This is a genomic window from Aestuariivirga sp., assembly GCF_041738905.1.
Classification (GTDB): Bacteria; Pseudomonadota; Alphaproteobacteria; order Rhizobiales; family Aestuariivirgaceae; genus Aestuariivirga.
The window spans coordinates 1-54,257 of record NZ_JBGSOZ010000167.1; the positions used below are offsets into that span (position 1 = coordinate 1).

The window sequence follows — 54,257 nt, forward strand, 5'->3', positions numbered from 1 at the left end:
GCGGCGGAAGCAGCAGCAAAAGGGCTGCCGCGATGAGCGCGGCATCGGTCAGTCTCGAAAGCCCGCTCCGCCCATCAAAGCGCCGCGCCGTGGCGCGAAGTGCGGGAAAGGCCGGTGCCAGTCGGCCCCATCTCTGTGCCAGAAGCGACAGGCTCGCGCACAGCGCCAGTTGCACGAAAGCCAGCAGGGCAGCCCGCTGCGGATCGAAGTCGGCGCGGAGCGACTGGAAGATGGCAACCTCGAGGGTTGTGGCGCGCGGGCCCCCGCCCAGGGTCAGTACAATGGCGAAGCTCGAGGCGCAGAGCAGGAAGATGAGAAGCGCCACGCCGGGAAGGTTGCCCCTGATCTGCGGCCACTCGACCAGCCGCCAGATCTGCCTCTCGTTCAGGCCAAGCTGGGCCGAGAGTTTCCAGCTCTCGGGCGGAATGCGCTCGAAGTCCGACAGGATGAGCCTCGCGGCGAGAGGCAGGTTGAAGAACACATGCGCGAGCAGGATGCCTTGCAGCCCATAGATATCGAACACACCGCCAAGCCAGCCCTGCGTGCCATAGACCTCGATGATGCCGATGATGACCACGATGGCCGGAAGCGCCAGCGGCAGGTTGAGCAGGCGCACCACGATCATGCGCCCGGGAAAGGCAGGCCTCCGCGCCAGCGCGCGTGCCACGGGAAGGCCCAGAGCAATCGAGATGAGGGTGGATAGTCCCGCCTGCAGCAGCGTGAAGTTCAGTACACGGAGGATATAGGCATCGAACCCGGAAAACCCGCGTCCCGCGCCCATCCAGAGAACGGGCAGAAATCCCGCGGCAAGGGCGAGCAGGAGGAAGGCGAGCGCCAGCAGGGCTGGCGCTCGCGGCTGGGTATTATATGTCCTCACTTCGCCATGGCGTTCAGCCATTCATCGATCCAGGCGCGGCGGTTCTGGTCGACTTCGAGAGGCGAGTAGATGAGCGTCTTCTCCGGCTTCACCAGTGCGTCGAAAGCCTCGGGCAGCGGTGCCGAGGTCTGGCCTGCGGGGAACATCCAGTTGTTGGTGGGGATCTGGTCCTGGAACCCGGGGCTCATCATGAAGGCGATGAACTTCTGCGCCAGAGCCCTCTCGGGGCTCTTGTCGATGAGGCCCGCCACCTCGATCTGGAGGTAATGGCCTTCCGAGAACGGCGCCGCCTTGTAGCGGTCGGTGTTCTCGGCAATCACGTGATAGGCGGGAGACGTCGTGTAGGAGAGCACCATCGGCGCCTCGCCCTTGGTGAACAGCGCATAGGCTTCCGACCAGCCGGGCGTGACCGTCAGCACACGGCCCGAGAGCTTCTTCCACGCCTCAGCCGACTTGTCGCCATAGACCTGCTTCATCCACAGCAGGAAGCCGAGCCCCGGTGTGGAGGTGCGCGGGTCTTCGAGCACGATCTTCTGCGACGGATCGCCATTGACGAGTTCATCAAGCGATTTCGGCGGTTCCGTCACCATCTGGCTGTCATAGATAACGGCGAAATGCGCATAGTCGAAAGGCATGAAATATTCGTCGGCCCACGGGATCGGCGTCTTCGCAAGCGCTACGTCCAGGCCATGCTGGCCGAACAGGCCCGTCGCCGCCGCTTCCGCCGTGAGGTTGGTGTCGAGGCCCAGCACCACGTCGGCCTTGGTGTTGGCGCCTTCAAGCTTCAGGCGGTTGAGCAAGGCGACGCCATCGCCCGGTGCCACCCACTCGATGGTGCAATCGCAGTCCTTCTCGAAGGCTTCCTTCACCTTGGGGCCGGGGCCCCATTCGGCGACGAAACTGTCATAGGTGTAGACGGTAAGCGTCTCCTTGGCCGCAGCGGGAGCTGCGAGGACAACAAGCGCGAACAGAGCTGAGAGTGTTCTTTTCATATGTACCTCCATTCGCCGTTGGATGGAGGTTTGGAGGTTCCGATCAGGAACATCCGCCCACAATCCCTCCGCCGGCATGATCCGGATCAGGTTCAGCGGGTCTGAGGCATCAGCCTCGTCTCAGCCGCTCGAGCGCGGCTCCCCGTTGAGAGCAGACCCAAAGGTAGTGCGGCACACGTGCGCTGGCAAGCGGCATTTGCTAGGACAGGTTCCATGTCACGATTTGCAATATTGCTCGGCGGCGATCTGATCGTCACCTCCCGCCTGCGAAACCAGTTGAAGGGCGCCCGCTTCATTGCGGCCGATGGCGGCATGATGCACGCCGCTGCACTCCGCGTGGTGCCCGAACTCTGGGTCGGCGATTTCGATTCGTCGGGCTCCGAACTCACGGTGCAATATCGCGACGTGCCACGCGAGACCTTCCCGGCCGAGAAGGATTCGACCGATGGTGCCATTGCCGTGGACGAGGCGATCCGGCGCGGTGCCACCGAAATCATTTTGATTGGCGGCTTGGGCGGCCAGACCGACCATACGGCGGGCCTGCTGGGCCAGGGCATCCACATCGCGCGCCAGGGACTTTTCTGTCATCTCACCAGCGGCGCGGAAGAGGCGTGGCCCGTTCTTCCCGGTACAGCACTTCTGGATCTTCCGGATTCCGCCCGTTTGAGCCTCATTCCCTTCGCCGATTTCGAAGGCCTCGACCTCGACGGCGTGAAATGGCCGCTGGTGAACCGCGATGTTCCGGTGGGCTCCACCCTCACACTCTCCAACGTGGCGACCGGCCCAGTCCGCATCGCCTTGCGCGTGGGCTATGGCGTTGCCATCGCTTATCCGCCATTGAGCAGCGATGACTGACCATACACTCCACATCGACGACATGGGCCGGCGCGGCGAAGGCATCGCGCATCAGGACGGCCGCGCCATTTTCATTCCCGGCACTCTTCCCGGCGAAACGGTGCGCGCGGCAGGCGACGGCGAGCGCCTCGCGCTGGGCGAAATCCTTGAGGCTTCCCCCGACCGGGAATCGCCTTTTTGCAAACACTATGGCCGCTGCGGCGGCTGCCAGTTGCAGCACTGGAAAGAGGAATCTTACCGCAACTGGAAAATGAGCCTCGTCGAGCAGGCGCTCTCCGCGCGCGGGTTGGAGGCAAAGGTTTCCGGTATCATCGATGCGCATGGCACGGGCCGCCGCCGCGTGGCGCTGCATGTGCGCCGCCGCGATGGCGGCGTCACAGCGGGTTACATGGAGGCTCGCAGCCACAGGCTTCTCGACATCGATACCTGCCCCATCCTCGAGCCCGCGCTGGACCGCGCCTTCGACATCGGCCGCCTGATCGGCGTGAGGCTGGGCGACTGCGACGTAGCCCTGACCTCAACCCTCACCGGCCTTGACGTGAGTGTGAAGGCCGAGCGCAAGTTCTTCGCGCAGGAACACGCCAATCTCGCAAGCCTCGTGAGCGAATTGCGAATTGCGCGGCTTTCGGTCAACGGTGAGGTCATCGCCACCGCCGTTACGCCGCGCATTGCCACTGGCTGTGCTGAAGTGGCGCTGCCACCGGGCGGCTTCCTGCAGGCGACAGCGGAGGGCGAGGCCGTTCTCGCGCGGCTCGTTCAAGACGGCGTGGGCAAGTCCAAGAGCGTCGCCGATCTTTTCTGCGGCACCGGTCCCTTCGCCTTCCGGCTTGCCGAGCGTGGCAAGGTCGAGGCCTATGACAGCGACCGCGCGGCGATTGCAGCGCTCCAGTCGGCGGTGAAATCGACGCCCGGCCTCAAGCCTCTCGTGGCCGCCGCGCGCGATCTCTTCCGCGAACCGCTGGTGCCGAACGAGATGAAAGGCTTCGACGCCGTCGTCTTCGATCCGCCCCGCGCCGGTGCCGAGGCTCAGGCAAAGCAGCTTGCGCGATCTGCGGTGAACACCGTTGTAGCGGTGTCATGCGACGCGAGTTCTTTCGCGCGCGATGCGGAAATTCTTGTAGGCGGAGGCTATGCGCTGAAACAGGTGACTGCCGTCGACCAGTTCAAATGGTCGTCGCATGTCGAGACCGTGGCGGTGTTCCGCCGCGAGCGCTGAGACTGTTACCAAGCTGCAACAGGAAGAAGCAAGTTTCATAAGCACACTTCCGCGCGGCGTGATTCGGTGTTACACACTGCGCTCACGCAATTTCGAGAAGGAGTCAGCCATGGGAAATCAATTTACGCGCTGCTGAACTCCGGGCCGCACTGAGGCTCGGGCCTCAGGCGGATAGCGTATCTTTCGCGCATCGAGCGCTTCACATACATCATTGAACCGTCAGCTTTGTCCAAGGCACCGTGCTGCGTTTGCGCAGGCACCTGGGCACGGTTGACTTGTCTTTCCACGCGCATGGGCTTTGCTGCCCCTGTCTCGCGACGGAGACCGTCATGTTCTCTCTCAAGTTCGACCTGCTGTTCCCCAGCCTCGACATGGCAAAGGCAACGGCAAAGAAGCTCAATGCAACGTTCAGGTGGCCCGACGTGCCGATCGAGCCGCGCGAATTGAAGCGCATGCAGGATGAGCTTCGGCTTGCCCGTGAACGCGTGCGCGCTCAGGTGACAGCGGGGCGGTTGTTCCTGTGATCATGTCCATGTTAGCGTTCCGCCATGAGTACTATGGAAACGGATGTGATCGTCGTCGGCTCCGGCATGGCGGGCGCTGCGGCGGCTTTGAAACTGGCGAAAGCCGGAAAATCTGTGACGATCATCGAGGCGCGCGACCGCTGCGGCGGCCGCGGCTTCATGAAACCCTATGCGGGCGATGACGGCAGAACCGTTCTGGAGTATGGTGGCGCCTGGATCACGCCCTGGCATGATCGCATCCGCGCCTTGGTCGAGGAACTTGGCCTTTCGCTCCGGCCGCGCCACCCCGTGACCACCCGCCAATGGCTTCGCGGCGGCGAAATCCATACCGATTCCTCCGCCGCGCGCGAAGACGTGACGGCGCATGAGCGCGCCATCGCACGAGTTGCGGTCGATGCGATCCTCTTGAAGAAGGGCATGGCCGCGAATGAAAAGGGCGAGGCCCTGCGCGGCATTTCCTTTGCCGATTATCTCGACCGGCTCGACTGTCCGAAATCCACGCGCGACATCTTCTCGGCATGGTGGACGGTTTCGGGCAACGGCGATCATCAGACAGTTGCGGCGTCGGAGTTTCTCGGCAGCTGTTCCTATGACAACGGCCTTGCCGAAGGGATGATCCGCTTCTGGACCGATACGGTGGTGCCTGGCATGGGAGCGCTGGCTGATCGCATGATCGAAGCATCGGGTGCGAAGCGCATCCTGTCCTCTCCGGTGACGCGGATCACGACGACGGCGGACACTGTCGCGATCACATGCGGAGACACAACCTATCGCGCGAAAGCCTGCGTTCTGGCTCTCGGTGTCAACCAGATGAAGTCTCTGGAGTTCACGCCGCAGCTCTCTCAGGCGAAGCGCGACGCCATCGCGCTGGGGCACGGCGGCCGATCCTTCAAGCTGTGGATCAAGGCGGAAGGCGTTCCGGTGGGCACGCTGGTGACGGGTGAGGGATCAGGCATCGAGTTCGCCTTCGCCGAACGCAAGGCGGAAGACGGCTCAACCCTCATCGTTGCCTTCGGACTGATGAACGCAGCGAACCGCCCCGGTGATGCCCAGTGGGTGCGCGAGCAGGCCTCGCGCCTTTTTCCCAATGCGCGAGTTCTCTCGCATGACTGGCACGACTGGCTGGATGATCCCTTCGCACGCGGCACCTGGGTGGCGGCACTCGCCGGTCACGAAGACGGACTCGAGACCGAGAATTGGCAGCCGGAAGACCGCATCGCCTTCGCATCCTCGGATTACGCGCGCGAGCAGGCCGGCTGGTTCGAAGGCGCCGTCATCGCTGGAGAAGACGCGGCGGACGCAGTTCTGAACCTCAAGTAAATAATTTTCCGAAGACATCCATCGAGGTGTTGGCGCCACATATGACGACGCCCACGCGCTCGTCCTTTTCCGGCGTGTAGGCACCGGAGAGAAGTGCCGCGAAGGCGGCGGCACCGCCCGGCTCGGTGACGAGCTGCATGTCACGCCACAGCTTCCGCTGCGCATCGCGGATATCGTCGTCGGACACCAGCGCCACCTGCGCGACATGATCTTTGGCGATGTCGTACATGATCTTTCCAACGGTGGAAGCGCCCAGCGAATCCGCCGCGAGTCCGGAAGGCTTCACGGGAACGCGCTCGCCCGCGGCCAGTGCTGCATGCAGCGTGTTGCAGGTTGCGGGCTCGACGCCGATGATCTTGACGGATGACTGATACCAAGCGGCAATGCCGCCGATGAGACCGCCGCCGCCCACTGCGACGAGCAGGGTGTCCAGGCCAGGTGCCTGGTCTTCGAGTTCGCGGGCCAGCGTGCCCTGGCCCTCGAGCGTGGGCACGGCATCGTAGGCATGAACACCCACGGCACCCGTCTCGGCGACATGCGCCTCGCAGAAACCCAGCGCCTCGTTGTAGTTGGCGCCCTTCTGCACGACCTCGGCACCATAGGACGCGATGCGGGCCACCTTGGCGGGGGACGAGATTTCAGGAACGAAGATGCGCGCCTTGTGCCCAAGTTCACGCGAGGCATACGCGACGGCAGCGCCGTGATTGCCGCCCGACGCCGTGGCGACGCCGCCAGCGCCCACCGTGGCATTCACCAGCGTGTTGAAGGCGCCGCGTGCCTTGAAGCTCCCCGAATGCTGGAGCAGTTCCAGCTTCAGCGTGACGGGGAGAGCGACGCCATCCACCATCACATCCACCACCGGCGTGCGCCGCACGTTGGGCGCAATGCGATGCGCGGCGCGGGTGATCGCTTCCCGGGTGATGCTCATTCGGCCGGCGCCACATGGACGAGCAGGTCGGAGCTGCTGCCGAACACCTGATCGTAATGGCGCTTCTGCGCATGCGCCGCGGTGAGCGCGTTGCGCATCAGGATCGAGACCGTCACCGGCCCCACGCCGCCCGGCACCGGCGTGATCCAGCCTGCAGTTTCGGCACATGCATCATAGTCGACGTCGCCGACCGTGATGTGCTTTCCGCCTTCCTCGATCTGGTTGATACCGATGTCGATGACGGCCGCACCCGGCTTGATCATGTTGGGCGTGATGAAGCGCGGCTTGCCTACGGCCACGAAGATCGCATCCGCCGCCCGGCTGTGAACCGCGAGGTTGCGTGTCATATGATGGCAGACTGTGACGGTGGCGCCCTCCGCCATCAGCAGGAAGGCGATGGGCTTGCCGACGATTTCGGAGTGGCCGATGACCACGACTTCCAGGCCTTCGAGCTTGAGGCCGGTGCGCTTCAGAAGCTCGACCGATGCCGCCGCCGTGCAGGGCGCCAGCGAAGTATCGCGGTAGACGATGTTGCCGATGGAGGCCGGATGCATGCCTTCGACATCCTTCAAGGGATGGATCGCCGTCTGCAACTCGCGGATGTCGAGATGCTTCGGCACCGGGCGCTGGATGATGACGCCTGTCACGCGCGGGTCAGTATTGAGCGCCTGCAGGATGCCCAGCAGCTCGATCCGCGAAACGGACGACGGCAGGTTGCGCTCCTCGAAGGTGATCCCGGCCTTCTCGGCCCCGCGCGCCTGGTTCCGCACATAGAGGCTGACGGCCGGAACGTCGCCGATGGTGATCGAGACGAGCTTCACCGGCCAGCCCTGTGAGGCCAGTTCCTCCACTCCATTATAAACGGCGCGGGTGATTTCCTCGGCGACGGGCTTGCCCAGAAGGGCATTGTGGCGGATGGCGGTCTGGATCGTCATGGGCAGCAATCTCTCTTGAATCGGCGCCTCTTTCTCATGCGTTGATCTCCATGCGCAAGCCCCTTGCGTCGCGGGGCGGATCGGCAGGAAGTCGCAGTGACCGACCCTCGGCAATGCGCCGTGCCGACCACGCACAGGCGCAGGCATCGAGAAGGTCGTCTGCCCCAACGTCGGCTCTCCGGTATGACGCAGGAGGAAGACTCTGCAGGGGAAACCCGGCCTTGAGCAGCAGGTCACGTCGAAGGTCGAGGCCGTCCGGATAAACGCTCCCCTTTTTCTTCTTGGGAAGGTTGAGCGGCGCTTCTCCGTTCATCACCCAGAAGGCGAGTTCGGGATGAACCTCGAACACAAGCGATTGAACTTGGGGAGTCATCAACGCATCGATCTCGCGCATCTTCGCGAAGATGTGGAAGATCTGCTTCGAGACCTTCCTCGGCGGATCGGAATTGAGAAGATTCGCAACGCACGACTCGCGATAGTCCAGACACATCACGGCGGCACGCGAGGGGACGGAAAAGACACTCGACTGCCGCTCGCCCAGCCGCGCCCGCGCCTCGCGCTCCGCCAACCGGCCCGAACCGGACGGAAACCCGATGGGCATGTCGACGGCAACGATGTCAGCGTCGAATGCCAGCACTTCGGAGAAGCTGCGGCAGAGATGGTGGGTCAGGCTCTCCGCCCAACGAACCGCGATCCAGCCGCCCGGGCAGCCATCGACGCCGACAACGGGGATCATCTGCCGTGCAACGCGCCCGCAATGTCCAGCACCGGTGTTCCCGCGCTCATGGCGATGGCGCGCGCGAGGATCTTGTTGGCGCCGGCAAAGGCCTCGGGCGCCCGCTCCGCCAGCCGCCTAGCCAGATAGAGCCCGCTGAGAAAATCCCCCGTGCCGTTTGCAACGGCCGCCAGCTTCAGCGACGTCGCGATGTGATAGGTTTCCACCGTCACCAGCAGGGTCGCTATCTGGTCGGTGTAGTGCGGAATCGATGTGGCGAGCACTTCCGGCGTTCCGATGGCGCGTGCTGCCGCAATGGCGCTGTCCTCATCGCTGACGGAATGCCCGGACAGCCAGGCCAGTTCGAAGCGGTTCGGCGTGATGCAGGTGGCAAGCGGCACCAGCCTGTCGCGGATGGCCTCCGCGACCGGTTGCGGCACATAGAGACCGCCCTCGTCTCCCATCACAGGATCGACCAGGACATAGAGTGAAGGCCTGGCCGAAGTCATCCGTTCAAGGACGATTGCTGCGGCCTCGACCTGTTCGGGACTGGCGAAATAGCCGGTGAACACTGCATCGCAACCAGCGAGGATGCCGAACCCGTCCAGCGCATCGAGTATGCGCGAAATGTCCTCGGGCTGCGTGCGGAAGCCCGCCGGTGTCCCATGGCCCGGATGGTTCGACAGCATGATGGTTGGAACCGCGATGACCTCGTGTCCCCGCGCCTGAAGTGCGGGCACCGCGGCTGTATTTCCGACCGGTCCCCACGCCACCTGGCTGGAGATGCTCAGGATACGCATCAGATCACGTTCTTTTCGAACAGCGGTTCTTTCAGCGCGATCCGTTCATAGCCGAACCGATTGAGATCGATGGTGCGATATGCGCCATGCATGATGAGCTCCGAGACAGCATTGCCTGCCGCCGGGCCCTGCTGGAAGCCATGGCCCGAGAAGCCGTTGGCGAAGATCAGGTTGCCCACCTCAGGATGTGCTCCGATGATGCCGTTCTGGTCGAGTGCGTTGTAGTCATAATGCCCCGTCCACGAGCTGATCACCTTGATCGCCTCGAACAGCGGCACGCGCTCGGCCAGCACCGGCCACAGCTGTTCCTCGAAAATGCTGTAGTCGACCTCCCAGTCGAAGACCGTGGGTTCGTCATGCTCTTCTGGAGAAACGCCGCAGATGAAATTGCGCCCCTCGGGCCTGAACCACACGCCGTTGGGCTGCACGGTGAGCGGACCCTTGTGCAAGGCCTCGGTCGCCGCCGGGCAGTCGAAGACATAGACATAGCGCTTCCGAGGGCCAACCGGCAGTTCAATTCCTGCGAGTGCTGCCAGAGCACCCGCGCCAGTGCCCGCCGCGTTGACGATCGTGCCACAGGAGATTTTCTCGCCGTCGGCCAGTGTCACGCCCGTGATGCGGTTGCCGTCACGCGAAACGCCCGTCACCTCGCCCTGAATGAGCTGAACGCCTTGGGCGATGGCCGCCTTCCGCATCAGCCCCATCATCGAATAGGGGTCCATCCAGCCTTCGCCGGCAAGCCCGAAACAGCCTCCGGCCAGCCCGTCGGCCACGAGCCATGGGAACCGCTGCGACAGGTCGTCACCATACAGCAGCACGTTGTCGGCGCCGTTTGCCATTTGCACGGCGTGATTTTCCTCGAGGATCGGCATGCCGCTGTCGGACGCCAGGATCAGGTAGCCTTGCTCCTTGAAGCCCACATCGGCTTCCGGCCCGAACTCCTGTTTCAGGTTCCGCACCAGCTTCAGTCCGAACAGCGAGAGCGCGATGTTCTCGGGCGTCGAGAACTGCTGGCGAAGCCCCCCTGCGGACCGCCCCGTGCAGCCGAACTGCCACGTGGTGTCCTTCTCCACGATGGCAATCGTGCCCGTGAATCCGTTCTTCTTCAGGTAATAGGCGGCGGCGCTGCCGACCACGCCGCCGCCCACGATCACGACATCATATGTTTTCATGTGGCGCACATTGCCGAATGCACCTGCCCTCCACAAGGGCCGGAGCCATGCGGCTTATCCAAAAGTGGGCTTCCCACAGCGCAATGCGGCGTCTAGCGTTGCGGCGCAACATTCAATGGACGTCACATGACCTTGCGAGCCCGCCGCAGCGTTCTCTACATGCCCGGCAACAATGAAAGAGCCCTCGAGAAGGCGAAGTCGTTGGCGGCCGATGCGCTGATTCTCGATCTTGAGGATTCGGTCGCGCCCGATTCCAAGGCGGACGCCCGCGCCAAGGTGGCCGCCGCCGTGAAGGCCGGGGGCTACGGTCGCCGTGAACTCGTCATCCGCATCAACGGCCTCGACACGCCATGGGGTGTGGAGGATTTGAAGATGGCGGCGGAGGCGAACCCCCATGCCATTCTGGTGCCGAAAGTCGCGAGACCCGGCGACATCGTGAATGTCTCGAAGATCCACGCCGGCATGGGCGGCGCCGAGCACACCCGCATGTGGGCGATGATGGAAACGCCGATGGCAATCTTCAACGTGCGCGAGATTGCTTCTGTGCATCAGGCGGCAAGGCTGTCCTGCCTCGTGCTCGGCACCAACGACCTGCTGAAGGAATCGCGCGCGCTGGCCACCGGCGGCCGCTTCGCCATCCTGCCGTGGCTGTCGATGACTCTTCTCGCCGCCCGCGCCTATGGGCTGGACGTGATCGACGGCGTCTACAACGACTTCCGCGACGAGCAGGGCTTCCGCGCCGAATGCGAACAGGGCCGCACGCTGGGCATGGACGGGAAGACCCTGATCCACCCCGGACAGATCGCCGTGTGCAACGAACTCTTCTCGCCCGCTCCGGAAGAAGTGGCGTGGTCGCTGAAGATCATCGAAGCCTTCAAGCTGCCCGAGAACCAGAAGAAGGGCGTCATCACCATCGACGGCAAGATGGTCGAACGGCTTCATCTCACGATGGCCGAACGCGTGGCAGCGATTGCGGAGGCGATCTCGGTTTGACTAGCCTTCTGCAACTCGATCCCGTAGATAGCGCTCTTGCGTTGCTCGATTGCATCACAGGCAGGAATGGCGATCCTGGCTCAATCGAAGCGCTTGCCAGAAATATCGATGCCTTCTTGTATTCAATGCACTCCCTCCAACCGGCCTTAGCTCCAATCGGCCGACTTGTTGACGACGAGCCACCTGAAACTCCTGATCATCACTGGCAGGCAAACATCGGGCCGCGCTATCCAACGCTTGGATTGTACTGGACAATGCTGAGTTCAAGGATCGTGTCAGGTGAAGAGCCGCAGATCTCTGCTGGTGATGCGATTGACGATTTAACAGACATTGCGCGCGAACTTGCAGCAGTGGACTGGCATCTGAATATCCACGGCCGCAGCGAGGCCCTAGCTGCGCTACGGTGGTGCTACAAGGTTCACTTGTACATGCACCTTGTCCCCTTGCGTGCGCACCTCGAAGAATTGATCTTTGGGAATTGAAACATGATGACCAAGACCAACCCCGGTAGCTTCTTCGAGGACTTCAATCTTCATCAGCGCATTGACCATGCCACGCCGCGCACTGTGACGAGCGGCGACCAGGCGCTCTATACCGCGCTTTACGGTTCGCGCTTTGCTGTCCAATCTTCTGATTTCTTCGCGAGCAGCATCGGCTACCGCCACGCACCAATCGATGACCTCCTCACCTTCCACATCGTTTTCGGCAAGACCGTGCCCGATATCTCGCTTAATGCGATTGCGAACCTCGGTTACGCTGATTGCCAGTTCCTTGGTCCCGTATACCCGGGCGACACGCTGATGGCAGAGAGCCAGGTCATCGGCCTCAAGGAAAATTCCAATGGAAAGACTGGTACCGTCTATGTCCGAACCATTGGCATTAACCAGCGAGACGATGAAGTCCTCTCCTACGTTCGCTGGGTGATGGTGCGGAAGCGCGACGAGAGGGCTGCCGCACCGGAGGCCTTCGTTCCGCAATTGCCAAAGCGCGTCGAACCTTCAGCACTGGGGCGCGATTGTCCCGTCATCGATCCGGCGCTCTGGGACAATGACTGGTCCGGCTCGCCGCACCGCTTTGGTGACTACGCCGCGGGCGAGAAGATCGACCATGTGGACGGCATGACGGTGGAAGAGGCGGAGCACCAGCTCGCCACGCGGCTCTACCAGAACACCGCCAAGGTGCATTTCAACCAGTTCTCGGAAGCACAGGGCCGCTTCGGCCGCAGGCTTATCTATGGCGGCCACGTCATCTCGCTGGCCCGCGCCCTCTCCTTCAACGGGCTGGGCAACGCCTTTCACATCGCGGCCATCAACGGCGGCCGCCACGTGGCGCCGCTGTTTGCAGGCGGCACCGTGTTTGCGTGGTCCGAAATTCTGGAATCCGCCGATGTGCCGGGCCGCAGCGACGTGGGCGCGCTCCGCATTCTCACCCGCGCCACGCGCGATCTTCCGTGTCCGGAGTTTCCGGTTGTGGATGGCACGCCCGACACGCCGGGCGTGATCCTCGAACTCGACTACTGGGCGCTGATGCCGCGCTGAGCCGTTACAGCATCAGCCGCTTTTCGACCCAGGGGAAATTCCGCGCCATGTCGGGCGTCGGGTGCGAGGGCCGCGCCGGTGACGCGATCTTCTGGGCCTGCCCGGTGCGCGATGCCGCCTCGATCGCCAGCAGGGCACGCACATCGTTGGCGCCGTCGCCGCCATCAGGCTCCGGCCTCATGCCCTTCAGGATGCAGTCCGAGAAATAATGCGCCTGCCCGCTGAAGTGATCGTATTGCGGGAAGTTCTTCTCCGTGACCTTGCCGCCCGACGTGATGCGGAGCGAGATCGGCCTGTCCAGCCGGTAGGCGGAATCGACCTCGATCTGGCCCTTGGTGCCGACGACCCGGTAGCTGTCGCGGTCATCCGCCCCAAAGCTGACGATGAACTGCGCCAGCCGGTCGCCCGGAAAGCGGAGTGTGGCCGAGATCATCTCCTCGACCTCCGCAAAACGTGGATCGCCATCGCCCCAGCCCGACATGGCAACCGCCTCGGTGGGCTCGGTGCCGAACACGTGGCGCGCGGCATTCATGCAGTAGACGCCGATGTCCTGAAGAGCACCACCCCAGTGCTCGGCCTTCAGGCGGTGGTTGCCGGGCGCCACGGGGAAGGAGAACACCGAACTGAACAGGCGCGGATCACCGATCTCGCTGCGGCGGATGGTTTCGAGAACCTCGATGGTGCCGGGCTCGTTGTGAAGCCGGTAAGCCGTCATCAGGAACACGCCGGCCTTGTCGGCGGCGGCGATCATCGCCTCGCATTCGGCAACCGTGATGGCGAGCGGCTTCTCGACCAATGCATGAACGCCCGCCTTCGCGGCCCGGATCGCGTAGTCGGCATGCATGGAGTTGGGCAGCGCGATATAGACCGCATCCACGATGCCCTGCCGCAGCATGTCGTCATACTGCTCGTAGCTGAAGATGTGCTCGATGCCGTAGAACTTCGCCATATTCTCGGCATTGGCCCGGTTGCCGGAGACGATGGCCGTCATCTCGGAGTTTCCGGTCTGCTCGATCCCCGGCATGAAGGCGATCTGTGATATCCAGCCGCCTCCCACCACAGCGTAGCGGATCTTTGTCATATGATGCCCTCCCAAGCGAATACGGGCAGACCTTAGCTGCGCCCCCGGCTCCGGTCGAGATGGAGTTTCAGGAGACCGGCGTCCACAGCACCTGGTCTATGCGCGTGGCGCCCGCCGCCAGCATGACGAGACGGTCGAAGCCCAGGGCCACCCCGCTGGCCGGTGGCATCAGGGCAAGGGCCTCCAGCAGGTCCCCATCCACCGGATAGCGTTCGCCGTAAATCCTTTCCTTCACATCCATCTCCGCCTCGAAGCGGCGGCGCTGCTCTTCAGGATCGGTCAGTTCGCCGAAGCCATTGGCCAGTTCGACACCACAGGCATAGAGCTCGAAACGCTCCGCCACGCGGGGATCACGCGAGCTGGTGCGGGCAAGGGCCGCCTCGACGGAGGGATATTCATAAAGCACCGTAATGCGGCCATTGCCGAGATTGGCCTCCACCTCTTCTGCAAGTATGCGGCTGAAGATGTCGGACCATGTGTCATCGGCCGCGATCCGGACCGGCGAAAGCCCGGCCAGCTTGTCGCGATCGGCATTGCCCTCAGCGTCGAGCGTCGAGAGAAGATCGACCCCGGCATAGCGGATGAAGGCGTCGTTCACGGTCAGCCATTCGGCCTCGGCCAGCGGAGCGGCTTCGCGCCCCCGCCACTGGAACTGCTGCGTGCACGCTGTTTCCGCCGCCAGCCGCACCAGCGCCAACGTATCCTCGATGATGACCTCGTAGTCCTCCCGCACCCTGTACCATTCGAGCATGGTGAACTCGGGCGAATGCGTGAGCGTCCGCTCGCGGTTGCGGTAGACATGGCCGAGGTTGAAGATGCGCGTTTCGCCCGCCGCCAGCAGTTTCTTGCAGGCAAATTCCGGCGAGGTGTGGAGATAGCGCCGTTCGGCAGAACCATCCGGCTGGATCAGGTCGGTGGCAAAACCGTGGAGATGAGCCTCGTTTCCGGGCGAGACCTGCAGCGCCCCGCAATCCACCTCGATGAAATCCCGTGCGGCAAACCACGCCCTCATGGCGGCGAGGACCCGGTTGCGGGCCAGCAGGAAGGGCCGGCGGTCGGCATGGCGCTCGGGCGAGAACCAGCGGGATTGACTGTGCGGCACTGCGTTCTCCCAAGGGGGTTGGCTTCCTCAATGGGCGCTGCTAATACCGCGCGCAATCCCATCCGGCAAATTTCAGGAACGAGAAAACAACGTGGTCAAGGTTATCGCAAGCGGTGTCCGCAAGGGCAATGTCATCGAGCACGAGGACGGCAAGCTCTACGTGGTGCTCAAGGCCGAGTCCATGCATCCCGGAAAAGGCACGCCGACGACGACGATAGACATGCGCCGCATCTCGGACGGCGTGAAGACGGTGGTGCGCTACAAGACGACCGATCCGCTGGAACGCGCCTTCGTTGAGACCATCACGCATTCCTATCTCTACAAGGACGATGACAACTACATCTTCATGAACCCCACCAACTACGAGCAGATCCAGGTTCCGGAAGACATGCTGGGCGACCAGGCTCCCTTCCTTCAGGAAGGCATGGAGTGCCAGATCGCGCTGTTCAACGATACCCCGATCTCGATCGAACTGCCGCCGCGCGTGACACTCGAGATCGTAGAGACCGAGCCCGCGATCAAGAACCAGACGGCGTCGTCCTCGTTCAAGCCCGCTGTCCTGTCGAATGGCGTCCGCACCATGGTGCCGCCGCACATCGTCTCGGGCACGCGCATCGTCGTGTCGACGGAAGACTCGTCCTACGTCGAGCGCGCCAAAGACTGAGCTGCAGCGATCCCGAGCGAAAGAGGCCGGGCGATTGCCCGGCCTTTGTTTTTTGGTGTTTACGAGAAGGCCTTCGCCATCACGTCGGCCATGCGGCGCGCGAAGTTCGAGGGGTCTGGCACCTGTTCGCCTTCGATGATGAAGGCCTGATCGAGGAGCAGTTGCGCCGCGTCTTCGACCGAAGCCGCCCCCTTCGACTGAACTTGACGGGCAAGTGCCTGGATCATCGCATGCCCGGCATTGATCTCGAGGATCGGTGCCGAGATCGACACCCCTGAATCCTTCTGCCGCGACAGAAGTTTCTCCAGCGTGCGGTCCATGTCGTTGTCGTTGACGATGCAGACGGCGCTTTCGGTCAGCCGCTTCGAATTGCGAACGTCCTTCACCTTGTCGCCCAGTGCCTGCTTCAGCGCAGCGATCAGGGTCACGGTGGCGGGCTCGTCCGCGGTCTCGGGCGTCGCCTCGTCCTTCAGTTTGATCAGGTCGAGGTCGGCGGCTCCCTGCGTCACCGACTTGAACGGCTTTCCGTCAAAACCCAAAGCAGTGCGTACCCAGAACGAGTCGACAGGGTCGGTCAGCAGCAGCACCTCCACGTCGCGCGCCTTGTAGCCTTCGAGCTGCGGGCTGGCCTTGGCCTTCGCCGCATCCTCGGCTGTGAGATAGTAGATCGCGGTCTGGTTCTCCTTGAGGCCTGCGATATAGTCCTTGAGGCTTACCCATTCGCCCTTGGTGGAGCGGAAGCGGGCAATGTCATAGATCTGGTCGCGCCGTTCCATGTCCTCGTAGAGGCCTTCCTTGATGACCGGGCCGAAGACTTCCCAGACCTTCCGGAAATTCGCCTCGTCGCTCTCGGCACTCTTCTTCAGTTCGGAGAGAACCTTGTTGGTGACCGCCTTGCGGATCGCCGCCACCTGCGGATTGTTCTGCAGCATTTCGCGCGACAGGTTCAGCGGCATGTCCTCGCTGTCGATGATGCCGCGCACGAAACGGAGGTAGGGCGGCAGCAGTTCGACGTCATCCGCGATATAGACGCGCTTCACATAGAGCTTCTGGCGGCCGCGGCGCTCGGGGTCATAAAGGTCGAAGGGCTTCTCGCCGGGAACGTAGAGCAGCACGGTATATTCATGCCGGCCCTCGGCGCGGTAATGCAGCGTGATCGCCGGGTCGGAATAGCTGCCCGAGATATGCCCGAAGAACTCCTTGTGCTGGTCCGCCGTGATCTCCGTCTTGGGCCGCGTCCAGATGGCATTGGCCGTATTGATCTGCCGCGGCGCCTCTTCGCCATCCACCAGCATGATCGGATGCGCGATATGGTCGGAGTAGGTCCGCACGACGGTCTCGATCTTCCAGTCCTCGAGGAACTCGAGGCTGTCGTCCTTGAGGTACAGAACAATGGTGGTGCCGCGCGGAGCGTCCGCCACCGGCGCGATGGTGAAGCTGCCCGAGCCGTCGGACGACCACAAGTGAGCCTCCTGCGAGCCCGCGCGCCGCGAGATCACGTCCACCTTCGAGGCGACGATGAAGCCCGAATAGAAACCGATGCCGAACTGGCCGATCAGGTGAATGTCGCCCTGCGCCGCCTTCGCCTTCTCCACGAAGGCCTGCGTACCGGACTTGGCGATGGTGCCGAGGTTCTCGACAAGCTCCGTCTCGCTCATGCCGATGCCGCTGTCGGCGATGGTCAGCGTCTTTGCCGCCTTGTCGGGCGTGATGGTGATCTTGAGATCGGGAGCCCCTTCGAGTAGCTCGGGCTGGGCAATCGCCTCGTAGCGCAACTTGTCGAGCGCGTCGGCGGCATTCGAGATCAACTCGCGCAGGAACACGTCGCGGTCGGAATAGACCGAATGCACCATCAGGTGCAGGAGCTTGGCGACTTCCGCCTGGAACGCGTGGGACCGGGGGGCGCCATGAGCGGCGGCGTCTGGTGTTGCCGTGGTATCGTTGGCCATGTCACTCTCTTCCTGAAGCACTGGAACTGACGGCCAGCCATATCGGGTGTGACAGATTTCCGGTCAAGAGCCGAAAGAAAAAGCGGCCGGGCTCCCCAAGGGATCCGGCCGCAGAACTCTACTCAAACGCCTCAACACACTTACACTTGGGTGATGGGGTAACGGCCCGGCCGGTTGAACAAGCTTCGGGGGGCTGGGGGGCTGAGATTTCCGTCGCTCAACACCAGCCGGGCTTTAGAGGCAACGCAGTTCTTATCGCCTGCGACATGGGCGCAAGCTTGATGCAAATGCGGCGGAAAGGTGAAACTTGTTGCGCCCTGTCCGTCACAAGCTTGTCACGTTGACTGAATGGGTCCATGTTCGGGACCAGTCCTCACCCAATGGCAAAGGGGGCCTCTTGGACAAGACCGAAGATATAGTTCCACTCCGGCCCTGGGGTTCCGGCGCCTCTCCGGGCCGGGACGAATCCGGCAGCCGGGGCCACAAGCCACCCGAGCAGGTGGCCTTCGACCGAAAGGAACTTCAGGCCATTTTGAGTCTCTACGGCTCCAAGGTCGCCGAGGGCGAATGGCGGGACTACGCTATGGAATTCGGACACGAGACGGCGACCTTCTCGGTGTTCCGGCGATCGTCCGAAATACCCCTCTACCGTATCGTGAAGGACCCATCGCTGGCCCGCAAGCAAGGCGCCTACGCGGTCATTGCGCAGGGCGGCCTCATCCTCAAGCGTGGCCACGACCTGGCGATGGTCCTCCGGGTTCTGGTGAAAACGCCAAAGCTGCGGCCGATCTGACCTTCTCGAAGCAGCCCGCCAAACAAAAAAACCCCGGCCTTTCGAGCCGGGGTTTCCGTGTGAGGCAGGTGCGGGTCGTTACTCGCTCCGCATGATCCCGAGGATGTTCAGGATGTGGATGAACAGCGTGATGAAGCTGCCATAGAGCATGAAGGCTCCGAAGATCGACTTGCCGCGCTGTACGCCCGGCGCATCGCCTTCCACATACATTTCCTTGATCTGCTGGGTTTCATAAGCCGTGATGCCGGCAAACAGCAGAACGACCACCACCGAGGTGAGGAGGCTCATCATGCTCGACTGCACGAAGAACACATTCACCAGCATCGCGATCAGGATGCCGATCGAGGCCATCATGAAGAAGGTGCCGAAGCCCGAGAGGTCACGCTTGGTGACGTAGCCCGCGAGGCTGGTGGCGCCGAAGGTGACGGCCGAGATCAGGAAGGCCTGCGTGACCATTCCGGGGGCAACCGCCAGATAGGTGCCGACCATCGGTGCGATGGCGAGGCCCCAGAGGGCGACATAGCCCCAGAACGCGCCATGGGCGACTGCCGGGTTCGACGAGAAGATCAGGCGTGGCGCCAGGAAGCCCATGCCGATGATGGCGATGAAGAATATCCACTTCAACGAGTAGACCGCCTGCATGGCGGCCGGGTTGGACGCCACCAGCATCGTGATGATGGCGGTCGCCGCCACACCCAAAGCCATGTAGTTGTAAACGCCCAGCATGTAGGAACGCAGACCCTGGTCGATTTCGGCCCGGGTCTCGGTCCTTGCTTGGGGTTGATAACGGGATTCAGCCATTTACGTTCCTCCAGCGGTAAGATTTGACAGCGAATATGGGGAAAAGCCCCACTTGCTTCAAGTTACAGGAATTTTAGGTGCCTTAACGGCCATTAACTAACTGTTTGCATACTGGTCCATCTTACGCGCCAGCGCGATGTCCAGATCGGTGACCCCACCAGCGGTATGCGTCGAAAGCGTCACTTCCACCCGCCCATAAACGTTGAACCATTCGGGATGATGGTCGGTCTTCTCGGCGAAAAGCGCCACCCGGCTCATCCAGCCCCAGGCCTGGCTGAACGACTTGAATTGATAGGTCTTGGCGATCGCATCTCGTCCCTTGGCCTCCGCCCAGCCCTGAAGCTCGTGGAGGGCCTTGGCCCGTTCGACGCCGACCAATGCTTTGTCCGTCATATCCCTGCCTGCAAGCGGTATGATTCCTCTATCGCGTAGGGACCGCCCCCGCGCGATGGCCGGGACGAGAAGAGCACGAAACGCGGCACTTCGAATACCCGGCTGCGGTAGAGGTTATGGGAAGCGATGAAGTGGTGCAAGGCCGTAAGGTCGGGGTCCTTCAACCGTGCCAAAGTGACATGCGGTGCAAACTTGCGGGGGTCAGGCGGCAGGCCCAGCACCTGGCAGATGCGTTCGTGGATGGATTGCAGCCTTCTGAGCTCAGCATTTTCCTCGACCCCCGCGAACAGCACATGAGGCTTGTTGCCGCCGAATACCCCGCAGCCGGTCAGCTTCAACGCGAAGGGCCGCGCCTCCACCCCGTCAAGCTCATAGGCGATCTCGCGGGCCAATCCCTCGTCGATGTCGCCGATGAAGCGGAGCGTGATGTGATAGGATTCGCGGTCGATCCACCTCGCACCGGGAATCCCGCCTCGCATCAGATCGAGATCGAAGGCCACGTCACTGGGGATATCAAGACCGGTAAACAGACGTGGCATTGCGGGGACCTCCTCTGCGGCGAAGGATGTGCGAAACGCTTGGAACCTACGCTAATGTGATTCCCGGGAAACCCAAGCGCTATTTTCCGGCAACCCTGGCGATCAATTGTTCAACGCTGGGCAGGATGCGGGACACCACGATGTCGACGCCCGCCGGATTGGGATGAATGCCGTCGGCCTGGTTGAGCTTGACCTCCGCCGCAACACCGTCGAGGAAAAACGGGTAAAGCAACGCGCCATGCTTTTCGGCCTGCCGCGCGTACATGCCGTCGAAGCTCGCCTGATACTCAGGCCCCAGGTTGGGGGGCGCGCGCATGCCGGCGACCAGCGCGGGAATGTCCTTTTCCTTGAGCGTCGCCAGAATTCCATCGAGTGCGGCTTCCGCCTGCGGGGCGGGCAACCCGCGCAGCGCATCGTTGGCGCCAAGCTCGACGATCACCGCATCGACGTCCTCCGAAAGCGACCAGTCGAGGCGCGAGAACCCGTCAAGCGCGGTATCTCCCGACACACCGGCATTGACCACCTTCACATCGTGGCCCTTCGCTTTGAGCGCCGCTTCGAGCTTCACCGGGAAGGCATCGGATGGTTGCAGCCCGTAGCCCGCCGTCAGGCTGTCGCCCAAGGCCAGAATGGTGATGCTTTGGGCATGAAGCGGCTGGAGCATGAGGAGAAGGAAGGCCAGGACGGCGGAAAGTTTCATCATGACGGACAATTAAGCGCCATGGTTGCCGTGTTCAAGCATCCGTAACTCGACAAAGCACGTAAGGCCAACCATGTTCGATGCAATGACCACCACGGCTGTTTCCCTGAAAGACGTTCACCTGACCCTGCCGAGCCGCGCCGGCAATGTCGATATCCTGCGCGGCGTCGACCTGACAGTCATGCCGGGCGAGGCTCTCGGCATCGTCGGTCCCTCGGGCTCGGGCAAGACCACGCTGCTCATGGTGATCGCCGGGCTGGAACGCGCCAGCCGCGGCTTCGTCAGCGTTGCGGGCCAGGATCTGTCGGGAAAGAGCGAGGATGAACTGTCCGCCTTCAGGCGCGACAATGTCGGCATCGTCTTCCAGTCTTTTCACCTCATCCCCACCATGACGGCGCTCGAGAACGTGGCCGTGCCGCTGGAATTCCGTGGCGAACAGAACGCCATGCTCATCGCCACGGAAAAGCTGAAGCGCGTGGGTCTGGGTCATCGCCTGACCCATTATCCGGGACAATTGTCGGGCGGCGAACAGCAACGCGTGGCGATCGCGAGAGCACTGGCGTCCGGCGCGAAGATCATCATCGCCGACGAACCCACCGGCAATCTCGACCATGTGACCGGCGAGCAGATCATCAAGCTGCTCTTCGACCTGAAGCAGCAGGACGGCGCGGCCCTGCTCCTCGTCACTCATGACCGGACGCTCGCGGAGCGCTGCGACCGCGTGGCCGAGGTACTCGACGGAAAGATCGTGGCCGGGGCCCAGCCCGGAGCACTCGCATGAACCTTGCGCTCTGGCTGCGATTCGCGGCCCGCGATCTCCGTTCTGGCCTGCAAGGCTTCTGGATCTTTCTCACCTGCCTCGCACTCGGCACCGGCACCATCGCCATCATCGGTTCGCTCTCGGCAGCCATCGAACGCGGCCTCGACGAGCAGGGCCAGCCGCTTCTGGGCGGCGATGTCGAGTTCTCTCTCATCCACCGCGAGACGACCGATCCGGAACTGGCCTTCATCTCGTCCAAGGGCACCGTGAGCAAGGTGGCAACCGTGCGCGCCATGGCGGTGGCAGGCGACAACACCACACTTGTCGAAGCCAAGGCCGTCGACGCGAATTACCCGCTCTACGGCACGGTAGACCTCGACAATGGCATGACGCTGGCCGATGCGCTTGCGACCCGCGATGGATTGCCCGGAGCGGTGGCTGATCCGCTGCTCATGGGACGGCTGGGCTTGAAGCCCGGCGACCGCGTGAAGCTCGGTTCCATCGATGTCGCGATCCGCGCGCTCATCAAGCTGGAGCCCGACCGCATTTCGGACGGTATCGTGCTGGGCCCCCGCCTGCTCGTGACCGAGGAGACGCTGCGGTCGACCGGCATCGTGCAGCCGGGAAGCCTCATCACCTGGCGCTATCGCGTGAAGCTGCCCGATCCCTCGCCCGAATCCATGCGGGCCGTGATGTTGCAGGCCCGCGAGGAGTGGAAGGACTCCGGCTGGCGCGTGAAGAACCGCAACAACGCGGCCTCGGGCGCCGACAATTTCATCGAGCGCCTCAGCTACTTCATGACGCTGGTCGGTCTTGCGTCCCTCATCGTCGGCGGCGCGGGCATCGCCAATGCGGTTCAGGCCTTCGTGACGCGGAAGATGAATTCGATCGCCACCTTCAAGTGCCTCGGCGCATCCTCGCGCGATGTGCTCGGCATCTACCTGACCGAAATTCTTCTTGTGGGACTGCTCGCCATCGGGCTCGGGCTAGCAGCGGGCGCCGTGGCACCCGCGCTGGTCTCGGCCACGCTCGGCGGCGTACTGCCGCTTCCCATCGCGGCGCGCGTGGAAGTGATCCCGCTGCTCTTCGCCGGAGCGCTTGGCCTTCTCACCACCATCGCCTTCGCCCTGTGGCCGCTGGCACATACGCGCCGCGTTCCGGCCTCGGCCCTGTTCCGCTCACGCATCGCGCCGGTTCATGGCCGTCCCGGAGCATGGGAGCTTGGCGCCATCGCGATGGCCCTGGCGCTCATCGCGGGACTGGTCTTCTTCGCATTCGAGAACACGCGCATCACCGCATGGTTCTTAGGGGGGCTCGTCGTCAGCTTCGTCGTGCTGCTCGGTCTTGCCCGGCTCATCATCATGGGCGCTCGCCGCATGCCAAGGGCCTCTTCTGTCATATGGCGCTATGCCATCGGCAATCTTCACCGTCCGGGAACAGCCGCGGGCTCGGTCATCCTCGCGCTGGGGTTGGGTCTCACGCTCTTTGTCACACTGGCCCTCACCGACCGCACCATCTCGACCGAACTCAGGTCCGGCATCCCGGAGAAGGCCCCGGCCTTCTTCTTCCTCGATGTCCGCAACACCGAGCTTGAGGCCTTCAAGGATGCAGTCACAAAGGAAGCGGGTGTTACCCATGTCGCCAATTCGCCCATGCTGCGCGGCCGCGTGGTCAGCGTGAAGGGCGTTCCCGCCGAGAAGGTGGAAGCTTCGCCAGAGTCCAACTGGGCGTTGCGCGGCGACCGGGGCCTCACCTATGCCGACAGCCTTCCCGAGGGCTCCACGCTGGTCGAAGGCGAGTGGTGGCCGAAGGACTATGCGGGCCTGCCGCTCGTCTCGCTGGTCGATGAGATTGCCTCAGGGATTGGTGTGAAGATCGGCGACGAGATCACCGTCAATGTGCTGGGCCGCGAGATCACCGCCAAGGTCGCCAACACCCGCAAGGTGAACTGGCGGAATCTCGGCATCAACTTCGTGATGGTGTTCTCGCCCAGTGTGTTGAAGAGTGCGCCGCACAGCCATATCGTGACCGTCGAAATGAATGGCGGCGACAAGGCGGCTCTCCTCAACAAGATGGCCCGTGCCTATCCTTCGGTGACAGCCGTGCGTGTCAAGGACGCGATCGACATCGTGAGCGGCTTGCTGGGACAGATGCTCGCGGCCATCCGTGGCGCCAATGTGTTGACGCTTCTCACGGGCGTGCTGGTTCTCGCCGGAGCGCTGGCGGCGGGCCTTTCGGAACGGCTCTACGAGGCGGTCGTGCTGAAAACCTATGGCGCTACAAAACGCCAGCTCGTCGGCGCCTTCACCATCGAATATGCGGCCTTGGGTCTTGCCGCCGCCGTGTTTGGATTGGCCGTCGGTTCGCTCGCCTCATGGTTCCTCGCGCATTACATCCTCGAAATTCCGTGGAGCTTCTCGTTTGTAACCGCAGGCCTGACGGCGCTCATCGCCATGGTGGTGACGGTGGCGGCAGGACTGACCGTCACATGGGCTGCCCTATCGGCAAACCCAGCGCCTTACTTGAGGAATGAGTAGCGCGCGGGGCTGCTTCCCGCTACATCCAAACATCAACTTCAATCATCGAGTTTCATGGTCGTTCTCAATCGCATCTACACCCGCACCGGCGATGCCGGAGAAACGGCACTCGGCTCCGGCGAGCGCGTGTCGAAGGCGCATCTCCGGATACAGGCCTATGGGACGGTGGACGAGACCAACGCCACGCTGGGCATCGTGCGCCTCCACACCGCAACGCCCGACATGCAGAAGCTCGATGCCATGCTGGCCCGCATCCAGAACGAGCTGTTCGACCTCGGTGCCGACCTCTGCGTGCCCGACACCGGCAAGGACCTGGGCTACGAGCCGCTCCGTATTCTCCCGAAGCAGTACGAGCGCATTGAGGCCGAGATCGATGATCTCAATTCGGAACTCTCGCCGCTGCGGTCCTTCGTGCTCCCTGGCGGCCATCCCGCCGCCGCTCATCTTCACCTGTCCCGCACCGTCTGCCGCCGCGCCGAACGCCTCATCGTCGAGCTTGGCCTGCATGAGGGCGAGCACGTGAGCGAGGGCGCCATCGCCTATATCAACCGGCTGTCGGACTTCTTCTTCGTCGCCAGCCGCTGGGCCAATGCGCGCACCTCCGGCGACGTGCTGTGGGTTCCCGGCAAGACACGCTGAGACCCGATGTTCATCCCCCTTCACGATTCCACCCCGCTGAAGGTCATCCGCTTCCAGCTCGTCACCGTCACCATCATCGCACTCAACGTCGTGATGTACCTGACGACAGGCGCCTTCAACACGGATGCGGTTCTCTCTGTCATCGCGGTGGGCTGGGGCCTTGTGCCCGGTGAGCTGACCGGCATGTTGCCGCCGGTTCTGGGCTACAATCCCATTCCGGAGCCCTTCACGCTCATCACCTACGAATTCCTTCATGGCAGCTGGTGGCATCTCATATCCAACATGCTGTTCCTGTGGGTCTTTGCCGACAATGTGGAGGACGCCTACGGCCATGCGTCCTTCGCCATGCTCTATATCGTCTGCGGGGTGGTGGCGGGCCTGGCCCATGTCGCCCTGCAGCCCGGCTCCGGCCTGCCGCTGGTCGGAGCTTCCGGCGCCGTCTCGGGCATACTTGGCGCTTATGTGATCCTGTTTCCCAAGGCGCGGGTCTGGATCCTGCTGTTCCTGCGCATTCCCATCCGCATCGGCGCCCTCTGGGTGCTGGGCGGCTGGTTCGGATTGCAGCTGTTTTCGTACTGGATGGATTACGGGAAGCCCGATGCGAATATCGCCTGGGGCGCCCATATCGGCGGCTTCCTGGCGGGCATGGCCATCACCTACGCCATCCGCCGCCGCCTCTGGATGCGGCTTGCGGCCTAAGCGAAACGTCGCATTCGGCCATCAAGCGGCGTTGGTGGAATTGACTTGAGGGGTTCCCCTCACTAGGGTCCGGCCACTTTTCAAGACCGCCATATCGAGGGAAATGATGAAAGTCCTTGTCGCTGTGAAGCGGGTCGTTGACTACAACGTCAAGATCCGTGTGAAGGCCGACGGTTCGGGTGTCGAACTGGCCAACGTGAAGATGTCGATGAACCCCTTCGACGAAATCGGCGTCGAGGAGGCCGTGCGCCTCAAGGAATCCGGCAAGGCGACCGAGGTCGTGGCCGTTTCGATCGGGCCGCAGCAGTCGCAGGAAACGCTCCGCACGGCGCTCGCCATGGGTGCCGACCGTGCGATCCTCGTCAAGACCGACGCGCTGGTCGAGCCGCTCGCCGTCGCCAAGATCCTGAAGGGCGTGGTCGAGGCCGAAAAGCCGGAGATCGTCATTCTCGGCAAGCAGGCGATCGACGACGACTGCAACCAGACCGGCCAGATGCTCGCAGCCCTCCTAGGCTGGGCGCAGGCCGCATTCACCTCGAAGCTCGAGCCCGGTGACGGCGAAGCCGCGATCACCCGCGAAATCGACGGCGGCCTCCAGATGCTGAAGGTCAAGCTGCCGCTCGTTGTGACGACCGACCTCCGCCTCAACCAGCCGCGCTATGCCTCGCTGCCCAACATCATGAAGGCGAAGAAGAAGCCCCTGGACGAGAAGACGCCCGCCGACTACGGCGTTGACGTTGCCCCGCGCCTGAAGGTGCTCAGAACCGAGGAGCCGCCGAAGCGCCTCGCCGGCATCAAGGTGAAGACGCCGGCCGAACTCGTCGCGAAACTCAAGGAAGCAGGAGCAATCTGACCATGGCTGTCCTCCTCGTTGCAGAACACGACAACGCGTCGCTGAAGGACGCGACCCACAAGGCGCTGACCGCCGCCGCCCAGATGGGTGGCGACGTCCATGTGCTGGTGGCCGGCAACAATGCGGGTGCGGCTGCCGCGTCCGCTGCGAAACTCGATGGCGTCTCCAAGGTGCTTCATGTCGAGAGCGGGTTGCTGGAACGCCCGTTGGCCGAGCCGATGGCCGCCCTCGTGGTGGCGCTGGCACCGGCTTACGATCACATCGTCGCTCCCGCCACCGGCAACGGCAAGAACTTCATGCCGCGCGTGGCTGCACTTCTCGACGTCATGCAGATTTCCGACATCGCGGAAGTGAAGTCCGCCGATACCTTCGTGCGCCTGATCTATGCCGGCAACGCGGTGCAGACCGTGCAGTCGACGGACCCGAAGAAGGTCATCACCGTTCGCACCGCGTCGTTTGCGGCGGCGGGTGAAGGCGGGTCCGCCGAAGTCGTCTCGATGAACGCGCCATCTGATCCGGGCCTGTCGTCCTACGAAGGCGAAAACTTGTCGAAGTCCGACCGTCCGGAACTCACCTCGGCAAGGATCGTGGTCTCGGGCGGCCGCGGCATGCAGAACGGCGACAACTTCAAGCTGCTCGAATCGGTCGCATCGAAACTCAACGCCGCGGTGGGCGCCTCGCGCGCCGCCGTCGACGCAGGCTATGTGCCCAACGACTACCAGGTCGGACAGACCGGCAAGGTAGTGGCCCCCGATCTCTACATCGCGGTGGGCATCTCCGGCGCCATCCAGCATCTGGCCGGCATGAAGGACTCGAAGATCATCGTCGCCATCAACAAGGACGAAGAGGCACCGATCTTCCAGGTCGCCGACTACGGTCTCGTGGCCGACCTCTTCACCGCCGTTCCCGAACTCGACGCGGAACTGGCGAAACTCGGCAAGTAGATCTGCTGACAGTGCCTGACATGGGGCCGGGATAGAACGCATCATGCATCTCTATTCCGGCCCTTTGAGTCTGTTCGGCCGCAAGGTTGAAATCGCCCTCCGCGAAAAGGGCGTGCCCTATACTTGCGACATGGTGCCTTTCACGCAGACGGAAGGCTACGCGCCGAAGCATCAGGCCGTGCTCGCGGCAAACCCCAAGGGCCAGGTCCCGGTGCTGGTAGACGGAGATGTCACGCTCTACGATTCAACCGTCATTCTCGAATACATCGAAGACAAGTACCCGGAGCCGAGGCTTTACCCGCGCGATGCAAGTTCACGTGCGCTTTGCCGTCTTGCTGAACTCGAAGCCGGAGAGGTGCTTCTTCCGCCGGTTCGGAAACTGATGTTCCGCACTGAACCGCCGGGACCCGACACCGCCCGCCGCGACGCACAGGAGCGCGAGGCCGCCGCAGCTGAGCCCGCCATCATCGAAAACCATCGGAAACTCGATGCAAGGCTTCAGGGCAGCGATTTCCTGTTGGGTGAACTCTCGGTGGCTGACATCGCCACGTTCCTGACTGTCCTCTACACAGTGCGAAATGGTGGCCCCGGCGTGAGCCACCACCGCAATCTCAGGCGATGGTACGAGACGCTTGCCGCGCGGCCTGCGTTTGCCGGGATCGCGGCCGAGATCGCCGACGCCGACCGGGCACTTTCGCACCCGGTCGAACGCCGAGAGTTCTAGACGCTGAGGCCTTTCGAGAATGGCAGCACGCGCACGCGTTTCTTGGTGGCCTGGTAGACAGCATTGGCGACCGCCGGTCCGATTGGCGGAACGCCCGGTTCGCCAGCACCCGTCGGCGGCGCATCCGACGGTATGATATGGACCTCCACCTCTGGCATCTGATCGATCCGAAGCGGTGTGTAGCTGTCGTAGTTGGCCTGCTGCACTTCACCGGACTCCAGCGTGATCTCTTCGCCGAGAATGGAACTCAGCCCGAACCCGATGCCGCCTTGCATCTGCGCCACCACCTGATCGGGATTGATGGCCGTGCCGCAATCCACGGCGCAGACGACTTTCTCCACCTTGATCTGGCCCTCGGCCGGAATGCTGATCTCGGCGATCTGCGCCACAACGGTGTTGAAGCTCTCGGCCACCGCAACGCCCCGGAAGCGGCCTTGCGCCGGGGCACTGCCCCAGCCCACCTTTTCGGCGGCCAGTTTCAGAGCCGCGAGATGGCGCGGATGATCCTTGAGAAGCTCAAGCCGCAGCGCCACGGGATCTTTCCCCGCGGCTTCCGCCACCTCGTCGAGGAAGGCCTCGACGGCATAGGCCGTGTGGGTGGAGCCCACCGCGCGCCACCACAGCACCGGAACCCCGGCCTGCATGGTGGAGAGGCCCACCGCGAGATTGGGGATGGCATAGGGAATGTTGGCCGCACCCTCGACGGATGTGAAGTCGATCCCGTTCTTCACCGCCATGCCTTCGAACAACGTGCCCGACATGATCGACTGCCCGACGACGTGGTTCGACCACGCGACGATGTTGCCTTCAGCATCTAGGCCGGCCTTCATCGCGTGCACATAGGCCGGGCGGTAGCGTCCGCCTTTCATGTCGTTGTCGCGCATCCACTGCACCTTGACGGGTCGTGACCAGCCGATGGCCTTCGCCACCTCGACCGATTCCGCCACCACATCGGCATCGAACACCGCGCGGCGGCCAAAACCGCCGCCCGAGCGCATGACATGAAGCTTGACCTTGTCGGGTGTCACGCCAGCAATCTGCGAGGCGATATACTGGTAGAGGTCCGGCATCTGGTGTCCGCCCCAGATCTCGACCACACCATCCTTCATCTGGGCCACGGCATTGAGCGGTTCCAGCGCCGCATGCGCGAGGTAGGGGAAGGAGAACGTGGCTTCCAGCGTCTTCGCTGCACTTGCAAGTGCCTTGACCGCGTCGCCATCGTTGCGGGCGACCGCAAGTGGAGTTGCCTTGGCCCGCGCCTCATAGGCCGCGAGAATCTCAGGCGAAGACCGCGTCTCGGCCTTCTCCTCGTTCCACGTCACGGTGACGAGATCGCGTCCCTTGATCGCCGCCCACATGGTCTCGGCCACGATGGCCACGCCGCGCGAAATCTGCACGACGTCGATCACGCCCTTCAAGGCCTTGGCCTTCGACGCATCGAAAGAGGTAACAGTGGCGCCGAATTTCGGCGGATGGATCATCACGGCGGTGGCCATGTTCGGCAGCTTCACGTCGATGGTGAATTCCGCCGTGCCGTCGGTCTTCATTTTCGAGTCGTAGCGCTTGAGGCCGGCGTTGCCGATCTGCGTCCACGCGCTGGCGGGCTTCAGCGGAATGTCCGTGGGCGGATCAATACCGGCGGCTTTCGCCGCCATCTCGCCATAGGTGGCGGTCTTGCCAGAGGCATGCGCCAGCATTCCACGCTCCGCGACGATCGAGGAGGCCGGGACGCCCCATTCCTTGGCCGCCGCCTCGACCAGCATCATGCGCATCGCGGCTCCAGCCTTGCGGTAGCGCTCCCATGACGATGTCATGGATGTGGAACCGCCCGTGCCCTGCGCGGCAACACCCCAGGCGAGATTGCCGAAGGCGGCGAGATTGCCAGATCCACCCTCGACCGTGATCTGCGGCCAGTCAGCGCCCAGTTCCTCGTTCACCAGCGTGGCGATGCCGAAGTATGCGCCCTGACCCATCTCGAACTGCGAAGAATAAATGGTGACCTTGCCATCGGGCGCGATCGCCACATAGGGCTGGAACGGATGGACCTTGGGCTGGTCTTGCGCGGCAGCGGGGCTGTTCCAGCGAAAGCCAACGGAAAGGGCGCCTGCGGTGACAAGCGCGCCCAGCAGGAAGCCGCGGCGCGTGGCGTTCAGCTTCGGAACATGGGGAGCGGCAAAGGAATCGAATATCTTGGGATACATGGCTCAGGCCTCCAGCCGGCGCGCGGCTTCGTGAACGGCGGAACGGATGCGGGCATAGGTAGCGCAACGGCAGAGGTTGCCGGACATGGCGGAATCAATGTCGCCATCGCCGGGTTTCTTGTTCTGGCTCAGCAGCGCCACGGCCGACATGATCTGTCCCGACTGGCAATAGCCGCATTGCGGCACGTCGAGCTCCGCCCAAACCGCCTGTACGGTCTCGGCAACCTTGCCGCCAACGCCTTCGATGGTGGTGATCTTTGCGGTGCCGACATCGCCAAGAGCTGTCTGGCAGGACCGCACCGGTTGCCCGTCGAGATGAACGGTGCAGGCGCCACACTGGGCCAGGCCGCAGCCGAACTTGATGCCCGTCATGCCAAGAACGTCGCGGATCGCCCAGAGGAGCGGCATGTCCGCTTCGGCATCGACCTCGCGGTCGACTCCATTGATGTTGACCTTGATCATGCGCGGTCCCTCCTTGCGATTTCTGTCAAGCATCGGATGTCAGCGCGAAGAGATGCGGTTACAAGGACCTCACGAAACCGTGATCTGCTCTCTGAGTGAGGGAACGATCCATCCCGCACTCACAGCTTGCGGGCATCCCATCATATGGTCCCTCATCCCCGCAGGGCCGCCGCATCGTGACCGTTCTTGCCCCTCCAAAGTGGCATTGCTGCACTTGCGAAACGCTCTTGCCCTGCGCGGGTACCCGTTATAGGCTCCCTCGACTTTAGAATTCAGGCACTTGATCAACATGCAAATCAGGAAAGTCGGCGTCATCGGCGCCGGTCAGATGGGCAACGGCATTGCGCATGTCTGCGCTGTCGCGGGTTATGACGTCGGGCTCTACGACGTCGCCAAGGAACGCATGGAGGCTGGCCTCGCCACCATCAACGGTAATCTCGCCCGCCAGGTGCGCTCCGGCAAGATTTCAGAGGCAGATCGCGACTCGGCCCTTTCGCGAATAAAGGGCGTTCCGGCCTATGAAGGCTTCGGCGACTACGATCTCATCATCGAGAGCGCGGTCGAGGACGAGCAGGTCAAGCGCAAGATCTACCAGGCGCTTTGCCCGCACCTGAAGCCCGAGTGCCTTGTCGGCTCGAACACCTCCTCGATCTCGATCACGAGGCTCGCCGCCGCTACCGACCGGCCCGAGAAGTTCATGGGCATCCACTTCATGAACCCGGTTCCGGTGATGGAACTGGTGGAACTGATCCGCGGCATCGCAACAGACGAGCCGACATTTACGACGGCCAAGGAATTCGCGCAGTCACTCAGGAAGACCATCGCGGTCGCCGAGGACTTCCCCGCCTTCATCGTCAACCGCATCCTGCTGCCGATGATCAATGAAGCGATCTACACGCTCTATGAGGGCGTGGGCGGCGTGGAAGCGATCGACACGGCGATGAAGCTGGGCGCCCGCCATCCCATGGGCCCGCTCGAGCTTGCCGATTTCATCGGCCTCGACACCTGCCTCTCGGTGATGCAGGTGCTGCATGATGGTCTGGCGGATTCAAAGTACCGCCCCTGCCCGCTGCTGGTGAAATATGTCGAAGCCGGCTGGCTCGGCCGCAAGACCAACCGCGGCTTCTATGACTATCGCGGCGAGAAGCCTGTCCCCACGCGCTAACGGCTCAAGCGCTGCGGAGCCACGTTGCGCCAGGCCATACGCAATGCGCTCTCCACGGCGGGCTCGTCTGCCGCCTTGAGGTGAACGAGCGTCCAGCCCTGCCGTCCCCAGCCTCCTGCAACAGAAGCGAATATCGTTGGTTCGGCAGCGGCAAGCGCGGCCTGCTGGTCCGGCGTGAATTTCACCACGCCCGTGGCGTCGTCTTTGAGCGAGGCGAAGATCTTGTTCCTCACCCGGAAGTCCGCTTTTCCGAAGTGGGACTTCTCGATCGCTTCGGGCAGCGCCAGAGCGAGTTCACGAAAGCGCTCAGGAGTCATGCGCCCTCGCCAAGCGCTGCCTTGATGAGTGCCACCGCTTCAGGCCCAGCCCAGTGTGCAGGGCCGATGAGCCTGCCGATCTCGTTGCCTTGCCTGTCCACCAGAAGCGTAACCGGCAGGCCGATGGCCTGCAGGTCGTTCACGATGGCCGTGGTCGGCTCGACATAGAGCTTGAGGTTGTCGGCGCCTGTTTCCTTCAGAAATGCAGATGAGGCCTCGGCCCCCTTGCGGTCGACGCTGATCGCCAGCACCTCGAAATTCTCCGAACCCAGGTCCTTCTGGAGCTTGGCGAGGTCCGGCATTTCCTTCCGGCACGGCGCGCACCAGGTGGCCCAGAGATTGACCAGCACCACGCGGCCCTTCCAGTCGCTGAGCTTGACGGGTTTCCCTGTGCCATCCTGGAAGGCGATGTCGGGCACGAGCTTCCGCTCCGATTTCACCAGGAATGCTGCCATCTCTCCTGTGGCGAGTTCACGCGTTACACCGGCCAGGGGCATGGCGGCGGGCAGGGCGGCGGTCGCCTGCGCCACGGCGGTTTCAGGTCCGGCCTTGCGTGGATCGGCCTGAAACAAGTAATAGCCGGTTATGGCGGCAATGACGGCAAAGCCCGCACCGATTTGCGTGAGGACTCCGGGTTTTTTATCTTTGCTCATGTGGTGCTTTTCGGTGGGGAAGAAGGATTTTCGATGACCAACAAGATGTGGGGCGGGCGGTTTCAGTCGGGGCCGGACGCGATCATGGAAGAGATCAACGCTTCGATCGGCTTCGACAAGCGCCTGTTTCGGCAGGACATCGCAGGCTCGAAGGCGCATGCGGCCATGCTGGCGAAGCAGGGTATCATCACGAAATCCGATGCCGCTGAAATTAGGAAGGGGCTCGACCAGGTTCAAGGCGAGATTGAGGCTGGCACCTTCACCTTCTCACGCGCGCTGGAGGACATCCACCTCAATGTCGAGTCGCGCCTGAAGGATATCATCGGTCCGGCGGCGGGCAGGCTCCACACCGCGCGCTCGCGGAACGACCAGGTCGCGGTCGACTTCAGGCTCTATGTGCGAGACACTGTCGACCATTTCGACGCACAGTTGAAGGAGCTGCAACTGGCGCTTGCGGAGAAGGCCGAGGCACATGCAGGAACCGTCATGCCGGGCTTCACGCACTTGCAGGTGGCCCAGCCCGTAACCTTCGGCCATCACATGCTGGCTTACGTCGAGATGCTGGCCCGTGACCGCTCGCGGCTGGCCGACGCCAGAAAGCGCATGAACGAAAACCCGCTGGGCGCGGCGGCGCTGGCCGGAACATCATTCCCCATCGACCGCCACATGACTGCTGAGGCTTTGGGCTTCGACCGTCCGACGCGCAACTCGCTCGACACGGTGGCCGACCGCGACTTCGTGCTGGAGACACTTTCCGCCTGCGCCATCTGCGCCATTCATCTATCGCGTCTGGCGGAGGAGATCGTCATCTGGTCGACGAGCCAGTTCCGTTTCGTGAAGCTCTCCGACAAGTTCACCACCGGCTCCTCGATCATGCCGCAGAAGCGCAACCCGGATGCCGCCGAGCTGGTGCGAGCCAAGCCCGGCCGCATCATCGGCGCCTTGACCGCGTTGCTGACAGTTATGAAGGGCCTGCCGCTCACCTATTCGAAGGACATGCAGGAAGACAAGGAACCGGCTTTCGACGCCTTCGACAACCTGTCGCTGGCGATTGCCGCCGCCACCGGCATGGTGAAGGACATGGTGCCGAACGAGGACGCGATGAGGGCTTCCGCCGCATCCGGTTTCTCGACAGCGACGGACCTCGCCGACTGGCTCGTCCGTACACTGAAGATGCCGTTCCGCGAGGCGCATCACGTCACTGGAAGCCTTGTCGCGCTGGCGGAAACCGAGGGCTGCGACCTACCCGAATTATCCCTCACGCTGATGCACACGGTCGAACCGCGCATCACGAAGGACATCTACAAGGTGCTGACCGTTGAAAATTCCGTGGCCTCCCGCACGAGCTTCGGCGGCACGTCCCCGAAGAACGTGAAGCGCGAAGCAAAGCGCTGGCTGAAGCTGCTGAAAGCCTGATAGGGTGAACCCATGAAAACCTTGGCACTCATCCTCGCGCTGTCCCTGTCGCTTGCGGCCTGCGGTATCAAGGGCGACCCGGAGCCGCCGCCTGCGGAACCCTCAACGAACTCGGATCAGGCCCAGTAGACATGCATCATTTTGCCTATCGCGATGGCGTTCTCCACGCCGAGGACGTGAACCTGAAGGCGCTGGCCGAGGAAATCGGGACACCCTTCTATTGCTATTCCAGCGCCACGCTGGAACGCCACTACAAGGTCATGCGCGATGCCTTCGCAGGCACCGACCACATGATCTGCTATGCGATGAAGGCCAATTCCAACCAGGCCGTGATCCGCACCATGGCGGAACAGGGCGCCGGTATGGACGTCGTCTCCGAGGGCGAGCTTCGCCGCGCGCTGGCCGCAGGCGTTCCGGCCCGCAAAATCGTCTTTTCCGGCGTCGGCAAGACGGCGCGCGAGATGTCGCTGGCGCTGAAGGAGGGCATCGCCTGCTTCAACGTCGAGTCCGAGCCTGAACTGGAACTTCTCTCCGAGGTCGCCAAGCGCGTCGGCCAGCGGGCGTCCGTCTCGATCCGCGTCAACCCGGATGTCGATGCAAAGACCCACCACAAGATCTCGACCGGCAAGGCCGAGGACAAGTTCGGCATTTCCTACAAGCTGGCACCTGAGGTCTATGCCCGCGCGGCTGAGCTCCCGGCGATCGACGTCGCCGGCATCGACATGCATATCGGCAGCCAGATCACCGAGCTTGAACCCTTCGAGAAGGCGTTCCGCCTGATGGGCGAGCTGACGGAGACGCTGCGGGCCCAGGGCCACAACATCCGTCACCTCGACTTAGGGGGGGGCTTGGGCGTTCCCTATCGCGGCACCAACGACGTGCCACCGCACCCTGATGAATACGCCGCGATGGTGAAGCGCACACTGGGCCAACTGAACCTGAAATACGTGCTGGAACCCGGCCGCATGATCGTCGGCAATGCCGGGATCATGGTGTCGCGCGTGATCTATGTGAAGGATGGCACCGAAAAGCACTTCGTCATCCAGGACGCGGCGATGAACGACCTGATCCGCCCCACACTCTATGACGCCTATCACGAGATCATTCCGGTGGCGGAACCCGCGACGCCCGAGACGATGATGGCCGATGTGGTGGGCCCGGTCTGCGAGTCGGGCGACTATCTCGCCAAGTCGCGGCGGCTTCCTCGCATGGAGGCGGGCGACCTGATCGCCACCATGACGGCGGGCGCTTATGGCGCGGTTCAGGCCGGGACATACAACACGCGGCCGCTGATTGCGGAAGTGCTGGTCAAGGATGGCAAATGGGCGCTGATCAGGCCAAGGCAATCATACGAGGAACTGATCGGCCTGGATCGCCTCGCCTCGTGGCAGGAGAAGGTGAAAGCCTGAAAGCGTTGGCGCGATTGTGATCGGGAGCGGGGGGCACAATTTGGCCCATCTGTGCTAGCATCCTCGTCAAATGCCAACGCGCCCCGACGAGACACCAGATCGCACCGCCGCCCATAATGCGGCAAACCGGGTCATCGACCGCAAGATCGGCTTTGCACAGGCAGCCCTTGCCTTCGAGCGGATCTGGACGGCCCTGCACTGGCCCCTCCTCATCGCCATGGTCTTTGCGGGGCTTGTGTTTGCAGGCCTGTTGCCATTTCTGCCCCAATGGCCGAGGCTGGCGCTCTTCGCGGCATTCGCGGTTTTGTTCCTGTGGTCGCTGAGGCCCCTGACGCGCATGATGTGGCCCAGCCGCTACGAGGCGATGCGGCGCGTGGAGGAAAAGACAGGGCTATCCCATCGCCCCGTCTCGGCCCATGCCGACCGGCTTTCTCCGAACTCGGATGATCCGCTGCAACAGGCGATCTGGGAAGAACACAGGCTTCGCCAGCTCCGCGGCCTCGACTCCCTGAAGGCTGGCGCTCCGCAATCGTCCTGGCGCGACATCGATCCGCGCGCATTCCGTGTGCCCGTCGCATTGGCGCTGCTGGCTGCCATTCTGCTCGGGCAGGGCGACCCGCGCAGCAACCTGACAGACAGCTTTGCCTTCGCCAAGCCGGAAGCCGCCATTCCGCTTGTGATGGACGCCTGGCTGAAGCCTCCTGCCTATACGGGCAAGCCTCCCGTGCTGCTGACCAGCCCGGCCATGACGGAACGGCTCAAGACCGATCCTGACATTCTGGTGCCTGAGAAAGCCACGCTCACGTTGCGTATCACAGGCGCCAAGTCGCCGGTTCTGTCGTTCCACGAGCTGAGCGATACCGGGGCCGAGACGCCCGAGGTGACGGGCTTTGCACCAAAGGTGAAGAATGCAGACGGTATCTTCCAGGCCGAGACGCTCATCGCGAGACCCGCACTTGTCAAGGTGATGGACGGGCAGAGCGAACTTGGACGCTGGCGCATTTCCCTTATTCCAGACGCCGCGCCGACGATCGAGATCACGGAAGAGCCCAAAGGTGATTCCTCAGGCTCCCTGACGGCCAAGTGGAAGGCGACTGACGATTATGGCGTGAGCGGTATCACGGCCGACATCTATCTGGCGGACGAGCAGGACGATGGCGTGGGTTTCACTGATGGCGGCATCTTCGAGTTTCCGCCGCCGAAGTTCCCCATCAGCCTGCGCAAGGCCTCGCCGAAGGAGGAGACCGGACAGTCGAAGGCCGATGTGGCAGAGCACCCGTGGGCCGGCTTCATGGTGGAAATGACGCTGGCCGCTAAGGATGCGGCGGGTCATGAGACCGAGAGCGCCAAGACCACCTTCCGCATGCCCGAGAGACTTTTCTTGCGGCCCTTGGCCCGCGCGCTGATCGAGCAGCGGCGCAATCTCATTCTCGCACCCGACGAGGCAGGCTCCGTCGTGCAGATGCTCGACGCCCTCCTGACCTACCCCGAAGGATTGATCGAGAACAGCGGCACCCATATTGCCATCGCCACGGCACTCTCGCGCCTCAAGGCGACGGAGGATCAGGCCGGAATCGACAGCGTGATCCGCATGCTCTGGCAGATCGCGGTCAATATCGAGGAAGGCACCATAGCCGATGCCAAGGCGCAACTCGAAGCCCTACGCAAGGAACTGGAACGCGCCCTTCGCGAGGGTGCGAGCCCCGAGCGCATTGCCGAACTGACCGAGAAGCTGCGCGAGGCGCTCGACCGTTACATGCAGTCGCTGATGGAAGAAACCCAGAAGCGGATGACGCAAGGCCAGCAGAACCAGCAGCAGATGCAGCAGCAACAGCAGGGCCGCACGGTGACCCCGCAGGAACTGCAGAAGATGCTCGACATGATCGAGAAGCTGGCTCAGAGCGGCGCCAACGAGGCGGCCCAGGAAATGCTCTCGCAGCTCGAGGACATTCTCCGCAACCTGCAGCCCGGCCAGCCGCAGCAGGGCCAGATGCAGGAAGGCCCGCTGGGCCAGATGCTCGACAAGCTGTCCGAACTCATGCGCCAGCAGCAGAAGCTGATGGACGATACCCAGCGGTCCCAGCAGGACGGAATGGGAGAGCAGCAACAGGACGGCGGCCAGCAGCCGGGCCAGCAAGGCCAGGGCATGGGCGGCCTCGGTGACCGCCAGCAGGACCTGACCAAGATGCTGCAGGAGCTTATGGAACAGTTCGGCCAGAACGGTATGCAGGCGCCAAAATCATTCGGTGAGGCAGGCAAGAGCATGCAGGGGGCGGAAGGTTCGCTCCGCGAGGGTGACCGCGACCAGGCCCTGGGGAACCAGGGCGATGCGATGGCCAAGCTGCGCGAAGGAGCGCAAGGCCTTGCCCGTCAGATGATGCAGCAGGGACAGGGTCAGCAGGGCAACCAGGGCCGCACCGGCGAGGCGCGCGGCGACCGCGATCCGCTGGGCCGCCCGATGCCGAACCGTGGCGAGGACTATGGTCCGGAAGAGAACATGCTGCCCTCTGAGCTGGCGATCCAGCGTGCTCGCGAAATTCTGGAAATGCTGCGCTCGCGCGCCGGCGAATCGCAGCTGCCCAGGCTTGAGCGCGATTACATCGAGCGCCTGCTGCGCGGATTGTACTGAGGCTCAGAAGCGTTCGGAAAAGAGCTTCACGCCGCCCGCGACCAGCCGCCACCGGCCGTCAGCACGCTCCAGAGTCTCGACTGTGCCCGCGCCCGGCAACCGGGCACCCTTCGTTATGGGCACGATGTCAGTACCGCGGAATGTCTTCATCTCGACGAAGGCAACGCCGTCTATCACCGTCAGCAGGCGATAGAATTCGACCGGAGCCTCGGAGGTGTAGGGCTGGACGGGCTGCGCGGGCGGCACGGCATTGTCCTGAATGGGCGCAACGGATTGGGTGGTGACGGGGTCCACTTCGACCGCAATATCGGTGATCATCTTGCGCCTGGGAGCCGGAAAATTCAGGCCGAGGTCGGGCGGCGGGTTTTCCATCATCCTGAGCTTCACGACCTTGTAGCTGGCGAAGGCAAGGCATCCGGCAGCGAGGCTGACCGCAAGCGTGTAGGTCAGGAGATCGGTGACTTTCGATAGGGACTGATTCGCCATGGTGTGACCCGCCAGACGTATGGGCACCCATCCTGCATCCGTGTTCTTGCGCGAGGCATGCGATTTCGATTTATTTTACAACCGTGACGCTCATCACAGATTGTTTTGGTGCTTTCAGCCATGCTGGGCTTGCAAGTTGGACGCAAGCTCAGGCCCAGAGACGACGCGCAAGATAGACGGCAGCCCCGGAGGGGGCCGGCGTGGATCATGTGGCGGAGACAGTGGATCAGTTCAGGCGTTCATGAGGAGGCGGCGTCTATGGCCCCCTCTGCCGCCTCCTCACTTGCTTCATCTTCAGGGGCATCCCCTCAGTTGCGGTCGGTCCGCAAGGCAAGGCCTTTCCGCGCAAGCGACAGCAGGCAGCGGCCGGCGATGGCTTCAGCCAGAGCGGCATTCTGCCGGGCCGCCAGCACAGTGGCGCCGAGCGTATTTCCGGCAGTTACGAGGTCGCCGAGGCTCCAGGCCCGGAGCTGGGCCTGGATCGGCCGTTGCCGCTTGAAGAAGACCGGAGGCCGCGCCGAGCGCAGGACCTGTTCGGCCGAAGCACCCTTCTCGATTGCAAGCTTGAAATCCTGCAACCTCATCGCCTGCCCGTGCACCACCATGAGCAGGCGTCCCGCATCGGTTCCGCCCCGCACCAGATCCTGGAACAGCCTGTCGGTTTCCTCGACACCGCCGCTAAACACGCTTTCAGCAAGATCGTCGGGCGTGGACCCGCTGTCATTGCCGCAAACCGCCTCGACGTCCTCGAGGCTCACCCGTTGGGCACCAAGGCAATAGAGCGCCAGTTTCTCGGCCTCGCGGCGGACCAGTCCGCGCGATGTTCCGGCGAGTTCGATGAAACGGTGCAGTGCGTCGGGTCCGATCTGGAGGTCGTCTTTTGCAAGCAACTGCTCCACGAGACCCGCGATTTCACCAGGCTCCGCTTCGTAGAGCGGCACCACCACCGCATGCGTGCTTTTCTCGAAGGCCGTCCTGAGCTGCGACGACCTGGTGAGCGCACCAGCTTCGGCGATGATGAAATTTCCGGAAATCTTTCCTTCAAGAACCGGAAGAACCGCCTTCAGGAACGAATCACCCGCTCCCTTGATCCAGACGGCCTTGTTGCCGCCGAACATCGACATCGACTGCACCTCGTCAGCCAGCCGGCCGGGGTCGGACGACAGGTCCTGATCCTGCAGCGCAGTGACGGAAAACGGGTCGTCGAGCGAACCGGCAATCCTCTTCACGGCCCGCTGCGCCATCTCGCGGACCGCATCCGGCTCGTCACCATAGATCAGCAGCGCAAAGACTTCAGGGCCCGGCTTCCGAAGGAAGGCGTCAAAGCCCGAGGACCTCAAAGCCGTCATGGCTCAGCTGAACGGGACGCAAAATAGGCCGCAAGCCGCGTGCGGATGTCGCCGCTCACCTCATGCGCGGCGCGCTCCGTGGCATTGGTCTCGGCCTGGAGGTCGGCGAAGGGTTGGCGGATCACATCGAAGCTGGCCTGCGAGAAGGTCTTGCCCTGGTGAAGAGTCTTTCCCGTCGACCGCTCGATCAGTTCGAAGCTGACCGACAGGTTGATGGCCTGCCGCGTCACGTTGGGCTGCTCTTTCTTGATCATGCCCGTGTTCCGCACGACGGGCTTCAGCAGCAGCGTATAACGGTCCTCGCCGGAGCCGGACCGCATCGAGGAGATGAGGTCATTGCGAATCAGCTGCCCGACACGGTCGGACGCCTCCGGGATCGACACCGAGGCCAGCGTGGCGCTGACGCCCGCCGTCTCGGCGGTCGATCCATAGAGGGGCTTGTAGCCGCAGCCGCCGAGGGCGAGCGCAGCCAGGACGATGAGAATGGCGGGTGCCTTGCGCATCAGCCGACAATATTGGCGATACGGTCGGGCACCACAATCACTTTCTTGATGGCACGGCCTTCGAGCGCGCGAGCGACGCTGTCGAGACCGCGCACCTTGGCCTCAACCTCGGTGGCAGGGGTTCCCTTGGCGATGGTGATCTCGTCGCGGCGTTTGCCGTTGACCTGCACGGCAATCGTCACATGGTCATCGGCCACGAGTGCGGGATCGGCCTTGGGCCAGGGCGTGTCGACCACGTAGCCGGGCTTGCCCAGTGCCTGCCAGCATTCCTCCGCCAGATGGGGCATCATGGGCGCTGCCATCAGGATGAGGAACTCGGCAGCCTCATGCAGTGCCGCCGCATCCGCCTTGGCGGTGATCGCCGTGCCCAGTGCATTGGCGAGTTCGTAGATGCGCGCGATGGCGCGGTTGAAGCGCAAGGACGACAAGTCGTCGGTCACCGCATGCAGCGCCTTGTGGGCCATGCGGCGAAGCTGCAGCGATTGTGCCGCATCGCCCGTTCCCGTCGCCTGCGCCGCGTCATTGACGAGCCGCCAGATACGCTGCGTGAAGCGCCAGGCACCTTCAGCCCCTGACTCCGTCCACTCGATGTCACGTTCAGGCGGCGTATCTGATAGCATGAACCAGCGCGCCGTATCGGCGCCGAAGCGGGCGATGATGTCATCGGGATCGACGACGTTCTTCTTCGACTTCGACATCTTCTCGACGCCGCCCACTTCCAGCGGCTCGCCGGTTTGCGCGTGAACCCACTTGCCATCCTGGTTGACTGCATCGGACGGCAGCACCCATTCACCCGTCAGTGTACGGAAGGTTTCGTGGATCACCATGCCTTGCGTGAACAGGCTCTCGAAGGGCTCCTTGATATCGAGGTAGCCCGTGGCCGTCATGGCGCGGGCATAGAAGCGCGAATAGAGCAGATGCAGGATCGCATGTTCGACACCGCCGATATACTGGTCGACACCCATCCAGTATTTCGCGGCCTCGGGCGTCACCGGCACGTCGGCGTGCGGCGAACAGAAGCGCGCGTAATACCACGATGAATCAATGAAGGTGTCGAAGGTGTCGGTCTCGCGCCGCGCGGGGCTGCCGCAGGACGGGCAATCGACATGCTTCCATGTCGGGTGATGTTCCAGCGGGTTGCCGGGCTTGTCGAAGGTGACATCCTCCGGCAGCGTGACGGGAAGCTGCGCCTGCGGCACCGGCACGATGCCGCATGACGCGCAGTGGATGATGGGGATCGGGCAGCCCCAGTAGCGCTGGCGCGACACGCCCCAGTCGCGCAGGCGGAAGTTCACCTTGCGCTCGCCGATGCCCATCTTCTCCATGCGGGCGGCGATCTCGGCCTTGGCATCGGGCACGCTCATGCCATCGAGGAAGTCCGAGTTGATGAGGACTGTATTGTCGCCCTCTTTCTCGACGAAGGCTTCGTTGCCTACGGTAAAGGCCGCGGCATCGTCGCCCTTCGGTGCCACCACCGGTATGACCGGCAGGCCATACTTCCGGGCAAAGTCGATGTCGCGCTGGTCATGCGCGGGGCAGCCGAAAATGGCGCCTTCGCCGTATCCCATCAGCACGAAATTCGCCGCGTAGACCGGCAGCTTCACATCGGGGCGGAACGGATGGCGCGCAAAAAGGCCCAGCGCATAGCCCTTCTTTTCCGCGCGCTCGATCGTCTCTTCCGATGTGCCAAGTGCTGCGACTTCGCGGCGGAAGGCGGCCAGGCCCTCGTCACTTGCGGAAAGCCGCTTCGCCAGATCATGGTCGGCTGAAATCGCACAGAAGCTGGCACCGAAGATGGTGTCATGACGCGTCGTATAAACCGTGAGGCGCTCGTTCAGCAGGGTGCCGCTGGCATCCTCGAGCGCGAAGGAGAAGCGCATGCCCTCCGAACGGCCGATCCAGTTCTTCTGCATCAGCCGCACTTTTTCCGGCCAGCGCGTGAGACCGTCGAGAGCAGACAAAAGTTCGTCGGAGTATGCCGTGATCTTGAGGAACCACTGCGCCAGCTCGCGCTTCTCGACCAGCGCGCCGGAGCGCCAGCCGCGGCCATCAATCACCTGCTCGTTGGCGAGCACGGTCATGTCGACCGGGTCCCAATTGACGAGTGAAACCTTGCGTTCGACGAGACCCGCCTTGAGGAAGTCGATGAACATCGCCTGCTCGTGACGGTAATAGCTCGGATCGCAGGTGGCGATTTCACGGCTCCAGTCGAGTGCGAGTCCCATGGACTTGAGCTGGCGCTTCATCGTGGCGATGTTTTCATAGGTCCACGATTTTGGATGCACGCCACGCTCGATTGCCGCGTTCTCGGCGGGCATGCCGAAGGCATCCCAGCCCATCGGATGAAGCACATTGAAGCCCAGCGCCCGGCGGAAACGGGCGATCACGTCGCCCATCGTGTAGTTCCGCACATGGCCCATGTGGATGCGGCCCGACGGATAGGGGAACATCTCGAGCACGTAATATTTCGGGCGCGAGGCATCTTCCTGCGTCTCGAAGCTCTTGTTCTCGGTCCAGTGCGCCTGCCAGCGGGGCTCGGCTTCGCGCGGATTGTAGCGTTCGGTGCTCAAGATCGGCATCCTGTCGAATTCGGGAGGGTTCTGGCCCGTGCTGGTACCAGTCCTTGAAATGGCCTGCAAGCATGGCCTAAACGAGCCTCTTTCAAGGAGATTTCCCCATGGTCCACGAGGGTCTGAAGAAGGTGCTGAACGGGATCGCCACAGCAGCCCAGGCAGCGGGCCGGGAGGCGCAAGACATTACCCTGATCGCGGTCAGCAAAACCTTCGAGGGACCGGAGATCATCCCCGTCATCGAGGCGGGGCAAAGGATTTTCGGCGAGAACCGTGTGCAGGAGGCGAAGTCCAAGTGGCCGGCCCTCAGGATGCGCTGGCCGGAGGTGGAGTTGCACCTGATCGGCCCCTTGCAGTCCAACAAGGCAGCCGAGGCGGTGCAACTGTTCGACGCCATCCACACCGTCGACCGCCCGAAGATCGCCGAGGCCATCGCCAAGGAAATGAAGAAGCAGGGAAAGTCTCTGCAGCTCTTTGTGCAGGTGAACACCGGCCGCGAGCCTCAGAAGGCCGGGATCGACCCGGACGAGGCCGATTCCTTCCTGAAAACCTGCCGGGAGATTCATGGGCTCGAAGTCGAGGGGCTGATGTGCATTCCGCCAGCCGATGAAGACCCCGCCCCGCATTTCGCCCTGCTGGCGGACATTGCCGAACGCAATGGCCTGAAGGGCCTAAGCATGGGCATGAGCGGCGACTATGCCGCGGCCATCGCCGGGGGAGCCACCCACGTACGGGTGGGATCGGCCATCTTCGGCAGCCGCTAGATCACGATCTTCGTCTTGCGCCCGCAATAACGCAGGATCGTCCGCATGTCCTTGAGCGACACGGCGATGCAGCCGGCGGTAGGGCCACCATCGGGCTGGCGGAGGTGGAAGAACACAGCACTTCCATGGCCCTGAATACGCGGCCGCTCGTTGTGCGACAGCTCGACGACGACATCGTAGAGCCGGTCCTGCCGCTGCATGGTCTCGTGCGAGGTCTCGTAGGGGATGCGGACGAGGCGGTTGTAGTTGCGGTCGCCCACGGTTTCGCACCAGCCGTCATGGGCGCGCATCACCAGTGGCGTGAGGCTCGACTGCGGCGGCATGATCCGGTCGGCGCGGTAGAACAGCCGCCGCATCTGCCATTGGCCCTTGGGGCTTGCCCCGTCACCTTCGCGTTTGATGTACTTGCGGCCCGTGCGCCCCATGGAACACGGAAACTGGAGCTGGCCCACTTTCAGGATTCCGCGCGTCGCCCGCATGCTGATCGCGTGGACGTGAAGAGACTTGAGGGTACTGGTCACGTTGACGTGTCTTGCTCTTTGAACTTGAAAAGACGAAGCAACACCCTAACATCACGGACCGGGTGGGCAAGTCATTTCAAAGGGTTCGCCAGAGGATTCGCCATGAGCGCCACGAAGAAGATCATCATCATCGATGACGACGACATGCTCCGCGAGACGCTCAAGGAGCAGTTCTCGCTGCACGACGAATTCATCGCGACCGATGCCGCCACCGCCACGGCGGGCATCAAGGCGGTGAAGGCCGACCATGCCGACCTCGTCATCCTCGACGTGAACCTGCCCGACATGGATGGCCGCGAGGCCTGCAAGATCATGCGGAAGAACGGCTACAAGGGCCCCGTCATCATGCTGACGGCGCAGGCCTCCGAGTCCGACACCATCCTGGGACTCGACTCGGGCGCCAACGACTATGTGACGAAGCCCTTCCGCTTCGCCGTGCTGCTCGCCCGCATCCGCGCCCATCTCCGCCAGCATGAGCACTCGGAAGACGCGGTGTTCAAGGTCGGCCCCTATACGTTCAAGCCCTCGGCAAAGATGCTGGTCCGCGACGACAACCGCAAGGTGAGGCTGACCGAGAAGGAAACCGCGATCATCAAGTTCCTGCTGCGATCGGGCGAGCAGATCGTCGGCCGCGACGTACTGCTGCACGATGTCTGGGGCTACAATGCCGGGGTCACCACGCACACGCTTGAGACCCATGTCTACCGTCTGCGCCAGAAGATCGAGCGCGACCCCTCGCATGCCGAGATCCTGGTCACCGAGGGCGGCGGCTACAAGCTCGTCCCCTGAACTCATTACCTGATCTCTTCTCGCCTGAACTTGGCCCCTTGGACTTGGGACCTGCTCTCATGTAAAGCAGGATCAAAGGGATTCGGGGTCACATGGGCTGGGAAACCGTGACGCGGCTTCGGTCAAGCCGCGCTGGATGAGTGTAAGGGCGGATGCGGAAACGTTCCGGAGCATTCCGATTTTTTCGGAGTGCGAGACCGTGCATCTGCAGCTCCTCGCCTTTTCCGCGGTGCGCCAGAGTTTCGAGGCCGGCGATCTCATCATCAAGCAGGGCCTGAAGGGCGGGGCCGCCCATCTCATCCTGAGCGGCCGCGTCGATATCTCGACCGACTCCTCTGGCCGCATCGGGTCTGCGGGGCCAGGCGCCCTTCTGGGCGAAGTCGCGATGATCGGTGACAGTCCCTATGCCATTTCGGCCCGCGCGACCGAGGCTGTCTCAACGGCAAGAATCGACCGCGATCTGTTCATGCGGGTGGCGCGCGAATATCCGGAATTCGGGCCTGCGGTCTTCTCGGCCCTTGCCCGCAAGCTCGACGGCGCCATGGCCGACCTGTCGGACGTGCGCCGGACCTTCGAGAACGCCAAAGGCTTCAGGACGCTATAGCCCGAAGCGGGCCATCACCGGCACATGGTCCGAGGGCTGCTGCCAGCCGCGCGCTTCACGCAGGATGTCGATCGACTTGCACTTCGGCGCCAGTCCTTCCGTCGACCAGATGTGATCGAGGCGGCGGCCCTTGTTGGCGGCATCCCAGTCCTTGGCGCGATAGCTCCACCACGTATAGAGCTTCCTGTCTGCCGGAACATGCTGGCGCATGAGATCAACCCACTGGCCGCGTTTCTGGATGCGGAGCAGGCCTTCGGTCTCGATGGGCGTGTGGCTGACGACCTTGAGGAGGTCCTTGTGCGACCACACATCGTGCTCGAGCGGCGCGATGTTGAGGTCACCCACCACGATTCCCTCATGGCCCTTCGGCACGCAATCCGATCCGAACCAGTCTTCAAGCTCGTCGATGAACTGGAGCTTGTGGGCGAACTTTTCATTGATCCTGGGGTCCGGCTCGTCACCGCCCGCCGGCACATAGAGATTGTGGATGGTGACGGGCTTCGCGCCTTCGACCGTCACTGAAATGTGACGGCAGTCTTCCTTGGCGCAGAACGGCTTTGTCGACTGCGCGAGAAAGGGCCGGCGCGACACGATGGCGACGCCGTGATAGCCCTTCTGGCCGAACTCGGCGATGTGCTCGTAACCGAGTTCACGGATCGGTCCCGAAGGAAACTGGCCCTGCGGGCACTTGGTCTCCTGAAGGCAGAGCACATCGGGCTTCCAATGTTCGAGAAGCTTGGTGACCAGACCGATACGGAGACGGACCGAGTTGATATTCCAGGTAGCGACTGAGAGGCTCATGGCAGAAGCCAATAGCCCCGTGGGACGCGCCTGCGCAAGTGGCGCCGTCGGAAGGCCTCAGCGGTCCTTCTTGTCCACCCGGTCGATCTTGACGACGAAGAGTTTGGGATCGTTCTTCACCCCGGCCTCGACGTTTTCAAGCGTCACCGTGGTGCGGCGGCCCTTGCCGTCAATCACCACCCACTGCTGCAGCGCCTTGCGGGCCTGGTCGAAGACGAGTGTCAGCTGGCCATTGCCGAGTGTGGTTTCCTTGTCCTCGAGTGTCACCGCGATCAGGCCGTCCTGCTCCTCGAGATTGAGAATATGGGTATCCTTCGCGATATCGACCTTGTTGCCGAGCACCAGCCGGAGCGGCGTCTGCGATAGCGGGAACTGGTCGCCCTTTTCCTTCTTGGTGTTCTTGACCGTCAGCCACTTGCCGTCGGACACGATGAGGAACGGATTGGGCGGCGCATATTCAAACCGCATCTTGCCCGGCTTCGAGATGAAGAACACCCCGCGCGACAGGTTGCCCTTCGGGCTGATCTGCGTGAACTCGCCCTGCATGGTCTTGAAGCTGTTCAGATAATCGGAAATCTGGTCGATGGAAGCTGTCTGCTCGGGGGAAAGTTTCATGGGCTTGGCGGCCGACGCAGGAAGCACCATGGCGGCGAACACAAGAGCCATGACGGCACGGCGGGTAAACTGCGTAAGAATGGTCATCCTGCTCTTTCCGGAATCGGGGCTGAACATGCCCCGCTGTGTAGGTGATCGCTTCGTTATCCGCAAGAACGGGCCGATTTTGAGGCGGCCTCAGACGCGGGCGCTGTCTCCCGGCACCAGAATCTCGCGTTTTCCCGTGGCATTGGCCGCCGAGATCACGCCTTCCTTCTCCATGCGCTCGATGAGGCTCGCGGCCTTGTTGTAGCCGATCTGCAGGCGGCGCTGCACATAGGAGGTCGAGACCTTCTTGTCGCGCAGCACGACGGCCACCGCCTGGTCGTAGAGATCGTCGCCGGAGCTGCCGCTGTCGCCGCCGCCCATGGCGCCCGGTTCGCCATAGGCGCCCTCCTCGGGCTCCTCGGTGACGGCTTCGAGATACTGAGGCGCTCCTTGAGACTTGAGGAAGCTGACGATGTGCTCGACCTCGTCATCGGCCACGAAGGGCGCATGGAGGCGCGAGATGCGGCCGCCGCCAGCCATGTAGAGCATGTCGCCCTGGCCAAGCAATTGTTCGGCACCCTGCTCACCCAGAATGGTGCGGCTGTCGATCTTGGACGTCACCTGGAAGGAAATGCGGGTGGGGAAGTTGGCCTTGATGGTACCGGTGATGACGTCGACCGAGGGGCGCTGTGTTGCCATCACCACGTGAATGCCGGCGGCGCGCGCCATCTGCGCCAGTCGCTGGACCGCGCCTTCAATGTCCTTGCCCGCGACCATCATCAGGTCGGCCATCTCGTCGATGATGACGACGATATAGGGCATGGGCGTCAGGTCCATGCTCTCCTTCTCGAACGTCGGCTCGCCCGATTCAGGATCGAAGCCGGTCTGGATGGTGCGCGAGATCTCCTCGCCCTTGGCGGCGGCCTGCTTCATGCGGGTGTTGTAGCCATCGATGTTGCGGACACCGACCTTCGACATCTTGCGGTAGCGGTCTTCCATCTCACGAACCGCCCACTTCAAAGCCACGACGGCCTTGCGCGGATCGGTGACGACCGGTGCAAGCAGATGCGGAATTCCTTCGTACACGGACAATTCCAGCATTTTGGGGTCGATCATGATCAGTTTGCAGCGCTCCGGCGGAAGCCGGTAGAGCAGCGACAGGATCATGGTGTTGATGCCGACCGACTTGCCAGAGCCCGTGGTGCCGGCGATGAGCAGATGCGGCATGCGGGCCAGGTCGGCGAAGACCGGCTCGCCGCCGATGTTCTTGCCGAGTGCGATCGCCAGGTTGAGGCTCGACTTCTCGAAGGCCTCGGAGCCCAGCATCTCGCGGAGGTAGACGGTTTCGCGCTTGATGTTCGGAAGCTCGATGCCGATGGCATTGCGGCCCTGCACCACCGCGACACGCGCAGAGATGGCGCTCATCGAGCGGGCGATGTCGTCGGCCAGGCTGATGACGCGCGATGACTTGATGCCGGGTGCGGGTTCGAGCTCATAAAGCGTCACGACCGGGCCGGGCCTGACCTTGATGATCTGTCCCTTGACGCCGAAGTCGTCGAGGACGCCCTCGAGCATGCGAGCGTTCTGTTCCAATGCTTCATCAGAAAGATCGGCGGGTTTCCCCACGCGCTTGGGCTCGGCCAGAAGCGTCAAAGGCGGAAATTCGTATTCATCGGAAGGTCCGAAGGCGAGGCCGGGCTGCACGTCCTTCCTGAGTTTCTTGCCCTGCTTGATGGGCTTGTCAGTGCGCGAGACCTTCGGGGCAGGCGGCGGCTCGGCCTCTTGCTCTTCCTCCTCGTAGTAGCCTTCCTCTTCGTAGGCCTCTTCAGGAGCTTCTTCAGCTTCTTCCTCATACTCCTCTGCCTCAGGAGGTGGAGCGGCACGGCGGGACGAGGGAGACAGCACGGGCTCTATCCGAGCGGACTTCTTGGACGGCTTGCGGCCAGAGATGTCATGCTGGGGTGCCAGCCTGCGGATGATGTCGTCTTCGGAACCCCTTTCTTCAGGCTCTGCTTCGGCGCGGCGAAGTTCGCGCCAGCGGCTCCAAAGGCCGCCCACGCCACTTAAGGCGGACGAGACGAGGTTGCGGCCACGGCTCTGGGCCACGTTCACGCGCTGCACGGCTTCGGCGCGGGCAAGACCCAGGGCACGCAGGCCCAGTGTTACGGATGCCGCCAGCATCACGCTGCCCGCAATGAGCTGAGCGATGGGGCCTGCGATGCCGAAGCTGAGGATCATGAGGATCAGGTTGTGGATGACATCGCCCGCATTGCCGCCAAGCCCCGCGACGAGCGACCAGCTCAGCGGAACCGGCACCGCCGAGAGTGCCGCACTGGCCGCAAGCACGCAGCCGAGCCATGAGGCGACCGAGCGGATGGGACGGCTCACGCCCTCATGCGACAGGAAGGCCACGGCCCAGCGCATGGGTATGGCGATGAAGGGCAGGACGCCCAGACCGAAGAACTGCATCAGTTCGTCGGCGATGACGGCACCCGGATAACCCAGCCAGTTGCGGGCCGGAGTATCGAGCGCATGGTTGAGGGAAGGGTCATCGACCGACCATGACGCGAGGGCGACGCCCATCGCGATGAGCAGGATGAACAGCACGGCGCCGGTAAATTCGAAGAGGCGTTTCTTGAAAAAGATGCGGACGGCTGCCGGCACGGCGCTGTCGTCGGTGTCGTATGAAGGGTGATACGCCATGCAAATCTCCACCGGGGCGACAGTGTCTCCCGGGCCACGCCAATTCGTCGTGCACAGTCTGGATGGTCATGGTTAAGGTGCCGTAAAGCAGAAGGGCCCGGATGAACCGGGCCCCTCGCATTCTGTGGATATGTAGTCGGTCAGCTGTTGTGATAGGCGACTTCGCCGTGGCTCGGCTGGTCGAGGCCCTGGGTTTCCACTTCGGGCTTGACGCGAAGGCCGACGACAACATCAACGATCTTGAACAGGATCGCCGAGGCGACGCCGCTCCAGACCACGGTGATCACGACGGCCGTGAGCTGGATCATGAACTGTGCGCCGACCGCATAGTCATCACCCTTGATGCCACCCAGAGCGCCCGCGCTGAAGAATGCGGTTCCAAGCGCGCCAACAATACCGCCGACACCATGGATGCCGAAGACGTCTAGAGAGTCATCGTATCCGAGCTTATTCTTCACCACGGAGACGAAGAAGTAGCAGACGACACTGGCGAGGGCACCCAGAGCGATGGCACCGACAGGACCGATGGTGCCGCAGGCCGGCGTGATTGCCACGAGACCCGCGATCATGCCCGATGCAGCGCCGAGCATCGACGCCTTGCCGCGATGAAGGGTTTCGATGAGGCTCCATCCCACGATGGCGCCTGCGGTTGCAACGAATGTGTTGATCATCGCAAGCGTCGCACCGGCATTCGATTCAAGGTTGGAACCGACGTTGAAGCCGAACCAGCCCACCCAGAGGATAGATGCGCCAATGAGGCAGAGCGGCAGGGAGTGCGGGGCCATCATGTCCTTGCCATAGCCGCGGCGCGGGCCAATCATGATGCAACCGACGAGTGCCGCGATGCCGGCATTGATGTGGACGACGGTGCCGCCGGCGAAGTCGATGGCGCCCAGCTTGAAGAGATAGCCATTGGCATCCCAGACCATGTGCGCGACCGGGAAGTAGACGACTGTAGCCCAAAGCACCGAGAACAGGACCACGGCCGAGAATTTCACACGCTCGGCGAAGGCGCCGATGATGAGCGCCGGTGTGATGGCGGCGAACGTCATCTGGAAAGTGATGAAGAGGTATTCGGGGATAACCACGCCTGATGTGAATGTCGCGGACATTGATTCCAGCGTGACACCCTTCAGGAACAGCTTGGCAAAGCCGCCGAAGAACGCGTTTTCACTGCCGCCGAAAGCGAAGGAATAGCCGTAGACGACCCACACCACCATCATCACGGCGGCGATCATCGTCGTTTGCATCAGGATGGAGAGGATGTTCTTGGCGCGGACGAGTCCACCGTAGAACAGCGCGAGGCCCGGGAGTGCCATGAACAGAACGAGCAGGCTCGATGTCATCATCCAGGCGACGTCGCCCTTGTCCATGATTGGCGCTGCGGGCGCGGTTTCCTGCGCGAGAGCGGGCAAGATGCCCGCGAGGAGCACGGCCGTGGCCACGGCCAGCGACCTTGCGGGTTTGTAAACACCAAACGTCATATGTCTTACCCCTTGTTTCTTTGTCAGAGCGCTGCGGCGCCGGTTTCGCCGGTGCGGATGCGCACGGCCTGTTCGAGCGGCAGGACGAAGATCTTGCCGTCACCGATCTGCCCGGTCTGGCCGGCCAGCTGAATGGTTTCGATGACCCGGTCCGCGATGGCCTCGTCCACGGCCAGCTCGAGCTTGACCTTGGGAACAAAGCTCACCGTGTATTCGGCACCGCGGTAGAACTCGGTATGGCCGCGCTGGCGCCCATGACCCTTCACTTCGGTGACGGTTATGCCCTGGATGCCGAGCCCCCCGAGGGCTTCGCGCACCTCCTCGAGCTTGAACGGCTTAATGATTGCGATCACATATTTCATGCACCACCCCTTGTGTGTTGTGATGCAGTGCAAAACAAGAAGCGTGCCAGATTCACTGAATCAGATAAGCTTTTGAAAAATCATGATATTGTGACTCTGGCCGAATTCTTTCCAGAATGTTTACGCCGTAAAAGAAGGCAGTTTTTTTCATTTGCCCTAATTATGTGCAGAATGATCCGCGACGACGCACCGCCTGTAATCGGTAAGGAAACAGTCTGAAAAGCAATCATGTCCAAACCATCCGATATCATCGTCATTGGCGCAGCCCTGAACGGGCTTGCAGCTGCCCTGGCCCTTGGCGGGAGACGCGCAAAGCGCCCGCTGGACGTCGTCGTGGTCGATGCGAAGGACCCCCGCGGCTTCGCCCGCAACAGCTTCGATGGTCGCGCCTCCGCCATCACGGCCGCCGCGCGCCGCATGTTCGAGGCACTCGGCATCTGGCAATCGGTGGCCAGCGAAGCCCAGCCCATGGCGGAGATCATCGTCACCGACAGCACAAGGCCCGGCGATGCCCGCCCCGTGCTGCTGCAGTTCGGGCCAGATGACATGAAGGGCGGCCCATCCGCCCACATGATAGAGAATCGCCATCTCTATGGCGCCATGCTGGATGAAGCCCTTGCATCGCCCCGCATCCGCTTCGTGGTGGGCGAGAAGGTCGAGGCCTACGACTTCGGGCCAGGTCTCGCCGCTGTCACGCTGGCGGACGGAACCACGCTGCGCGCCTCGCTGATCGTCGCGGCCGACGGGCGCAACTCACCGGCCCGCGAGGCAGCCGGCATCAAGCTTGTGGGCTGGCCCTACGACCAGATGGGCCTCGTGGCTACGGTCGAACACGAGCTGCCCCATGAGGGCCGGGCCGAGGAACATTTCACGCCGTCCGGACCATTTGCCATCCTGCCGCTGCCCGGCAACCGCTCCTCGCTGGTCTGGTCGGAGCGGACCGCTGAAGCAGAGCGTCTTCTTGCGCTGGAGCCTGACGCGTTCGAGGAAGAACTGCGGCTGCGCTTCGGCACGCACCTCGGCACGGTCAACATGGTTTCGGGCCGCCATGGCTATCCGCTTGCCATGTACGTGGCCGATCGCTTCACCGGCCCCCGGCTGGCGCTGGCGGGCGATGCCGCCCACGTGCTGCATCCGCTTGCCGGATTGGGTTTCAACTTAGGGCTGCGCGACGTGGCGGCACTGGCCGAATGCATCCACGATGCGGCGGCACTGGGGCTCGACATCGGCAGCGAGGCCATACTTGACCGCTACACCCAATGGCGCCGATTCGACACGGTAGCGACGGGCGCGGCCATGGATGGCATGAACCGCCTCTTCGCCAACACCAATCCGGTGCTGACGCTTCTGCGCCGGGCCGGGCTGATGGCGGTGAACCGCATGGGCGGCCTGAAATCGGTGTTCGTCTCGGAAGCAGCGGGCATTTCCGGCGCCTTGCCGAAGCTGCTGCGGGGCGAACAGGTGTGACGCGGGCAGGCCTCAGCCCCGGCTGAACCCCGCGGCGGCGATCTTGTCGAGATAGGCCTGCCAGATCGTCTCGCGTTCGCGCCCGAGCTTCAGGAGGTAGGGCCAGGTGAAGAGCCCCGTGCTGTGGCCATCGTCGAACACGATTCGGACAGCATAGGTGCCGATGGGCTCCAGCCTTGCGATCTTCACCTTGAGCTTGCCCCAGACCAGCTGTTCCTGGCCGGGCCCGTGGCCCTTCACTTCGGCGCTGGGACTCTCCACGCGAAGATACTCGGCATCGAGCTGAAACCTTTCACCCGTGTCGAAGCTGACGGCGAGATGGGTTCCGCCTGACCTCAGGCGCAATTCCTCCGGCCACGGATCACTCACGGCCGATCTCGCGTGCCTCTTCGGCCAGCATGATCGGAATGCCGTCGCGGATCGGATAGGCGAGGCCGGCGGCCCTGGAAATCAGTTCCTGGCGCGCCGCGTCATACTGGAGCCTGGTCTTGGTGACGGGGCAGACGAGTAGTTCCAGCAGGCGGGGATCGGTGCGGATGTCGGCCATGGTCACTGCAGCCGCGGCTTGCCGCCGGGCGACATGCGCCGCAGGGCCACTTCGGTGAGCGCCACCAGAACATCGGCACGGGCCTTGAGGTCGGGCGCCTCCAGCAACGCCTGCTTTTCCTGCGGCGGATAAGGAGCCAGCAGCGAGAGCGTATTCACCAGCACCTCCGTCGAGGCGGCATCGACCTGCCCCCAGTCGGCATTCATGTTGTTGGCGTCGAGATAGTCGCGGAAGGCCTTGAGTAGTGCCGGCCTGTTGACTTCGCTTGCACCCGGATCGCTGACGAGATCGACGGCGAAAGGATGATAGTTTGCAATCACCTGGCGGTAGGGTGTGGTGACGGCCAGTTCTTCGACAAGCTGGAAGCGGC

Annotated in this window: 55 protein-coding genes, 1 pseudogene and 1 riboswitch (1 of these 57 running past the window's edge); of the genes and pseudogenes, 25 read left to right on the forward strand and 31 right to left on the reverse strand. The window is 62.9% G+C overall.

Going from position 1 to position 54,257, the window contains the following annotated elements:
- Both ACEW8Q_RS15775 and thiB read right to left on the reverse strand, forming a co-directional pair.
- A pseudogene (locus ACEW8Q_RS15775) lies at positions 1-898 on the reverse strand (thiamine/thiamine pyrophosphate ABC transporter permease ThiP); the annotation flags it as partial.
- A complete protein-coding gene (gene thiB / locus ACEW8Q_RS15780) occupies positions 874-1,869 on the reverse strand; it encodes a thiamine ABC transporter substrate binding subunit (protein ID WP_373505011.1) in 996 nt (331 codons plus the stop codon). The gene thiB and the pseudogene ACEW8Q_RS15775, both read right to left, overlap by 25 nt.
- A 46-nt stretch (positions 1,870-1,915) precedes the next feature.
- A riboswitch (TPP riboswitch) is annotated at positions 1,916-2,024 on the reverse strand.
- 58 nt (positions 2,025-2,082) lie between these two features.
- Between thiB and ACEW8Q_RS15785 the strand changes: the two genes are divergently transcribed.
- From ACEW8Q_RS15785 to ACEW8Q_RS15800, 4 genes are all read left to right on the forward strand, one after another.
- On the forward strand, positions 2,083-2,724 hold the full coding sequence (locus ACEW8Q_RS15785; RefSeq protein ID WP_373505012.1) for a thiamine diphosphokinase: 642 nt from the start codon (positions 2,083-2,085) through the stop codon (positions 2,722-2,724).
- Positions 2,717-3,940 carry a class I SAM-dependent RNA methyltransferase gene (locus ACEW8Q_RS15790; protein ID WP_373505013.1) on the forward strand — a complete coding sequence of 408 codons (1,224 nt, stop codon included), beginning with the start codon at positions 2,717-2,719 and terminating at the stop codon, positions 3,938-3,940. Before ACEW8Q_RS15785 ends, ACEW8Q_RS15790 begins: the two co-directional genes overlap by 8 nt.
- Before the next feature lie 329 nt (positions 3,941-4,269).
- The gene (locus tag ACEW8Q_RS15795) at positions 4,270-4,464 is read left to right on the forward strand and encodes a hypothetical protein (RefSeq protein ID WP_373505014.1); all 195 of its coding nucleotides are present in this window, start codon (positions 4,270-4,272) and stop codon (positions 4,462-4,464) included.
- A gap of 24 nt (positions 4,465-4,488) precedes the next feature.
- Entirely contained in the window at positions 4,489-5,784 is a 1,296-nt protein-coding gene (locus ACEW8Q_RS15800) for a flavin monoamine oxidase family protein (RefSeq protein ID WP_373505015.1), read from the forward strand.
- Here ACEW8Q_RS15800 and ACEW8Q_RS15805 read toward each other — a convergent pair.
- The 5 genes from ACEW8Q_RS15805 to ACEW8Q_RS15825 are packed head-to-tail and all read right to left on the reverse strand — an operon-like array spanning position 5,777 to position 10,334.
- On the reverse strand, positions 5,777-6,712 hold the full coding sequence (locus ACEW8Q_RS15805; RefSeq protein WP_373505016.1) for a threonine/serine dehydratase: 936 nt from the start codon (positions 6,710-6,712) through the stop codon (positions 5,777-5,779). The genes ACEW8Q_RS15800 and ACEW8Q_RS15805 overlap by 8 nt on opposite strands.
- Positions 6,709-7,647: a bifunctional 5,10-methylenetetrahydrofolate dehydrogenase/5,10-methenyltetrahydrofolate cyclohydrolase gene (locus tag ACEW8Q_RS15810; protein ID WP_373505017.1), complete on the reverse strand. Its 939-nt coding sequence runs from the start codon at positions 7,645-7,647 to the stop codon at positions 6,709-6,711. Before ACEW8Q_RS15810 ends, ACEW8Q_RS15805 begins: the two co-directional genes overlap by 4 nt.
- Positions 7,648-7,681: 34 nt before the next feature.
- Positions 7,682-8,383, reverse strand: coding sequence for a DUF429 domain-containing protein (locus ACEW8Q_RS15815; RefSeq protein ID WP_373505018.1), 702 nt, complete (start codon positions 8,381-8,383; stop codon positions 7,682-7,684).
- Entirely contained in the window at positions 8,380-9,162 is a 783-nt protein-coding gene (gene pdxY, locus ACEW8Q_RS15820; RefSeq protein WP_373505019.1) for a pyridoxal kinase, read from the reverse strand. Before pdxY ends, ACEW8Q_RS15815 begins: the two co-directional genes overlap by 4 nt.
- A complete protein-coding gene (locus ACEW8Q_RS15825) occupies positions 9,162-10,334 on the reverse strand; it encodes an NAD(P)/FAD-dependent oxidoreductase (protein WP_373505020.1) in 1,173 nt (390 codons plus the stop codon). Before ACEW8Q_RS15825 ends, pdxY begins: the two co-directional genes overlap by 1 nt.
- 126 nt (positions 10,335-10,460) lie before the next feature.
- Here ACEW8Q_RS15825 and ACEW8Q_RS15830 point away from each other — a divergent pair, with 126 nt between their 5' ends.
- The 3 genes from ACEW8Q_RS15830 to ACEW8Q_RS15840 are packed head-to-tail and all read left to right on the forward strand — an operon-like array spanning position 10,461 to position 12,865.
- Positions 10,461-11,327, forward strand: a complete 867-nt coding sequence (locus ACEW8Q_RS15830; protein ID WP_373505021.1) for a CoA ester lyase — start codon at positions 10,461-10,463, stop codon at positions 11,325-11,327.
- The gene (locus ACEW8Q_RS15835; protein ID WP_373505022.1) at positions 11,324-11,809 is read left to right on the forward strand and encodes a hypothetical protein; all 486 of its coding nucleotides are present in this window, start codon (positions 11,324-11,326) and stop codon (positions 11,807-11,809) included. Before ACEW8Q_RS15830 ends, ACEW8Q_RS15835 begins: the two co-directional genes overlap by 4 nt.
- A 6-nt stretch (positions 11,810-11,815) precedes the next feature.
- The gene (locus ACEW8Q_RS15840) at positions 11,816-12,865 is read left to right on the forward strand and encodes a MaoC family dehydratase (protein ID WP_373505072.1); all 1,050 of its coding nucleotides are present in this window, start codon (positions 11,816-11,818) and stop codon (positions 12,863-12,865) included.
- Positions 12,866-12,869: 4 nt separating this feature from the next.
- Here ACEW8Q_RS15840 and ACEW8Q_RS15845 read toward each other — a convergent pair whose 3' ends face one another.
- Positions 12,870-13,946, reverse strand: a complete 1,077-nt coding sequence (locus tag ACEW8Q_RS15845) for a Gfo/Idh/MocA family protein (RefSeq protein WP_373505023.1) — start codon at positions 13,944-13,946, stop codon at positions 12,870-12,872.
- 67 nt (positions 13,947-14,013) lie between these two features.
- Positions 14,014-15,048 carry an EF-P lysine aminoacylase EpmA gene (gene epmA, locus ACEW8Q_RS15850; RefSeq protein ID WP_373505024.1) on the reverse strand — a complete coding sequence of 345 codons (1,035 nt, stop codon included), beginning with the start codon at positions 15,046-15,048 and terminating at the stop codon, positions 14,014-14,016.
- A gap of 91 nt (positions 15,049-15,139) precedes the next feature.
- Between epmA and efp the strand changes: the two genes are divergently transcribed.
- Complete coding sequence (gene efp / locus ACEW8Q_RS15855; protein WP_373505025.1) at positions 15,140-15,712, forward strand: elongation factor P; 573 nt, start codon at positions 15,140-15,142, stop codon at positions 15,710-15,712.
- A gap of 59 nt (positions 15,713-15,771) precedes the next feature.
- On the opposite strand, the gene htpG is transcribed toward efp, so the two are convergent.
- Positions 15,772-17,661 (reverse strand): molecular chaperone HtpG, encoded by a 1,890-nt coding sequence (htpG, locus tag ACEW8Q_RS15860; RefSeq protein ID WP_373505026.1) that lies wholly within the window; start codon positions 17,659-17,661, stop codon positions 15,772-15,774.
- Positions 17,662-18,058: 397 nt separating this feature from the next.
- Here htpG and ACEW8Q_RS15865 point away from each other — a divergent pair, with 397 nt between their 5' ends.
- Positions 18,059-18,454 carry a DUF2794 domain-containing protein gene (locus tag ACEW8Q_RS15865; RefSeq protein WP_373505027.1) on the forward strand — a complete coding sequence of 132 codons (396 nt, stop codon included), beginning with the start codon at positions 18,059-18,061 and terminating at the stop codon, positions 18,452-18,454.
- Between the two features lie 78 nt (positions 18,455-18,532).
- Here ACEW8Q_RS15865 and ACEW8Q_RS15870 read toward each other — a convergent pair whose 3' ends face one another.
- The 4 genes from ACEW8Q_RS15870 to ACEW8Q_RS15885 all read right to left on the reverse strand — a co-directional run bounded on the left by ACEW8Q_RS15870 (position 18,533) and on the right by ACEW8Q_RS15885 (position 20,890).
- Entirely contained in the window at positions 18,533-19,255 is a 723-nt protein-coding gene (locus ACEW8Q_RS15870) for a Bax inhibitor-1 family protein (protein ID WP_373505028.1), read from the reverse strand.
- Positions 19,256-19,351: 96 nt separating this feature from the next.
- The gene (locus tag ACEW8Q_RS15875; RefSeq protein ID WP_373505029.1) at positions 19,352-19,648 is read right to left on the reverse strand and encodes a 4a-hydroxytetrahydrobiopterin dehydratase; all 297 of its coding nucleotides are present in this window, start codon (positions 19,646-19,648) and stop codon (positions 19,352-19,354) included.
- On the reverse strand, positions 19,645-20,187 hold the full coding sequence (thpR, locus tag ACEW8Q_RS15880) for an RNA 2',3'-cyclic phosphodiesterase (protein ID WP_373505030.1): 543 nt from the start codon (positions 20,185-20,187) through the stop codon (positions 19,645-19,647). The genes ACEW8Q_RS15875 and thpR overlap by 4 nt, the downstream gene beginning before the upstream one ends.
- Before the next feature lie 79 nt (positions 20,188-20,266).
- Positions 20,267-20,890: an arylesterase gene (locus ACEW8Q_RS15885; RefSeq protein ID WP_373505031.1), complete on the reverse strand. Its 624-nt coding sequence runs from the start codon at positions 20,888-20,890 to the stop codon at positions 20,267-20,269.
- 70 nt (positions 20,891-20,960) lie between these two features.
- Here ACEW8Q_RS15885 and ACEW8Q_RS15890 point away from each other — a divergent pair, with 70 nt between their 5' ends.
- The 7 genes from ACEW8Q_RS15890 (at position 20,961) to ACEW8Q_RS15920 (ending at position 28,043) form a co-directional block, all read left to right on the forward strand.
- Positions 20,961-21,668 carry an ABC transporter ATP-binding protein gene (locus ACEW8Q_RS15890; RefSeq protein WP_373505032.1) on the forward strand — a complete coding sequence of 236 codons (708 nt, stop codon included), beginning with the start codon at positions 20,961-20,963 and terminating at the stop codon, positions 21,666-21,668.
- Complete coding sequence (locus tag ACEW8Q_RS15895) at positions 21,665-24,184, forward strand: ABC transporter permease (protein WP_373505033.1); 2,520 nt, start codon at positions 21,665-21,667, stop codon at positions 24,182-24,184. The genes ACEW8Q_RS15890 and ACEW8Q_RS15895 overlap by 4 nt, the downstream gene beginning before the upstream one ends.
- 54 nt (positions 24,185-24,238) lie before the next feature.
- On the forward strand, positions 24,239-24,823 hold the full coding sequence (locus ACEW8Q_RS15900; RefSeq protein ID WP_373505034.1) for a cob(I)yrinic acid a,c-diamide adenosyltransferase: 585 nt from the start codon (positions 24,239-24,241) through the stop codon (positions 24,821-24,823).
- Positions 24,824-24,829: 6 nt separating this feature from the next.
- Positions 24,830-25,522: a rhomboid family intramembrane serine protease gene (locus ACEW8Q_RS15905; RefSeq protein ID WP_373505035.1), complete on the forward strand. Its 693-nt coding sequence runs from the start codon at positions 24,830-24,832 to the stop codon at positions 25,520-25,522.
- A 106-nt stretch (positions 25,523-25,628) separates the two neighbouring features.
- The gene (locus ACEW8Q_RS15910; RefSeq protein WP_373505073.1) at positions 25,629-26,375 is read left to right on the forward strand and encodes an electron transfer flavoprotein subunit beta/FixA family protein; all 747 of its coding nucleotides are present in this window, start codon (positions 25,629-25,631) and stop codon (positions 26,373-26,375) included.
- Between the two features lie 2 nt (positions 26,376-26,377).
- Positions 26,378-27,319, forward strand: coding sequence for an electron transfer flavoprotein subunit alpha/FixB family protein (locus ACEW8Q_RS15915; protein ID WP_373505036.1), 942 nt, complete (start codon positions 26,378-26,380; stop codon positions 27,317-27,319).
- Between the two features lie 43 nt (positions 27,320-27,362).
- Complete coding sequence (locus ACEW8Q_RS15920; protein WP_373505037.1) at positions 27,363-28,043, forward strand: glutathione S-transferase family protein; 681 nt, start codon at positions 27,363-27,365, stop codon at positions 28,041-28,043.
- On the opposite strand, the gene ACEW8Q_RS15925 is transcribed toward ACEW8Q_RS15920, so the two are convergent.
- Together ACEW8Q_RS15925 and ACEW8Q_RS15930 are read right to left on the reverse strand one after the other, a co-directional pair.
- On the reverse strand, positions 28,040-30,244 hold the full coding sequence (locus ACEW8Q_RS15925; protein ID WP_373505038.1) for a molybdopterin cofactor-binding domain-containing protein: 2,205 nt from the start codon (positions 30,242-30,244) through the stop codon (positions 28,040-28,042). The two genes, ACEW8Q_RS15920 and ACEW8Q_RS15925, sit on opposite strands and share 4 nt — an antisense overlap.
- A 3-nt stretch (positions 30,245-30,247) precedes the next feature.
- Complete coding sequence (locus ACEW8Q_RS15930; protein ID WP_373505039.1) at positions 30,248-30,706, reverse strand: (2Fe-2S)-binding protein; 459 nt, start codon at positions 30,704-30,706, stop codon at positions 30,248-30,250.
- Between the two features lie 289 nt (positions 30,707-30,995).
- Between ACEW8Q_RS15930 and ACEW8Q_RS15935 the strand changes: the two genes are divergently transcribed.
- Positions 30,996-31,871 (forward strand): 3-hydroxybutyryl-CoA dehydrogenase, encoded by an 876-nt coding sequence (locus tag ACEW8Q_RS15935; RefSeq protein ID WP_373505074.1) that lies wholly within the window; start codon positions 30,996-30,998, stop codon positions 31,869-31,871.
- Here ACEW8Q_RS15935 and ACEW8Q_RS15940 read toward each other — a convergent pair.
- Both ACEW8Q_RS15940 and ACEW8Q_RS15945 read right to left on the reverse strand, forming a co-directional pair.
- The gene (locus ACEW8Q_RS15940; protein WP_373505040.1) at positions 31,868-32,188 is read right to left on the reverse strand and encodes an MmcQ/YjbR family DNA-binding protein; all 321 of its coding nucleotides are present in this window, start codon (positions 32,186-32,188) and stop codon (positions 31,868-31,870) included. The two genes, ACEW8Q_RS15935 and ACEW8Q_RS15940, sit on opposite strands and share 4 nt — an antisense overlap.
- A complete protein-coding gene (locus ACEW8Q_RS15945; RefSeq protein ID WP_373505041.1) occupies positions 32,185-32,841 on the reverse strand; it encodes a TlpA family protein disulfide reductase in 657 nt (218 codons plus the stop codon). Before ACEW8Q_RS15945 ends, ACEW8Q_RS15940 begins: the two co-directional genes overlap by 4 nt.
- A 33-nt stretch (positions 32,842-32,874) precedes the next feature.
- On the opposite strand from ACEW8Q_RS15945, the gene argH reads away from it, so the two are divergent.
- From argH to ACEW8Q_RS15965, 4 genes are all read left to right on the forward strand, one after another.
- Positions 32,875-34,257, forward strand: a complete 1,383-nt coding sequence (argH, locus tag ACEW8Q_RS15950) for an argininosuccinate lyase (protein ID WP_373505042.1) — start codon at positions 32,875-32,877, stop codon at positions 34,255-34,257.
- Positions 34,258-34,269: 12 nt separating this feature from the next.
- Positions 34,270-34,386, forward strand: a complete 117-nt coding sequence (locus ACEW8Q_RS15955) for a lipoprotein (RefSeq protein ID WP_373505043.1) — start codon at positions 34,270-34,272, stop codon at positions 34,384-34,386.
- Positions 34,387-34,388: 2 nt separating this feature from the next.
- Entirely contained in the window at positions 34,389-35,666 is a 1,278-nt protein-coding gene (gene lysA, locus ACEW8Q_RS15960; protein ID WP_373505044.1) for a diaminopimelate decarboxylase, read from the forward strand.
- A 70-nt stretch (positions 35,667-35,736) separates the two neighbouring features.
- Positions 35,737-38,295 (forward strand): TIGR02302 family protein, encoded by a 2,559-nt coding sequence (locus ACEW8Q_RS15965; protein ID WP_373505045.1) that lies wholly within the window; start codon positions 35,737-35,739, stop codon positions 38,293-38,295.
- A gap of 3 nt (positions 38,296-38,298) precedes the next feature.
- Here ACEW8Q_RS15965 and ACEW8Q_RS15970 read toward each other — a convergent pair whose 3' ends face one another.
- The 4 genes from ACEW8Q_RS15970 to leuS all read right to left on the reverse strand — a co-directional run bounded on the left by ACEW8Q_RS15970 (position 38,299) and on the right by leuS (position 43,203).
- Positions 38,299-38,781, reverse strand: coding sequence for a hypothetical protein (locus tag ACEW8Q_RS15970; protein WP_373505046.1), 483 nt, complete (start codon positions 38,779-38,781; stop codon positions 38,299-38,301).
- A 308-nt stretch (positions 38,782-39,089) separates the two neighbouring features.
- Positions 39,090-40,130, reverse strand: a complete 1,041-nt coding sequence (gene holA, locus ACEW8Q_RS15975) for a DNA polymerase III subunit delta (protein WP_373505047.1) — start codon at positions 40,128-40,130, stop codon at positions 39,090-39,092.
- Positions 40,127-40,633: an LPS assembly lipoprotein LptE gene (gene lptE, locus ACEW8Q_RS15980; RefSeq protein ID WP_373505048.1), complete on the reverse strand. Its 507-nt coding sequence runs from the start codon at positions 40,631-40,633 to the stop codon at positions 40,127-40,129. Before lptE ends, holA begins: the two co-directional genes overlap by 4 nt.
- Positions 40,633-43,203, reverse strand: a complete 2,571-nt coding sequence (leuS, locus tag ACEW8Q_RS15985) for a leucine--tRNA ligase (protein WP_373505049.1) — start codon at positions 43,201-43,203, stop codon at positions 40,633-40,635. The genes lptE and leuS overlap by 1 nt, the downstream gene beginning before the upstream one ends.
- Before the next feature lie 107 nt (positions 43,204-43,310).
- Between leuS and ACEW8Q_RS15990 the strand changes: the two genes are divergently transcribed.
- Positions 43,311-43,967 carry a YggS family pyridoxal phosphate-dependent enzyme gene (locus tag ACEW8Q_RS15990; RefSeq protein ID WP_373505050.1) on the forward strand — a complete coding sequence of 219 codons (657 nt, stop codon included), beginning with the start codon at positions 43,311-43,313 and terminating at the stop codon, positions 43,965-43,967.
- On the opposite strand, the gene ACEW8Q_RS15995 is transcribed toward ACEW8Q_RS15990, so the two are convergent.
- Positions 43,964-44,488, reverse strand: coding sequence for a L,D-transpeptidase (locus ACEW8Q_RS15995; RefSeq protein ID WP_373505051.1), 525 nt, complete (start codon positions 44,486-44,488; stop codon positions 43,964-43,966). The two genes, ACEW8Q_RS15990 and ACEW8Q_RS15995, sit on opposite strands and share 4 nt — an antisense overlap.
- A gap of 102 nt (positions 44,489-44,590) precedes the next feature.
- Here ACEW8Q_RS15995 and ACEW8Q_RS16000 point away from each other — a divergent pair, with 102 nt between their 5' ends.
- Together ACEW8Q_RS16000 and ACEW8Q_RS16005 are read left to right on the forward strand one after the other, a co-directional pair.
- Positions 44,591-45,277: a response regulator transcription factor gene (locus ACEW8Q_RS16000; RefSeq protein WP_373505052.1), complete on the forward strand. Its 687-nt coding sequence runs from the start codon at positions 44,591-44,593 to the stop codon at positions 45,275-45,277.
- A gap of 199 nt (positions 45,278-45,476) precedes the next feature.
- Positions 45,477-45,881: a Crp/Fnr family transcriptional regulator gene (locus tag ACEW8Q_RS16005; protein ID WP_373505053.1), complete on the forward strand. Its 405-nt coding sequence runs from the start codon at positions 45,477-45,479 to the stop codon at positions 45,879-45,881.
- Here the strand turns inward: ACEW8Q_RS16005 and ACEW8Q_RS16010 are convergent.
- From ACEW8Q_RS16010 to ACEW8Q_RS16030, 5 genes are all read right to left on the reverse strand, one after another.
- Positions 45,876-46,682, reverse strand: coding sequence for an exodeoxyribonuclease III (locus ACEW8Q_RS16010; RefSeq protein WP_373505054.1), 807 nt, complete (start codon positions 46,680-46,682; stop codon positions 45,876-45,878). The two genes, ACEW8Q_RS16005 and ACEW8Q_RS16010, sit on opposite strands and share 6 nt — an antisense overlap.
- 57 nt (positions 46,683-46,739) lie before the next feature.
- Positions 46,740-47,384 (reverse strand): outer membrane lipoprotein carrier protein LolA, encoded by a 645-nt coding sequence (locus tag ACEW8Q_RS16015; RefSeq protein WP_373505055.1) that lies wholly within the window; start codon positions 47,382-47,384, stop codon positions 46,740-46,742.
- A gap of 90 nt (positions 47,385-47,474) precedes the next feature.
- Positions 47,475-50,027, reverse strand: a complete 2,553-nt coding sequence (locus ACEW8Q_RS16020; RefSeq protein ID WP_373505056.1) for a DNA translocase FtsK 4TM domain-containing protein — start codon at positions 50,025-50,027, stop codon at positions 47,475-47,477.
- Positions 50,028-50,167: 140 nt separating this feature from the next.
- A complete protein-coding gene (locus ACEW8Q_RS16025; RefSeq protein WP_373505057.1) occupies positions 50,168-51,511 on the reverse strand; it encodes an ammonium transporter in 1,344 nt (447 codons plus the stop codon).
- 23 nt (positions 51,512-51,534) lie between these two features.
- Positions 51,535-51,873, reverse strand: coding sequence for a P-II family nitrogen regulator (locus ACEW8Q_RS16030; RefSeq protein WP_373505058.1), 339 nt, complete (start codon positions 51,871-51,873; stop codon positions 51,535-51,537).
- A gap of 228 nt (positions 51,874-52,101) precedes the next feature.
- Between ACEW8Q_RS16030 and ACEW8Q_RS16035 the strand changes: the two genes are divergently transcribed.
- Positions 52,102-53,340 carry an FAD-dependent monooxygenase gene (locus ACEW8Q_RS16035; RefSeq protein WP_373505059.1) on the forward strand — a complete coding sequence of 413 codons (1,239 nt, stop codon included), beginning with the start codon at positions 52,102-52,104 and terminating at the stop codon, positions 53,338-53,340.
- A gap of 12 nt (positions 53,341-53,352) precedes the next feature.
- On the opposite strand, the gene ACEW8Q_RS16040 is transcribed toward ACEW8Q_RS16035, so the two are convergent.
- The 3 genes in view from ACEW8Q_RS16040 to ACEW8Q_RS16050 are tightly spaced (at most 2 nt apart) and all read right to left on the reverse strand, a layout consistent with a single transcriptional unit that may run on beyond the window.
- Entirely contained in the window at positions 53,353-53,709 is a 357-nt protein-coding gene (locus ACEW8Q_RS16040) for a gamma-butyrobetaine hydroxylase-like domain-containing protein (RefSeq protein WP_373505060.1), read from the reverse strand.
- Entirely contained in the window at positions 53,702-53,887 is a 186-nt protein-coding gene (locus tag ACEW8Q_RS16045) for a Trm112 family protein (protein WP_373505061.1), read from the reverse strand. Before ACEW8Q_RS16045 ends, ACEW8Q_RS16040 begins: the two co-directional genes overlap by 8 nt.
- A gap of 2 nt (positions 53,888-53,889) precedes the next feature.
- A protein-coding gene (locus tag ACEW8Q_RS16050) for an LON peptidase substrate-binding domain-containing protein (protein ID WP_373505062.1) crosses the window boundary here: on the reverse strand, positions 53,890-54,257 show its 3' portion. The gene runs 301 nt beyond the window's last position; only the last 368 of its 669 coding nucleotides appear in the window; the start codon falls outside the window, past its right edge; its stop codon occupies positions 53,890-53,892.

What these genes read in the sequence shown, in the direction of transcription:
- thiB (WP_373505011.1), bottom strand. Translation starts at nt 1,869, where the DNA reads ATGAAAAGAACACTCTCAGCTCTGTTCGCGCTTGTTGTCCTCGCAGCT.
- ACEW8Q_RS15800 (WP_373505015.1), top strand. Translation starts at nt 4,489, where the DNA reads ATGAGTACTATGGAAACGGATGTGATCGTCGTCGGCTCCGGCATGGCG.
- ACEW8Q_RS15875 (WP_373505029.1), bottom strand. Translation starts at nt 19,648, where the DNA reads ATGACGGACAAAGCATTGGTCGGCGTCGAACGGGCCAAGGCCCTCCAC.
- ACEW8Q_RS15885 (WP_373505031.1), bottom strand. Translation starts at nt 20,890, where the DNA reads ATGATGAAACTTTCCGCCGTCCTGGCCTTCCTTCTCCTCATGCTCCAG.
- ACEW8Q_RS15920 (WP_373505037.1), top strand. Translation starts at nt 27,363, where the DNA reads ATGCATCTCTATTCCGGCCCTTTGAGTCTGTTCGGCCGCAAGGTTGAA.
- ACEW8Q_RS15845 (WP_373505023.1), bottom strand. Translation starts at nt 13,946, where the DNA reads ATGACAAAGATCCGCTACGCTGTGGTGGGAGGCGGCTGGATATCACAG.
- ACEW8Q_RS15990 (WP_373505050.1), top strand. Translation starts at nt 43,311, where the DNA reads ATGGTCCACGAGGGTCTGAAGAAGGTGCTGAACGGGATCGCCACAGCA.
- ACEW8Q_RS16020 (WP_373505056.1), bottom strand. Translation starts at nt 50,027, where the DNA reads ATGGCGTATCACCCTTCATACGACACCGACGACAGCGCCGTGCCGGCA.
- ACEW8Q_RS15915 (WP_373505036.1), top strand. Translation starts at nt 26,378, where the DNA reads ATGGCTGTCCTCCTCGTTGCAGAACACGACAACGCGTCGCTGAAGGAC.
- ACEW8Q_RS16025 (WP_373505057.1), bottom strand. Translation starts at nt 51,511, where the DNA reads ATGACGTTTGGTGTTTACAAACCCGCAAGGTCGCTGGCCGTGGCCACG.
- ACEW8Q_RS16030 (WP_373505058.1), bottom strand. Translation starts at nt 51,873, where the DNA reads ATGAAATATGTGATCGCAATCATTAAGCCGTTCAAGCTCGAGGAGGTG.
- ACEW8Q_RS15895 (WP_373505033.1), top strand. Translation starts at nt 21,665, where the DNA reads ATGAACCTTGCGCTCTGGCTGCGATTCGCGGCCCGCGATCTCCGTTCT.
- ACEW8Q_RS15945 (WP_373505041.1), bottom strand. Translation starts at nt 32,841, where the DNA reads ATGAGCAAAGATAAAAAACCCGGAGTCCTCACGCAAATCGGTGCGGGC.
- holA (WP_373505047.1), bottom strand. Translation starts at nt 40,130, where the DNA reads ATGACGGCTTTGAGGTCCTCGGGCTTTGACGCCTTCCTTCGGAAGCCG.
- ACEW8Q_RS15810 (WP_373505017.1), bottom strand. Translation starts at nt 7,647, where the DNA reads ATGACGATCCAGACCGCCATCCGCCACAATGCCCTTCTGGGCAAGCCC.
- ACEW8Q_RS15940 (WP_373505040.1), bottom strand. Translation starts at nt 32,188, where the DNA reads ATGACTCCTGAGCGCTTTCGTGAACTCGCTCTGGCGCTGCCCGAAGCG.
- thpR (WP_373505030.1), bottom strand. Translation starts at nt 20,187, where the DNA reads ATGCCACGTCTGTTTACCGGTCTTGATATCCCCAGTGACGTGGCCTTC.
- ACEW8Q_RS15840 (WP_373505072.1), top strand. Translation starts at nt 11,816, where the DNA reads ATGACCAAGACCAACCCCGGTAGCTTCTTCGAGGACTTCAATCTTCAT.
- ACEW8Q_RS15935 (WP_373505074.1), top strand. Translation starts at nt 30,996, where the DNA reads ATGCAAATCAGGAAAGTCGGCGTCATCGGCGCCGGTCAGATGGGCAAC.
- ACEW8Q_RS15925 (WP_373505038.1), bottom strand. Translation starts at nt 30,244, where the DNA reads ATGTATCCCAAGATATTCGATTCCTTTGCCGCTCCCCATGTTCCGAAG.
- ACEW8Q_RS15805 (WP_373505016.1), bottom strand. Translation starts at nt 6,712, where the DNA reads ATGAGCATCACCCGGGAAGCGATCACCCGCGCCGCGCATCGCATTGCG.
- ACEW8Q_RS16000 (WP_373505052.1), top strand. Translation starts at nt 44,591, where the DNA reads ATGAGCGCCACGAAGAAGATCATCATCATCGATGACGACGACATGCTC.
- htpG (WP_373505026.1), bottom strand. Translation starts at nt 17,661, where the DNA reads ATGGCCAACGATACCACGGCAACACCAGACGCCGCCGCTCATGGCGCC.
- ACEW8Q_RS15890 (WP_373505032.1), top strand. Translation starts at nt 20,961, where the DNA reads ATGTTCGATGCAATGACCACCACGGCTGTTTCCCTGAAAGACGTTCAC.
- ACEW8Q_RS16015 (WP_373505055.1), bottom strand. Translation starts at nt 47,384, where the DNA reads ATGACCATTCTTACGCAGTTTACCCGCCGTGCCGTCATGGCTCTTGTG.
- ACEW8Q_RS15900 (WP_373505034.1), top strand. Translation starts at nt 24,239, where the DNA reads ATGGTCGTTCTCAATCGCATCTACACCCGCACCGGCGATGCCGGAGAA.
- ACEW8Q_RS15830 (WP_373505021.1), top strand. Translation starts at nt 10,461, where the DNA reads ATGACCTTGCGAGCCCGCCGCAGCGTTCTCTACATGCCCGGCAACAAT.
- ACEW8Q_RS15785 (WP_373505012.1), top strand. Translation starts at nt 2,083, where the DNA reads ATGTCACGATTTGCAATATTGCTCGGCGGCGATCTGATCGTCACCTCC.
- ACEW8Q_RS16045 (WP_373505061.1), bottom strand. Translation starts at nt 53,887, where the DNA reads ATGGCCGACATCCGCACCGATCCCCGCCTGCTGGAACTACTCGTCTGC.
- ACEW8Q_RS15815 (WP_373505018.1), bottom strand. Translation starts at nt 8,383, where the DNA reads ATGATCCCCGTTGTCGGCGTCGATGGCTGCCCGGGCGGCTGGATCGCG.
- ACEW8Q_RS16010 (WP_373505054.1), bottom strand. Translation starts at nt 46,682, where the DNA reads ATGAGCCTCTCAGTCGCTACCTGGAATATCAACTCGGTCCGTCTCCGT.
- pdxY (WP_373505019.1), bottom strand. Translation starts at nt 9,162, where the DNA reads ATGCGTATCCTGAGCATCTCCAGCCAGGTGGCGTGGGGACCGGTCGGA.
- ACEW8Q_RS16035 (WP_373505059.1), top strand. Translation starts at nt 52,102, where the DNA reads ATGTCCAAACCATCCGATATCATCGTCATTGGCGCAGCCCTGAACGGG.
- lysA (WP_373505044.1), top strand. Translation starts at nt 34,389, where the DNA reads ATGCATCATTTTGCCTATCGCGATGGCGTTCTCCACGCCGAGGACGTG.
- lptE (WP_373505048.1), bottom strand. Translation starts at nt 40,633, where the DNA reads ATGCGCAAGGCACCCGCCATTCTCATCGTCCTGGCTGCGCTCGCCCTC.
- argH (WP_373505042.1), top strand. Translation starts at nt 32,875, where the DNA reads ATGACCAACAAGATGTGGGGCGGGCGGTTTCAGTCGGGGCCGGACGCG.
- ACEW8Q_RS15910 (WP_373505073.1), top strand. Translation starts at nt 25,629, where the DNA reads ATGAAAGTCCTTGTCGCTGTGAAGCGGGTCGTTGACTACAACGTCAAG.
- ACEW8Q_RS15870 (WP_373505028.1), bottom strand. Translation starts at nt 19,255, where the DNA reads ATGGCTGAATCCCGTTATCAACCCCAAGCAAGGACCGAGACCCGGGCC.
- ACEW8Q_RS15790 (WP_373505013.1), top strand. Translation starts at nt 2,717, where the DNA reads ATGACTGACCATACACTCCACATCGACGACATGGGCCGGCGCGGCGAA.
- ACEW8Q_RS15905 (WP_373505035.1), top strand. Translation starts at nt 24,830, where the DNA reads ATGTTCATCCCCCTTCACGATTCCACCCCGCTGAAGGTCATCCGCTTC.
- ACEW8Q_RS15955 (WP_373505043.1), top strand. Translation starts at nt 34,270, where the DNA reads ATGAAAACCTTGGCACTCATCCTCGCGCTGTCCCTGTCGCTTGCGGCC.
- ACEW8Q_RS15795 (WP_373505014.1), top strand. Translation starts at nt 4,270, where the DNA reads ATGTTCTCTCTCAAGTTCGACCTGCTGTTCCCCAGCCTCGACATGGCA.
- ACEW8Q_RS15970 (WP_373505046.1), bottom strand. Translation starts at nt 38,781, where the DNA reads ATGGCGAATCAGTCCCTATCGAAAGTCACCGATCTCCTGACCTACACG.
- ACEW8Q_RS15930 (WP_373505039.1), bottom strand. Translation starts at nt 30,706, where the DNA reads ATGATCAAGGTCAACATCAATGGAGTCGACCGCGAGGTCGATGCCGAA.
- ACEW8Q_RS15825 (WP_373505020.1), bottom strand. Translation starts at nt 10,334, where the DNA reads ATGAAAACATATGATGTCGTGATCGTGGGCGGCGGCGTGGTCGGCAGC.
- ACEW8Q_RS15965 (WP_373505045.1), top strand. Translation starts at nt 35,737, where the DNA reads ATGCCAACGCGCCCCGACGAGACACCAGATCGCACCGCCGCCCATAAT.